This window comes from Paenibacillus sambharensis (assembly GCF_003233845.1).
GTDB lineage: Bacteria > Bacillota > Bacilli > Paenibacillales > Paenibacillaceae > Paenibacillus_I > Paenibacillus_I sambharensis.
This window is the reverse complement of sequence record NZ_QKRB01000028.1, coordinates 1-54,568: the sequence shown is the minus strand read 5'-3', so window position 1 is coordinate 54,568 and position 54,568 is coordinate 1. Positions and strand designations below refer to the sequence as shown.

Here is a 54,568-nt window from a genome sequence, read left to right as displayed (position 1 = left end):
CTTGACCTCTACCATAGTGGATACCGGGCGAGTATCCCGGAAGAACTCACCGTGCGCTCTTCCAATCTCCTCCCATAGGGAGATGTCTGTCACATACATCCTGGTTCGGACTACCTGCTCCATAGTAGCCCCCGCTTGCTGCAGAGCATCTTGTATCACCCTGAGAATATGGACCGTCTGCTGATAAGGATCTCCTATGCCAACCACTTTGCCCTCAAGCATAGCAGTTGTTCCTGCTACCTCGACGACGTCCCCTACTCGCACAGCCCTGCAGTATCCTACTATAGGTTCCCACGGAGAACCTGATGAAATTTCTACACGCTTTGGTCTTTCGTTCATGCACAATCACTCCCCTAGTGAGCCTCTTCAATCCCTATCAAGAAATCTCTTGTCCGCAGCAGACACTTACTATATTCTTCTTCCCGATAGCTTGGGTGGTAAGGATTCATAAATCCGTGCGCAGAATCTACCGTTTTCACGGTGACGTTAGGCCTGCCAGATAATTCTGCTTCCAATACAGGCACTTGAACAGATTTCTCCTGAAGGGCGAAGATTAACAGAGCAGGGCATGCCGGTTCAACCTCCAGGTAATCCCTGATTCTCGATCCGTAGTAACCAACGATTCCATCCACTTCCGGAAAACTGCTGCATAACCAGGCAACCGTTGCCCCTATGCTGAAGCCTATAATCAAGATATCCTCATAACGCTCTCTATGTATGTGGAGCAGCCTTTCCACCTCATCTACAGCGGCCTCAAAGCCAATCTCGCTCATAAAATAATGATAGGCTTCCGACTCTTGTTCGTAAGCAAAAGGCTCCCGGCGCAGCAGGTTAGGTGTAAGCACATTATAACCAGCCTGCTCCAACTCCTTGCTAAACCAGTTCATATGATCATTGATTCCATAAATCTCGTGGAGCAGGATCAGCAGCTTTGTTTTCGACTGACTCGTCCCCATGATTACCTTACCTCTTCTGATTTTCTAACGGCCCACTTGATGACCGTACTCTGCAGCAGTACCTGGCGGCCGGTGCACGGCATGAACTCCTTGTGAAAATAAAATAATTCCAGGGAATCCTCGATAGCCAGCTATCTAAGCTCCCTGGAACAACCGGCAGGCGGTCATGCCTTACTTCACTATTTGTTTGTTCAGAAGTTCTTCGATCAGGACACCGTTAATTTTCAAGCCCGTAATGTCACAATTATTGATCTCCATATTCCGCAAGCTGCAATTGTTGAACACGATCGGCTTGTAGCTGCCCTCCGGGTTATAGTTGCCGTCGCCTTCCTGCGGCAGGACAATATTGTTGAATTCGGTTCCAAAGAGGTGTACATGATCAATGTTCATGTGACTCATATTCGCATGCTGGATAGAAGTTTGCGACAGATTGATGTTGCTGAGCTTCATCTCTCCGGCATTCACGTCATTGATCTTCATACCGCTCATGTTCGTGTTATTGATGCTGGATTTGGCCATGTTCACGTTATCAATCTCCAGGCCTTCCGCATTAACCTCTTTAATAGTGGAACCCGTAATATCCTTCATCTTCAAATCCATCTTAGCCGCTTCCAAGCTCATAGTCACATCTCCTCTATAGGCTGATTAATCTATGTCTATTCCAGGATGTATGCTTGTTTGCCGTTATCTTCCATGATTGTACAACTGCAGGTCCGCTTTTGTCAGCAATAAGTGACATCTTTTTAACAAGTTTTAACTTCCGTATTATAGATTAACGTATCCGAATTGCTGGTCTACTAGCGCCACACTCTCCTGACTGTCACAGCATCTGACTCTTCATGAACAGTTAGCTTATAGATATCCGGGTTGGACAGCGCAAGCCAATCCTTGAATCCGAAATGTTCCATATACCGGTGAAGCATGAGAGACATCAGATTTCCGTGTGTAACCAGCAATGCTCTCTGGATTGGCATGCTATTAACCTCTTCTACGACTGAGACTCCCCGCTGCATCGCTTCTCTTGACGTTTCTCCCCCTGGAAGTCTCTTATCCAGATCTTCATAGGTCGCTTCCAGCTGCTCCATCCAGTCGGCCAAATTCTCCGATGACAGCACTCTCTCCGCTAACCGTTCATCCAGGTGAATCTCAAGCTGCCGGATATTCGCAAGCGGTTTAATGGTAGCTATTGCCCTTGTAAAAGGACTCGACACGATATAATCAATAGGGAGACCGCCGAAGAACGCTGCTAACTGCTCTGCCTGCTGCACTCCTTCCCCAGTTAATACTGCTTCCGGTTCCTGTCCCGCTGCCTTGCAGTGCCTAATCAAATAAATCTCCTTCATGACTCACCACCTCAAGCCAAATTACGCCATCACAAGATAACCTCATCGTCTATATTGAGCTCAACAAACTCGGTCTGTATCTGACCCTGTTCGTCCTCCCATATGACTTCCAGCACCGTATTCTCGTAATCTGCCTTTGTTTTGTCAGCTTCTCCGTCTGAATATGGACCAGCTATACGTCCCATACGTTCTGCGTTTGGCAGAATGGAGACCGGCCCGTTATCTGATCGGTACTCATTGGAAAACACCGCTTCCATCCCGCCAGCAGGCGTACTCTCACGGAAGGTCATCTCAAAATAACTGCTGTCTCTCAATTCACCCGGTTCACCCTTATAGGTCAGCTTCCCCTCGCCTCTCATGATCTTATCCGGAGATATTAGAATCTTGTAGCCCGTAATATCCCACCGGTGGCCGCTGCCGCTCAGCGTATACAGCTTTACTTCAGCTTCATCAGAAACCTTAGGGTCTGGCGGCGTTTGTGACAAGTATAGATAAGCCCATATGACATTAGACAACACTAGCGTCCCAGCCAATACAGCCAGCAATTTCCTCATCTTCTCCCTCCTTCTAGAGCACATGCTCATTCCTTACGTATAATTCTCGCCAGCAGCTCTCTCCTGGTTACAAGCTCATAGGTTCTAATGAAGAACCAGAGGAAGCCAGCATAGAAGCCGATCCAGGGGTAGCGAAACGAAGCGGGTTTATTCCCCTCATAATAGAAATGCCCCACCCATGACAGTACATAGTGAAGAATAGCCAGCACCACTGTGATCCATAAGTTAAACAAGAGGAAGATCCAGCCCAGAAAAGCAAACAGAAAAGCGAAGTAATGCAGTCTCCGGTTTATTTTATTCTGATGAGCATTCACATAGTATGTCAGGTCCCTAATGGCTTTCTTCTTAAAATCCATCTGCTCACTCCCTGCTGGCCGGCCTGATAAAAATACCAAATTATTCCTGCTTTAACTTGGCTAATAATTTGTTGACGACCTCATCACGCTCGCCGCCGTCTAGCTCGTTAATTCGTGCCGCTAATGTAGGAAGCATCCATTCTTCCAGGTCAGCTCGATGAAATCCTGACTGCTCCATATAACGGGTTATGTATTCGTTGTGAAATAACTCGCGGAGTTCCCAGTTCGTGAGCCAGCCGGACGCTTGAGGCGGCAAGCTGCGAGACTGAATCATCATAGAGGTTCTTGCAGCATCTGCCGCCGCACAACCGATTAACACATTCATCCAATCGATGAGTATGGGACCGCGTGGAGACATAATAATGTTACCGGGGTGCAAATCATAATGGCAGACGGTATTGCCCTCCGGCAGCGGGGCAAGCATACCGTTAATCCTGTGTTTATCAGCCTCGGTGATTTCCTCAACGTTATCGATTCGTTCGGACAAATACAGCTTCAAATTATCGGAGGCTTCCACCTTAACTTGATGCAATTCAAACTGCAGCTCGGCCATCAACCTTGCATAACAAGATACGCTCGGACCTGTGGCATCGATCTGGCTGAGCATCGTCGGTCCTTTGACTGCCTCATAGACCAGGCATGTTTTCCCCTCGTATGTAACGCAGCCTGCAAATCGTGGAACTCGAAGACCTAGTGAGTCAACAAACGCTGCCTTGTTCGCCTCCTTGTGTGCCTCCCGTTCATCATCCATGCGGTCGTGAAAGATCTTGATAGCCTCTGACTTCCCCCACCTGTACACACTAGCAGTCTTGCCTGTACCGAGCAATTCACCAATCTTCATGGCATACTCCTTGTCCGCAGATGAGGTATCTGAGCGGGTCACAGATCTTGACTTTGCTCCGGTTTAACCGATTCCATCCTGCACTTCTCTGTCTCGATGTACTCATATACATTGCTGATTTCGACTTCGTAATCTTGCTTGATCTCGAAGTAAGGAACACCACACGCCAAGCATTCCTCCCTGAAGTACTTGTGTTCATCAAGAACCTTAGAGATGGTTCTTTCTTCCGGATAGATTCTTGATTCGATGACATTGCAATGCTTTACAATGGAGGAATGAAATTGTTCCTCAATATAACTTGCCGAGAAACCAAGGAAGACCGCTATGATTTTGTCTGCATAGACGGGTTCGAAATCTTGAAGATGATGCGGAAGAAGATAGCAGCCCTCGATAATGAGATGCTGATTATTTTCAATATTGGTTTGTATGATGCTCTTTAGGATAGGCCACAGCTTCTCACCAATGAACTGATCGCTGCCCAGCGGTGTAAAGCCGCAGTTATTGTCTGCCCGGTACAAGCCCATCTTCAAGTGGTCGATCGATAGATACGGAACCTTATACTTTTCGAGCAGCGTCTGAGCCATCAAGGTCTTGCCGGTACAGCTCTTCCCGCTGATAGTAATGATCAAGACGGTTCTCCTTTCTTAGGGGGTGTTAGAATTTATGGAAGGCTAACGTACTCTGAAACTGCCGTGCTCAATATTTCGACCAGTTCAGGGTCCATGAATGTATAGTCATCCGGAATATCCAGACAGATAATTTGTTTCCCTTCCAATACCAATCTGCTGAAGTATTGATTCATTCGTCTGATATGTTTTCTCTCCATGACAAATATAATATCCGCCCATCCAATATGGCCTTCGGTAACCTTTATTCGTGCCCCTTCTTCAGTCCCGGCCGATTTAACATCCAGTCCGTTTTTTCCGTGAAAAATCTTCTCAGCAGTCAAGCTGCGCCATTTATTCTTACTGCAAACAAAAAGTAGCTTAATAAGAATATCTCCTCTACTACGTAATAATTTGGTCCTCCAGCATATGGATCGTTGCCTTTGCACAAGATGTTTACGCCTCAGCCATTCTCCAGTTGATGCCTTTAGGACATATCACTCTCCCATTGCTTTGCGGTAATTCCTCTCTGTCCATTTCCAGACCCAAATACCGTACAGAATACCACCGATAGGGAATAGAACAAGCGCTATTAATAGACGCTCGAGAATTTCACCATCAAACACTAATGCCTTTCTATCCATAAAAGTAACGATCAAGGTATATAAAAAAGCGGTTGGAATACCCCAGCCTAACACTCCGTCAAATAAAACAAATTTTCTCAATCCTTTAGCCCTTGTCTTCTCCCATTTCTTAATCTGCTGCTCTTTCATATTTCTGACTCCCTTTTTCTCTCAATAATAACGCTTATACGGGTTGAATACATTCCACTCTATTGCCGAAAGGATCTCTGAATTCGAATCTTTCAAAACCTGGTATAGGGATGGCTTCCAGCATTTCGATTCCATTATTACTTAGAAGTCTTCTAACCTCTTGAATGTCCTCTACTTCATATGCCAGATGGGCCTTCGTCTGATAACGATCCACTCCATCTTCTGTCCCAATATGAAGCTCTTGGTCTCCAACCTGAAGCCATAGACCTCCCCTGCCGGCTAACGAGACCGGTTTACTGATCTCCGGCAACCCAAGTATTCCACAGTAGAAGCTTCTTGCTTCTTCCTCTTGGCCCCTGGGTATTGTAATTTGCGCATGGTGAAATCGTCTTATCATAACGGTGCTCCCTATATTTAAGATAGAAACTCGTGATTGACCTTCTGCTTCACACTATTCTTGTCACTTCTCAACACCAGCCAGAAAATCCTTAATGTCCTGATAGAGAGCCAACTTTTCAGAGCTTCTGATATCATGACCGGAGTGATAGTACTCTTTAATCACAACATTCTGATAAATTTCTTTAAAACCTTGGATATGTTCTTCATTCAGAAGACTGCCCTCCAGCTTCCCCTTCTGTACGAGAACCGGTAGATCAAGCTCCTTATCCAACTGCTGCTGGGTTGATTCCCTTTGGATTCCCCATACAGCTTCCGGACGTATATTGTCTGTTCGATAGTAGGGGATGAGATAATTATGGATGTAATCCTCCGCCCAACCATCAGGCATTTGTTTGTGCTCAGCCGGGTAATCTTCAATGATGAGTGAGTGAACTTGTTCTTGATGTTCAAGTACATAGCCAAGTGCATAAGACACTCCCCGCGAATAACCCATCATATGATAGCGCTCAAGTCCCGCTTCCCTGATTACTGATGCAAGATCTGTAATATGATCAGCCAGATTGTATCCAGCAACAGGAGTGTCGCTGCCTCCTCTTCCCCGATAAGATAATACGACACATCGCCGAGGCCGCATATGTTCAAGCAGCTCTAAGTATTCCTCAGCCGTCTCTGACAAACCAGGGCTTATCACTAAAGGTATGAGTGAAGGGTCCGAACCGTCTATTGAATCTATGTAGTGAATACCAACACCACGATTATCGACATTCCTGGATATATGCATCGCTGGCCCCCTCTCTTATTTAGGTTTAACCAGTCAAGTTCCGGTAAATTACAATGGCTGGCGGAATCAAATACAACACAGCCGTTATACTTAGCAGGATATATATAGCCGGTCTTGAGAGTCGCCTGTTCATCTGTGATTTATACCATCCGCCAAATTGCAGCTTCGTTCGGTATGCGACAAAGAATAACAGGAAATTACCTGCCGTCAAGTACATATTGAAGCTCTCTTCCCAGCTGAACAGGGAGCTATACAGATTTCTACCCAACCATCCGAGTAAGGTGACGAATATGACCAGCATAACCAGTATACGGGCTAGCTCCAGAACAACCTGTAACGGCTTAGTCATGCCGCACCTGTGATTGACCACGCTTCCGCTCTTCAGCATCTCTTAGCTTCCTATCCCGCTTCAATGCTTCTTCTACATGATCCTTAACAGGCAAGCGGCTTCTGATGTCCAATAAAAGATAGCAGACCACCAGCAGCAAAACAATGATTACGAGCTCCACTGCTTCAACTCCCTTCCTTCATCCACAAGAAGGCCATATAATCCGTTAATACGCCTTCATAACCGATAGATCTCAGAATGGTTGAGATGTTGCCCCTATGATAGGTGCCATGGTTTATTATGTGCTGGATGATCTCTGAAACTGAATTCTGGCACTCATGTCCTCTTGTGTTTGTATACGTTATTTGCTGATCAACATCCTTAACGGATAATAGATACTCGCGAATTTGCGCTTGTAATTGGTTAAAATGACTACTAGCTTCTGCAATATCCTTGAATAGTACAGCTGTGGATGGACTCTCCCCTTTAATTCTTGCTAACCACAACCCGTCAGCTGTAGCAATATGACTTATGAGTTCGGCTATAGATGTGAAGCCCAGGTTGACTTCCCTGCAGAATACTTCGTTTGGCAGTGACTTAATATGATGTACAACCCTGTCGTTGGCCCAAATGTTGTAGTCATATAGTAATGAAATCTTCTCATTCATCTACATCACTCCCCAGAGAAATATTGCCTAGCTTCCATATGCGGTTAAACTCGTTTATCAATAATGCTTGAATTGACCCGCTCTTCCTTAATACCGCTTGTTAACGTGAGTACCTTTATTCCTCTCTCCAATGCCCAGCTCTCAACATAACGGACCAGCGCCCGGCCGATTCCTTTACCTTGATGCTCCTGCTTGGCTACTAACGCAGATAGCTGGGCGGATGCTCCATCATCCTCATAATAATACACTTCACGAACTACGATCATGCCCACATCGTGACCATTATCTTCAGCGACAAAAGTAAAGTTCGTCGGGCTCGACTGGATTATCTCCATTCGGTACTCCATACTCACCATGTCGGTTGGATACCCCAAATCAGCCATCAGCTCCGTTAATGCTTCGAGATCATTGGAGTGATAGTTACGAATTATCATCCTTGTCCAAGCTCCTCTGCCCTAATTCTTCATTTAATCACTCGGTCTGTGTCAAGAGTGCCATTCCGCCCGTAATTGTAAATGGTATCTCGGAATCGCCTTCCAGTACGACCCCCTTTAATTCAATGCTCGGATTATCATAGTCCAATCCCTTCTCGCCAAACACTTCATAAACAGGGGTAATAAATCTGTAGGTGATTTCGTCACCCGGTTCAAGATGATAGGGACCTGTTCCCTCAGCATCGCCTTCCAGTTTATACGGATTATACATACTGCCTGTTTCCGTAAGAATAGGATAATCAATATACATCCTTAAGTGACGAACTGTGAACAGCCCTTCATTCTTAACCTGCAGTGTATAGCTTGCTAAAGCATCGTTTTGCCTGGAATCTAACAGCTTGAATTTTAGACTACGGTCATTAAATCGCTCGGTTTCCCTACTGTTCTCTCCCGAACAACCTGCCGCAATCAGAACAATCAACAACATCGCCGTAAAAGGTAAAGCACTCACCATTCTGCTTTTGCTTCCAACCATGATTATAAGTTTCAACATCCTTCCATTATAACTCCACAGCTAAAATCTGGAAACCCAAAAGAAGAGGATTGCGAAGCCGCTGAAGCCTCGAATCCTCTAATAAATCGTACGAATATGCTTATCTCTTCCTGTCGTAAGATGGCTTTGAGCAAGCGGTCATTTTATGATTCAAGCTCCAGCATCCATTTCTCTTCCAACATGTCTTGCTGCGACAGATTAACCATACGGGTTTCTGCAATATGAAAGCCGTACCTTGCGTACAACGCTCTCGCATGGGTTAAAGCATGGTTTGTCCATAGTATGATGCGGTTGTAGCTTTGTACCGATTTACAATACTGAATGGCCTGCTCAATGAGTGCTGTCCCGTATCCCTTACCCCGTCTTTCCGGCTCGATAAGAAACCACCGCAGCTGTGCTGTGCGGTCACCCGCATCCACAATGCCAATTGAGCCATGCCGCAAACCATCTTCGTCGACAATCCACATCTGTTCCCGTACAGGGTTACGGTTCTCCAAAAAATGTGTAACGATTTCTGAGATGAACTGCTTAAACGTATAATCATACTGATACTCCTTACTGTAAATCCTCCAGTGCGACTCCATTATGTACTCTGCATCTGTCTTGTCTTTAAACTCGCGTATCATCTCTATTCTCCCACTCGCTTGATGATGTTCATATTCATAGTCACTTGTTCTCCCATCAGACCAGCAGTACATATTCCCGCTCCAATATCGAGTAATAATACTGATCTGTCCACTGGTTGTTCCACCACAGCTCTTCCCGGAAAACGCCTTCTCTTGTCATTCCGATCTTCTCCATCAGTGCTGCGGAACGGACATTATGGGAATTACACATGCCGACGACTTTATGCACCCCTAGGTGCCCAAATGCCTTGTCTAATCTCCTTCTTGCCGTTCCTCTTCACTGATTGAAGTAACTATCATCGTAAGTCCGTCTGGTTTGAGAAGCGTACATCAGCCACTTCTGCAGAGACTCTTTGTGAAAATAATGACGGTCTTTAATCCATATATACGGTAGCATCATTCCCTCAAGCACAATATCACTGCTGCCCTGCATCATACTGCTCTCAATAGAAATAATCCGCCTGATGTCGCCTTCCGTTATCCCCAGGTATGCCGCAGCTTCCTCCATTGTCAGGAGCTGAGCGGAAGAGGAGTCTGTCTGCACCTGTGCTGTCCGCTTCTCTTGCACCGTTTCATTCTGGTTTATGAGTGCCGCCGTAACGATACAGCCGCCAAGGATAAGGCTGGCCGCTATGATCCCTATGTTTCGATTCGTTCTCATCCGTACTCCCCTTGTCTTCTTATTTGTTATTGTTGAACGACCATTCACTCCGACTATTGTCCGAAGAAGTACTGCCATATCTTAACGGTAATAGGCGGTCCATAATCCTGCGGGTAAAAGAACAGAGTTACTGCTAAGGTAAGCAGAACAACAACGGTCCACAGCAAGTATTGGTACGCCTTTCCGTCTATCCTTGCGGACAACATGATACCAGCGATTACAATTACGACATTGACCAGGACTGCCATTGGGACTCCAATGATTCGGCCTAACCCCGTATGCGGGAACTGACGGAGCAGCCAAGCGATCAATAAGATACTGGGAAGAAGGCCCAAGCAGAATTTAAGTACAAACATGAATATTTTTGTCATGTCGTTCCCTCCATCCCATCACGCCTGTGATTCCAGGTTAAGCAGTACTATCTTGCTCCCTTGTTTAATCAAACAGAGCATGTATTTAAGCATGACAGCCCCTCTCTTCTCCATCCATACTTACCAATCTATTCCTAAGTATAATCTAAACATCCTGTTTCGTCTCCTGCCCAAGTGGTAATCATGATATGGAATCGGCTGTAAATTATGACTGTACTTAGTCGGCTGATCCGGTACATTTACCTTTAAGGAGGTACAAGAGTTGAAGAGAAATCGACTGTCCACACTGCTTGCTGTTTCCCTGACCTCTGTCGTGCTGGGCGCTGCCTCAATGTCCCCTGAACCGGCCGCTGCAGCGAAGGAGGACCGGATGACGGGCTACGGGCAATATGAAATCATGTATCATTGGAACCATCTCGACTGGAATTTCGCCGACCCGGAGATGGAGCGCGAATTTGAGCAGAATGAATATTGGAAGAAGGCGCTGCCCGCCGGGATCAAGACAGATGAAGACGGAAACACTTACGTCTCCGTTCCCCGCAGAGCAGAAGGCATACCGGCAACCATGAATAAGATCGTTATGAAAGACGGGAAGCCTCTGCTGGAGGCCTATCCAAGCTGGGAGTGGAACGAGGCAGGCAATTCTGACATGCTTCAGCATGTGCTGGGATATGAAATCGATGAACGGAACCGTATGTGGATGCTGGATCAGGGGCATTTGAACGGCGCTCCCTCTGAAGAGGGCGCCCAGAAGATCGTCATCTGGGATCTGACAGCCAACAAGCTCGTCGACTCCATCAAAATTCCGAACGATATTGCGCCGTATGACACCTCCATGCTGAACGATCTGGTCGTGGATAACCGGAACGGCTATGTCTACATTAGTGACTCCGGCAATACTGTTCCCGGGACAGTCAGAGCCGGGCTGATCGTCTACAATATGAAGACAGGAGAATTTCGCCGTGTACTGGACCGCCACGAAAGCACTCAGCCTTATCCGGGGTTCAGGTTCTCCATTGCCGGACATCCTGTTCAGGAAGATAAGCCTGTGCAGACTGGTGTAGATGGAATCGCATTGTCCGCAGACCGTTTGGCTCTGTATTATACGCCGCTTACGGGACGCAACCTGTACGCGATACCGACCGCTGTGCTCAACAACTTCAATCTTCCTCTGGAAGACGTTGCGTCCGAAGTCAGAGCCATCGGCAGCAAGGGAAGCAACAGTGACGGAATGTATGCGGATAACCAGGGCAATATCTGGTATACCATGCTTGAAGGACAAGGGATCGGATACTATGACCCGCAAACCCGAACCTTTCAGGACTTTGTCTCGGATGACCGTATGCTGTGGGTAGACGGGCTGTTTGTTGACCGGGACGGCTCAGTAATCTTCAACAGCAACCGGCTTCACCAGATGTTCGGCACACCGGAGCTGATCGACTGGAGCAATCCGTATAACCTTATTGTCTGGAAAGCCAAGACTGGAGATGATCTGCGTTCCTATGTCTATGCTAAGCCACAGCCTGCGGCAAAACAGTAATACTCAAGCTGCAATAGGCTTGCCTTAAGCACAAAGCCCGCCGATTGGCGGGCTTCGCTGCATTTTTGATCAGGGCCACTCTGCTATGTATCCTTCTTCACCAGTTCCTCAATGTTCCCGCTCCTATAACCTGCTATGACATGCCGGGTCATATTAATGAATAGCCCATTGTCGACCACACCAGGAATCAGATTAATCAGCTGATGGAGCCGTTCGGGTTCCGTAATGCTCCCAAAATGACAATCAACAATATAGTTGCCGTTGTCAGTCAGGTAGACTTCATTATCCTTCATTCTTAAGCGCAGCTCGCAGCCAAGCTTGCCTAGCTTCTTCATCGTCATCTCGAATCCGAATTTTACAATCTCGACAGGCAGAGGAAATTTGCCCAATGTGCCAACTAATTTGGACTCATCTACGATAACAATCATCTGCTTGCTGGCCGCAGCAACGATCTTCTCCCGCAGCAAAGCTCCCCCGCCGCCTTTGATCAGATTGAACTGCTCATCTACCTCATCCGCACCATCTATTGTGATGTCAATCTGCTCAATGTCTGCGAATTGAACGATAGGTATTCCCAGCTTCCTCGCCTGCTCTTCCGACTGGAAGGATGTAGCTATCGCACGAATGTTAAGACCTTCACTAACCCGCTTCCCGAGATATTCAATAGCCCAATATGCAGTCGATCCAGTACCCAAGCCGACCACCATATTGTCCTGTACATAGGCAGCAGCCTTCTCGGCTGCAATCCGTTTCGCTTCCATGTCTTTCTCCTCCAAGCTAATAGTAGGTCAGCAGTTAATCAGTATAATCAAAAACAAAGTAGTCACTGACATGGTAGACTCTCGTCCGTCCGTCTTCCTTAGCAGCAGGAACACTAATTGCAACCTCGCTGAATGCCTTCTTGATATCCTCGTCACTCAAGCCTTTTGAATAAATAATAATCTCGCTCGTATAGGAAGTTGCTGTATCCGAAGAACTGCCATCCCAAAATCTGTCTGTCTGATCATAAGAATCGATACTTTGCTGCCATTTCGAGAATTCCGGGCCATCAATAACGGCTTCTGAATCTGTTAAATGCCGGGCTTCAACATGCACGGTGACTTTTCGAAAATCATCCTTGACAGGGTTTGGCAGACCACTAGTTCTTATTTTATCGTATTGTTCATCTGTTAACGGCAGCACCGATGCCTCTAGAGATACCTCCTGCTCCTCTTTCTTCCCGCAGGCAAGCAAGAGGACACAGATCATCACCAGACACATCGAGAATGACGCAATTCTGCTCATTTACTCTCCTTTCTGCCCGGTCAATCGCTCCTGTGTATCGCTGCTGAAGCCATCCAGCCGCTTCGCAAGAGTTTCCCGCCAGCTGCCAGACAAGGCGTCAACGGCCAGAATTTGCCTGATTGCTTCCTCGTTCTTCTTGTCATGGTGCATGATCTGGTTGGAGAAGGAAACCGTGATGCTGCCTGGATGTTTGTCAACCAGGACAAGCTCATCTCCGCTCCTGACCGCACCTTCCTGAAGGACACGGAAATAGTAACCCGTATACCCCGTATTCTGCACCATGACCGGCAGCTCGGGAACGCCATATTTGGCAGACAGCTTGAAGCACGGCTGACGCGGCTGGCTAACCTGTACAACCGCTTCCCCAATCCGGAAGATATCCCCAATGCTTATGTCCTGCTCGGCCGCTCCCTGCGTAGTCAGATTCTCACCGAATGCACCAAATTCTAATGTCCTATTAAGCTCACGCTCCCAATAAGCGTAGTGCTCATAGGGATACACGCATACCGCTTTGTCGACTCCGCCGTGGTGGACCAGATCAGCCTGTTCATCACCCTCTAAATTGGTCATCGACAGCCACACTGGCTCTGTTACAGGCCGCTTCACGATCCCGCTCATAACTTCCTTCTTGCCATGAACCAGCGGAGCCGGCGTGCCGACATTCAGGGACATAATCTTAGCGCTCTGCAATACCATCAACTCCTTCTGAATCCGTGATTAATATCTGATTATAGTGACATTATATACTGCTGTACAAGTTGTTCATTAGTCCCCCTCTTCGTCTTGAAAGAGTAGTAATACCCGCCGGAAAAATATTGAAATACCGCATCCTGTTCATCTACATAGGCTTCATAAAGGCTAGTATTGACTAGGAGTTGATACATACCCGAATAAGTCACCGGGCTAGTAGAAAGTAACAACTCAACATCATTCGTAAAATATAGGGTACAAGTAGGTGACACAAAACCATCGTTGTAGGCTGTAACCTTCTTAACCTCCCAGTCAGGCATTATCGGCTCTGCTGTGCTGTACATGGCAGCAGGTATATGGGAAATCTCAATTGTTGTGGTGGATTGCTCATCATCAAGAAAGCCAATTCGATATACGTACACACCTATTAAGACCGGGATAAGCAGCACCACCGCTATGCAGACCATTATTATTTTCTTCATTTCACATACCACATCTTTTCTCATTCGCTGCTTATCATAGCTCTCCATACGCCCATTCATCAATAGTTCGGGCCAGAGAATCGGCTCCGTTATTCGTATTAGAGATAATATGTATCTGCAGATCTGGGCCAGGATACACCGAAGACTGCATGCTCACACCCGGATCACTGCCCATTATAAAATACTTGAAAATCTTCTCATTCAGCTTCAATATCCACACGCCATATCCATAATGGACAAAATCATTATCCTGCAGATGAGGAGTCAGCATAAGACCGGTATAGTCAGCTGATAACAGCTGGTTACCGAGCAAGGCCTTCCAGAATTTCTCCAGATCCTGCACGGTAGAGAAGGCTCCGCCATCCGGCCCGCCTTTTACAGGTACGGAATAAATGTTGGATCGCCACGTAGTGCCCTGATCGATATAGCCAACAGCCGTATGCCTCGGCAGCTGATCCATTCTGAAATATCCCGAGTCAGCCATTCCGGCTGTCGCGAAAATTTTTTTCTCCACGTAAGAAGCAAAGTTTATTCCAGACACCTGCTCGACAATCAGCCCTAACAGGATATAGCCTGCATTGCTGTATGAAAATTGGCTGCTGGGTCAGCAGGTGATGTATATTTATGGCAGGATCAAAGTTTGGAAACGAGATGTCGAGGCAATCGCTCAGCAGCGAATCAAATGATAGCTCTCCCCGCTCCACTAACTGACAAATAGCAACGGCTGTGAAAATTTTACACCCAGAAGCGATGCCGAATCTCGTGTTTACCGTATTATCGGTCTCCTCACTCCGATTGGCATAGCCGCGGGCCGCTTCGTATCTTTGTCCATTATGGCTGCTAACGGCTGCAACTGCACCCGAAAACGGTTGTTCCTGCATATGTTTCCCTACAATATCTTCGATACTTTTCATAGTTTCCATAAGAATCGCCTAGTCCCTTCTATACCCCAGCATTATAATAAGTATAGAATATCTTGGAAATGCATGGAAGGGAATTTTACTGACGGAAGAGACACTGTCTGACGGAAGAGAGCCTGTCTGCCGGGTGAATTGAATGACAACGTCCAGGATCCCCGCCAACACTGCACATAAGCCCGCCACACGAATGAGAACCGCTGCTGTAATTTTCACTTTCTTTCCTCCAAATAACGCAATTATTGTCGCTTCCTATCGCTGCTCTGTGTTATGCGACAATTGCAGCATACCATCCTCTGCTCACCGTGACTTTCCGAATCTTGCTGTAATAAAAATTCCATTGACAAAGCGGCAAGTAATATATACCATTGTCAATGTTAATGATAATCATTATCAAACAAGGGAAACAAACTACAAACATGATAAGGATGGGGACACAAATGATTTTCAAACAGAACAACAAGTTAAAAACAATGGTTATATCGGCTTTGATTATGATTCTGCTGGTTGGGTGTTCAAGCGGGCAATCCAATTCGGACCAGCAAGCGAACTCAGCATCTAAGCCGGCAGCAGCTGAGAACAATACGGCTGATCCAGCTCCTTCCAATAACGAAACAGCTGATGCTGAAGCAGCAGCCGCTGAATATCCGATTGTAATCAAGCACGCCTTCGGCGAAGCTGTCATAGAGAGCAAGCCTGAACGAGTGGTTACTATTCAGTGGGCAAATCATGACGTTGCTCTCGCTCTCGGCGTAGTCCCTGTCGGCTTCTCGGCAGCGAACTATGGCGTTCAGGATGACAGCGGACTGCTGCCTTGGACAGCGGCCAAGCTCAAGGAGCTTGGTGCAGAGCAGCCAAATGTTTTCCAGGATACAGATGGACTGGACTTTGAAGCTATTTCGGATGCCAACCCGGATGTCATTCTGGCAGCCTACTCCGGTATTACGCAGGAAGATTATGATATTCTGAGTCAAATCGCGCCGGTTGTAGCCTATCAGACAGAGCCGTGGGTCATCACGTGGCGTGAGCAGGTCATTCAAAATGCAGCTGGAATGGGCATGAAGGCAGAAGGCGAACAGCTCATTAAGGACACGGAGAACCTGATCAAGGAAAAGGCCGGCGAGTACCCTGACATGCAGGGCAAGAAGGTTGCCTGGGTCAGCTTCTCGGCTAACGATCTGTCCACCGTTTATGTGTACACACCTGCAGACCCGCGCGCTGCTTTCCTGCTTGAGCTGGGAATGGAATACCCTGAGAGTGTGACAAGCCAAATCACGGATAAGACCGGCTTCGCACTGACCTTAAGCGCTGAGAATGCGGATATTCTGAACGATGCTGATATTCTGATTGCTTATGGTGACGAAAGCCTGTACAAAGCGGTAAAAGCTGATCCGGTGCTTGGCCAGATTGCGGCGATTAAACGGGGGTCTGTTGTGCTTATCGGAGATAACACACCACTTGCGGCTGCCGGTAACCCGAATCCGCTGGCGATTGCTTACACCATAGACGAGTACCTGGAATTAATTGGAGGAGCCGTTGACAAGCTAAATGAATAGTTCACTTAATGTACAAGCCAGCCTGCTGAAACCGCATATTCCAAGGCACTTTACACTGGTCCTGGTGAGTTGTTTTGTCCTGCTTGGCTTGTGCGTGTTAGCCTCTCTTGTCCTGGGTTCCAGGCCGGTGAGCTTTCAGGAGCTGATCAACGGATTAACTAGCCCGGATGCAAACTCCTACGAGGCTAACGTGGTGCGCAAGCGAATTCCCCGAACCGTATTTAGTTTATTCTGCGGTGCGGCACTCGGCGTATCCGGTGCTCTGATGCAGGCGGTTACGCGCAATCCCATAGCAGACCCCAGCATTCTGGGCGTGAACACAGGCGCATCCCTATTTGTGGTCTGCGGAGTTGCATTCTTAAACATTAACACGGCCAGTCAATATATCTGGTTTGCGCTGGCCGGAGCTATGATTACCGCAATCTTCGTATTCGGGATCGGCTCCATGGGACGCGGCGGCGCTACGCCCCTTAAGCTGGTACTGGCTGGTGCCGCTACAAGCGCCGCCCTGTCTTCTCTGGTAATCGCCGTCATGATTCCACGCTCCTATGTCATGGACCAATTCCGCTTTTGGCAGGTGGGCAGCGTAGGAGCCGGCAGCTGGAGCTCAGTCAGCACGTTTATCCCCTTCCTGGTCGTTGGCCTGTTGATTGGAATCCTGTCTGCCTCTGCGCTCAATGCATTGGCACTAGGCGACGAAGCGGCTGCCGGATTAGGCGTTCGTACAGGTTTCTTGAGGCTCGCTGCGGCCTTCGGGGGCGTTCTCTTATGCGGGGCAGCCACTGCGCTGGCAGGGCCTATCGGTTTTGTCGGGCTGCTATCTACGCATATCATTCGCCTTATGATTGGTCCTGATCTGCGTTACGTTATACCGATGTCCGCAATTTCTGGAGCCATTATTCTTACAATCTCTGATGTATGCGGCCGGCTGGTCGGCAGTCCGGGAGAGCTGGAGGTCGGTGTGGTGACGGCGTTTATTGGTGCTCCAATACTAATCATTCTAGCGATGAAAGCGAAAGTGCGGTCACTATGATGAATAATTCGATGACGTTGATTATGGCGGGCAGACAGCAGCGCCGCCGCCGCTGGATTATTGTGACCGGCTCTCTTGCGGCCGTTTCATGTGTGCTCTGCTGTGCCATGCTGCTACTCGGCAACACCATCTATCCAGTACAGGATGTCATCAGGACGCTGCTGGGAGAACAGATTAAGGGTGTGTCCTTTGCCGTGAATACGATAAGGCTCCCAAGAATGCTGGCAGGCCTCTTTGCCGGGTTTGCTTTCGGCATGGGCGGGAGCGTATTTCAGACGATGCTGCGCAACCCACTCGCTAACCCGAATGTGCTCGGTATCACGACAGGCTCCAGTGCGGCGGCGGTCTTTTGTATCGTCATCCTTCATACTAGCGATTCGATAGTATCGATTGCTTCGGTAATTGCCGGTCTTGCTACCGCTCTCTTGATTTACACCTTTTCCAGGGGAAGAACCTTCTCAATTGGGCGATTAATCCTGATCGGCATAGGCATGCAGGCCATGCTGAACGCTGTTATATCCTATCTTCTGCTCGTCAGCGCGGAGCCCGATGTACCAGCAGCCCTAAGATGGCTCAGCGGCAGCCTTAACGGTTCCCAGATGCACGAACTGCCGCCTCTTATAATTACGGTTCTGATCTGTGTTCCAGTTCTTATTGTGCTAATGAAGCATCTCAGCATATTAGAGCTTGGAGAGCAATCCGCCGCTTCCCTCGGGGTGAATACGGACAAGACTCGAATGGTTCTTATTGTCGGTTCAGTCTGCATGATTGCGATAGCAACCGCCGTAACAGGTCCTATCGCCTTCGTCGCTTTTCTTGCGGGACCGATTGCAAAAGCCTTGGTAGGAACCGGCCTCTCAGCGATCATTCCGGCAGGTCTGGTTGGCGTGAATCTGGTTCTGGCGGCGGATCTGGTCGGCCAATTCGCTTTCGAGGTGAGATACCCAGCGGGTATCATTACCGGAATACTTGGGGCACCCTACCTGATCTACCTGCTCATCCGTATGAACCGAAAGGGAGATTTATAATGCCATCCTCACACCTGTTACAAGCTGAGCATATTGTTGCCGGCTATGATCAGAAGACGATTATCCATGACGTCAGCCTGGTGATTCCCAGCAATAAAATAAGCGTTATGATTGGCGCGAATGCCTGCGGCAAATCAACGCTACTGAAAACACTAGCAAGGCTTATTAAGCCCGAATCGGGCAGTATAACACTTGACGGCAGACCGCTGGGCAAAATCCCGACCAAGCAGCTGGCTCGCGTTCTCGGTCTGCTGCCGCAGTCCCCTACTGTTCCCGAAGGGATTTCAGTAGCGGATTTGGTTGGACGGGGAAGATTCCCACACCAGTCTCTGCTCAGCGGATGGACGAGGAAGGATGCCGAAGCCGTCGCCGAAGCGATGGAAATCATGAACATTACGGAGCTTGCTAACCGTAATATTGATGAGCTGTCAGGCGGCCAGAGACAGCGTGTCTGGATTGCTATGGCGCTGGCACAGCAAACAGACATTCTATTCCTGGACGAGCCGACAACCTTCCTAGATATCACCTACCAGGTTGAAATTCTTGATTTGCTCACGGACCTGAACCGCAAGCGCGGTACAACGATTGTCATGGTGCTCCATGACATCAACTTGTCTGCCCGGTACGCAGATCATATCTTTGCGCTCCGTCAAGGCAAGCTTGTTGCTGAAGGGGAGCCAGCGAAGGTTATCACGAGCACACTGATCAAAGACATCTTCGGGCTGGACAGCACGGTGATCCAGGACCCCGTGTCGGGTTCCCCGTCTGTGGTGCCCATTGGGCGGCATCATGTTAATTATCAATGTACTTCGTAGATGACCTAGGCTGATACATACAGCCTCCCTGTTAAAGCCATTTAAAGGCTTTAACAGGGAGGCTGCTTTCTTTCTGCTATTGTTATACGAAGACTTGCTAAATACTAGCAAGAAAATATTTGTACTATTCAAGAATCATAGGTATATTTAATTAGGAAAGTCGATCGCTCAACTATAGCCAGGTCTATAAACCCAGGACTATACATGGTTGTTCCCGGCTTACACTACGACAATTGTACTAACATCAAGGAGAGTGAACAGTTTGATTCCATTATTTAGACGAATGTTATCTATGGCGGTAGCCGCTGCCGTGCTAACGGTGACGATCACCGTACCGGTCTCAGCAGCAGCCTTGCGTGACATTCAAGGTCATTGGGCAGGTTCTGCCATTGAGCAGTGGCAGCAGTATGGCGTAGTAAACGGACACGACGGCAAGTTTAGACCGAACGACGCGTTAACTAGAGCTGAGTTCGCAGTCATGCTTGATAACATCATGAAGTATGAAGAAACTGCAACCAATTCTTTCTCCGACTTGGAGACAGCCAAGTGGTATGCCCCATCCATCTTGAAACTGAATGCAGCAGGTATTTTAAAGGGGACAGGCGGCAAGGCACTTCCGACTCAACACATTACTCGTCAAGAAGCAGCAGTCATGCTTACTAACACCTTGCACCTGGAGCACAACAATGCTCGAACTAATGCTTTTACAGATCAGATCGAAATCGCTGAGTGGGCAAAAGCCTCTGTATCGTCTCTTGTTTCCAGCGGCGCGCTTTCGGGATTCCCCGATGGTACATTCAGGCCACGCGCTGAGCTGACTAGGGCTGAGGCTGTAACGATAATTAGTAAACTTATTCAAGAACTAATCTCTAAACCAGGAAACTATTCACAGCATATTACTGGTAATCTCGTGGTTAACACACCAGATGTATTGTTGAAGAATATGAAGATTGACGGCAATCTTTATGTAGCACAAGGCGTTGGAAGCGGTGAGATTACCCTTGATGATGTTGAGATTTCAGGCTCTGTGTATGTATATGGAGGCGGCGAACATTCGGTAATCCTTAATAATGTTGAAGTTCGTGAAGCGCTCGTCGTGAACAAATATGATGGAAAGATCCGTGTTCTAATTACAGGAGACACTTCTGTTGCGGCAGTAAAGCTTGAGAGTGGTGCTCGATTAGTTACCAAGGACCTCACCAGCAGTGGAATTGAGAACGTTGAAATATCTGCGGATGTTTCTGCAAATCAGAAGATAGTATTCGACGGAAACTTTAACATAGTAGTCAACCATTCCAGTCGAGCAGATATTACTGTGAACGGCACAATTAAAGAATTCATCGCGAACACTTCTATCAACCTTAATGGGAATCCAGAGTTAGTGAAGATAACAGCAGCTCAAGGTGCAACTGTTACTGTCAATAACAGGCCCGCTCAGCCATCAAACGGAACTATCCCAGCGGTCAATAGCAGTGAACCCGCAAGCAGTGCACCTTCAGGTGGCACACCCGTCATTCCTGTTATCAATGCTCCTGGTAATTCAACCGGAAGCACACCTGCTAACCCGCCAAGCAGTCAGCCTGACACCCCTCCTGCAAGTGGCGGATCAACCCCTACCCCTCCAGCATTAACGGTGGATAATGTATTTGCAGCGATTAAGCAAGGTTACTTGGGAGCAAATAAAGACCGTACGAACGTTTTCTCTAACCTAAACCTAATGACGACACTTGCTGAATATGAGGGTGTAACTATCACCTGGCAAACCAGCGCTCCTTCGATTGTTACCGAAACAGGTACTGTAAACAGAATCAATTGGAATGATCAGTTTGTTACGCTTAAAGCAGTCTTGTCCGGCAGCCTGACAGGCGAAATAACATTCGATCTTACTGTTCGAGCACTGAGTACAAGCAGCGTAGAAATGACAGACTTCATTGATCCATATTTCTCACCAGACTACCCACAAGCTTATGTAAAGAACGGCGATATATGGATCCGGTATATGCTCAATGAACCTGCGGAACTGTATATGGTGGTAAACGCAGTTAGCAGTCATTTTGAATCTAGTGTCGATTCCGTATTGCGTGGACATACCGGCAAGGATGGAGATGCTTTCAGGGTTAGTGACTGGCCTTATTTTACAGTTGATGCATCTGAAACTAACAAAGTACATGAATTTAATACAGGAGTACCATTACTGGATATGAAATCTCGAATTGATTTCGTCGTTCGTGATGCATCCAAGAATTATACGTCAAGCAGTGTAACAAGCATAGCGATAAATAAAGAAGTCACAGGTGCTTATGATACCTTCACCCCATATTTCGAAAAAGCAGTAATTAATAAAGCGTTGGATTCTATTTATTTGTACTATTCAAGCGAATCACTCGATCTGACAAGTGTTCCTTCTGTTAGTGACTACAGTTTAAACGTCGGTCAGATCAACAAGGTTACTATTCATTCCGAGGGAGATGATTGGTTCTTCCCTTCGAACTATGTCATTCTTAGTGTTAGTGGTATCTCGGAAGAAGAGAAAGACAACCTAAGCCTTAGTTATACTGGTACAGCATTGCAGGATACAGGTCACGTGAAGAACAGTGCCCCTGCGTTTGCAGCCGAGCCCGTCCACTTCATTGAAGAACAAATTACATCTGTCACGGTTAGCTCCGACAGAAAAACGGTTACGGCTGAAGTCAATTATGGATGGTATCCTGGGCTTACGCCAACAGGTGTCAACGACCCTACTATATCCGTATCCGTTGACGGGTTGGACATAACTGAATCTTCCTATTATGACTCTTATGGAATTGACGGAGTATTGTATACAATAACGTTCGAAACCCCTCTTCCTTATGGGTCAATCGGTATTAAACTCAACACTAGCGACATGGTGAACTGGGCTATGGATCCGTATCCGGCTGAATTGACTTTTGTTAACGAAGCACGACAAATTGCCGAACCAGGAATTCCTTCTGCCAAACTTGATAATGGTGATATTATCCTGACGTTTGCTGAGGGGTATGAATTTCACACATATGTTGGCCTTGCAGCTGGTCTTACAATCAAAGTTGGAGATGCTGAATACCATTTAAGAGGATATGTTGTTCAAAAAGTTACTTCTAACCTTAACACCTTACGCATTGACTTAAATGACAAGTACACTCTCCATGTTAAGGATGCAGTTCTTCAGGGAATTCAAGAAGGACAAGCTGTACAGATTAAGTATACAAAGCTATACGGTAATAATAAGTTTCAGCTCGCCGATTCAGCGGGAGCGTTGCTGCCCGACTTTGATTACGTAAATGTGACTGCCAATTAATGTACTCCTATAGCCCTTTCGCTTCCAGACAGGAAGCAGAAAGGGCTAATTTTATATATTCGGTACATTCAAATTTTAAACCGGTACCCCGCACCCCATACTGTCTCGATGAACTGGTGCTTCGACGGGTCCTTCTGAATCTTATCACGAATCTTCCCCACATGGACGGTGACCGTTGCAGAATCTCCGAAATGCTCGATCCCCCACACCTTATCCAGCAGCGCATCCTTGGAATATACACGGTCGGGATTTTCCGCGAGGAAGAGCAGCAGGTCAAACTCTTTGGCCGTCAGTGAAAGCTCTTTCCCATGCAGTGTTACCCGCCTGGCGTCTACCTGGATCACCAGCCCGTGAATATTCAGTTCACGTGATTTTCGGACAGGCGAAGAGCCGGCGCCCGCTGCGGCACCGGTCAACCGGTCATACCGTTCAAGATGTGCCCGAACCCGCGCGACAAGCTCCGACGGGCTGAACGGCTTTGTCACATAATCATCCGCACCGAGGCCAAGTCCCCTGATCTTGTCGATATCCTCCTTGCGTGCTGATACCATCAATACAGGAATATACTTCGTCTCCCGGATCCGCCGCAAGATGTCGAAGCCGTCCATGCCCGGCAGCATGACGTCCAGAATGATAAGGTCATATTCCTTCTCCAGCGCTTCCCCGAGCGCTTCTTTGCCGTCTGATCGAAGGGTAACCTCATAGCCATGAACCTCGAGGTAGTCCCGCTCCAGCTCGGCGATCGCCTGATCATCCTCGACGATTAACACTTTCCGTTTCGACATCTCACACGCTCCCGTTACGTTCTATCCTGAGTGATTGGAATGGTAAACAGCACCGTCATGAAGCGCCCCGGCTCGCTTCTTGCATAAATGCTGCCGCCATGATGCGCAACAATCTGCTTCGCAATCGCAAGTCCGAGCCCCGAGCCTGCCACGTTCTGATTCCGGTTCATATCCCCACGGTAGAACCGCTCAAAGATCCGGTCCAGCTCACCTGGAGCCATCCCGGGACCATTATCAGTCACCGCGATAACCCATTCTTCCGTCTGCCTGCCGAAATGAACATGTACATAAGGATCTTCTTTGTCCATAAACTTCACCGAATTGCCGACGATGTTGAGAATGACGCGCTTGATCTTCTGGGCATCCATGACCGCGACAGCATCATCCCCTGCCTCGTACTCACCCGTCAGACGCACGCCCGCACTCTCATACTCCATGCACAGCTCTTGCATCGTCTGCCGGTAGAACTCCTCAAGCGGCACCGTCTCGAAGTGGAATCTCTCCTGCTTCAGATCCAGCTTGGAGAACAGGAACAGGTCATCAATCATGCGGTCCATATCGAGCGTCTTCGAGTGAATCACATCCATATACTTCTTCAGCTTCTCCGGATCGTTCGCGATGCCCTCCCGAATCCCCTCCACGTATCCCTTAATCGAGGTTAGCGGTGTCTTCAGATCATGCGAAATATTCGAAATCAGCTGCTTGCGGCTCTCCTCCAATGTCAGCTGAGCACCAATTGCCCGCTGCAGCTCGCTGCGCATCTTCTCATAGGAGCGGACCACGCTGCCAACCTCGTTGCGCACCTTCGAGTGCAGACTGAAGTTGAGATCCCCCTCAGCGATACGGCGCGAGCCCTGCTCGAGCTGCCGCAGCGGCCGCACGATATCCTTCGTCGTAATCCAGATCAGCGGAAGCAGAATGATGCCGAGTAGGACCGCAATGCCTAGAATCACGAAGGTCTGGAACCGGTTGCCCTTGGTCCCCGTTTCCGTCACATCAGCAATCAGATAATAGGATAGGGACTCTGGGACTTCCGGAAAATCATAGCGCACGGAGAGCAGATCGCGCCCCTCCCACTTGCTGACCACGAACACCCCATCCGCATGCTCTCCAGAGGTTGCAATATCCTGCTGCAGCTTCACAAGGAATGCCTCTTCTTCTCTTAAGTCACCATAGCTTTCCCAACGTTCCCCTTGCCGAACAACGACGAAACCCCCGAACGGCTTTAACTGATCCCCTAGCTTATCCGCAAAGGCGGGGGACGTCAGCTCCTCCGGCGTATATCGCTCTGCATAACGCAGGTCCACGAACAGATCGATGCCCCGGTGAAAGGCATTCTCCGGTGTTTGCTCCTTCACGATGCTGCTTGCAAAATACGAGATGATCCCCGTGATGATCCCGATCCCGGTAACCGTGACGATAACGGCAGTCAGCAGAATGCCGATTACATACGTTAAAATAAGCTTGAGCCGAATGGACATAGTTTAGTTTTCTTTCCTTTGGAAGGCCAATAGGCCCATTATAGTGCCCATAATATAGTAAGCTGTCAAAAATAGCAATGTCGTGATAGATGAGCCGACATCGCCTGCATACAGCAGCGGCTGTATCCAATCCGCAAAATCGGTTACGAAAAGCCGGCCCAGTTCCGGCTCGAACAACCCGGTGATTCCCATTGCCAGCCAGATCACAATACTGACTACCATCCCTATACTGCCGCTGCCCACCCACAGCGACACGCTGTTTGCCAGCACAACCAGCAGCCCGCAGAAGAGAATCGCGCCGCCAAGCTCAGCCAGCATCACACCCAACGCCGAAAAGGCAGGCATCCCCTGGAAAATTATGCTTCCTACAAACGTTGGCACGAACACACTCAGAACGATCAAGGCGCCGGCCGTCCATCCCGCGAGTATTTTTCCTGTAAAGAGGGTCTCCCTGCTAATCGGCAGCCTCAGCGCATTCTTGATTGTGCCGTCCTTGAACTCGCTGACCATGAGGTCGCTGCCGATCGACACCATGAACAAGGGCAGAATGACCGTAAGCAGCAGCTTCAGTGCGGTCACCGGCAGGCTTCCGCTCAGTCCGATGCGTTCGCTAATGAAGACGAAGAGAACGCCGATGAGGAACGAGAGCAGCAGCAGCACCTTCAGTTTGCCTCCGCGCAGCAGCTTGCGGAGCTCTTCTCCAGCGAGATAAATGAATGGCGCCATCATGCCGCCCCGCCCCTTTCCTTGGCTGTGCAGTTCAAGTAATATTCCTCAACGCTTGCGAACGACTCCCGGATCTGTGGAGTGCTTGCGGTATCGACATGCTTTCCCTCATAAATAATATAGGCATGCGTGATCCAATCCTCGATCTCGTGTACCTGATGCGAAGAGATGATAATGCTCATGCCCGTCTCAGCCACAAGGCTGCGCAGCATCGCTGTCATTTCCCGCCGTCCCTCTATATCCATACCTGAGAACGGCTCATCAAGCAGCAGGAGCTTAGGCTGGTGAAGCAGCGCCCTGCCAAGCTCGATCCGCTGCTTCATGCCTGTGGAGTATTTTCGGATTTTGAGCTGTTGGTGCTTAGACATTCCCACGAGCTCCAGCGTCTGCTGGATCCGCGCTTCGTCAATTCCCGGATAAAGCTTAGAGTAGACTCTCAGATAATCACAACCCTTAAGATAGGGGTACGGGGACGGCTCTCCGATCATCATGCCCATATGCGGCCTCGTCAGCTCAGGCCGATCGGCAATAGAGACACCATTCCAACGTGCTTCCCCGCGGCTCGCAGTGATCCAGCCGGCCATCGCCTGCAGCGCTGTCGTCTTCCCGGCACCGTTTGGCCCCAGCAGGGCTGCAACCTCACCGGAACGAACGGTGAGGTTGAGCCCCTGGATGCCTCGGCCGCCGGGGTAGACCTTTGTAAGATCAATAACTTCTAACATAAGCAAGGCCCTCCCCGAATCATGCTGTCAGCTTTAATCTTGGAACGCTTCCGCGTCAATGATCTCTGCGGTTTTACCAGCAGCGTCATACGCGTCAGGCGTCGTCTTGTTGATGCCGCTGATGCCGCCCGCACCTACCAGCTTCACGCGGTGAGTGACACCCTCTTCGTCCTTACCGCTAACCTCAAGCTCGCCCTTCACGCCCTGCATCCTATTATCTGCATCTACCATCAACTGCAGCCGCACATGCTCAATTGCTGTGTCCTTCGTCAGCTCCGGAAGCTGCTCTTCAAGGTTAAGTCCTTCGAAGTCCTGGAAGAAAGGAATGTCCTTCATAAGCTCCAGCTCTGCCGGCACTTCAGTAGCAGTCGGATGTTGGTGTTCACCCTTACCGGCAGCCGACGCGACGTCCATCAGCAAACGCACCGTAAGCGGAACCTCCTCCTTGCTCACGTCAAACGTAATCGTCTTAGAGCCATCCGCATGGTTGACTACACTGAAGTCATCCTTCAGATCACCGACTAGATAATCGAGCAGCGCCTCTTCCGCTTTGTTCATCGGGCGATGCTCGGCGTCTCCGTCTTCTGGCTGTTCATGGTACCTGCCAGCGTGCTCATCATCCAGGTTGACCACCTGATAGTGCAGACCATGCGTTTGATCTACAAGATAAAGCTTGTCGTCGCCGCTGCTGTACACGCTGCCGCTGCGCTCGATACCCATGAGGTTAAAGTCGAAATCACTGCTTACGCCTTGCTGATCTCCCGCCTCCTTCACCTTCGCTGTGCCATCAGCCTCAAGCACCGTATCACCATCCACCTTAACTGTGAAGCTTCCATTCAAGGTGGCACTCTCGAGCACTTGCTCCGACATCTGATTCGCCTTCAGCACTTCTTTGAACGCCTTGTAGCCCTCTGTGTTCGTTGTGGAAGCAAACGCCGTCACCGTAAACATACTCACTGCAGCCACCGCCGCGCCAATCATCAATACTTTGGTTTTCTTTTTCATTTCGAACTCACTCCTTTAAGGTTGTATGGTTTTGTCTCTCTCTCGTGCTTACAACCTTAGTCTAAAGGACGACTCTAAACTCCCTCGAAACCAAAAATAAAATATTTCTAAAATGCATTTTTGCGCGAATTTGTGTTTAGCTCAACACGGCTAATGAAACTCACACACGCTAAACCTTCGTTTTTAATGCCTTCTCAATTGTAAGGAATCTGAGCAGTCTTAATAGACGATTTTCGCCAAATTACTTGAATTATTAGTGCATTAGCGACGCCTAGTTTCGTTACAGAATAGAATCGGCCTTTTCGAGGCGAATAGAGTGTGTGACATTCGTTAAAATATTCACGGTGCCGCACTGCCAGTTTGTACGGGCCGTATGGGTTACCTGTTCACTTGGGACTTTCTCCAACTCCTGTGTAAAACGCTGCCGGCTGATCTGAACAGTATCCGGACAGCATGGCTGCAATCAACAGCATCATTAGTGTTATTTCTTTTCTCAATGCTACTGCTCCCCTTCTAGTTTCCTAACAACGGGTCTCTTGCACGGAATACAATCCCCTGTCCTTCCCAGTATTCTGTTGTCACATTTTCAATTCGATAATCGCCACCGGTGTAGCTCTGGACTGTTTGTTCCCAAAACTGTTTGGATACCTCGTTATTACCGTGCTGCAGAACCTCCCACCAGCCCTTGTGAGTGTCAAAAACTAACGCCGCGGCAGCTTGTCCTATTCCTCTCCGGCGATACTTACGCATAATGAAAAATTCAGTAATGGCTCTTGCATCTTCTTCCTGGATAATGCTGCAGTGGTCGTTAACCATAGTAAATCCGGCGTATTGACCATTAACCTTAATGAAATACGCTTGCCTCTTGTCCTCTGTCCAGTAGTGATCAAAGTACTTATAGCCATAATAGCCATACTGATTGATGTCCGCATCATTAAACTCACTGAAATCGTATTCATATAATTCTATAAGCTGCCGTAATACCGATTTCTGGTCCTCTGATACCTTAACCAGCTCTACCATATTCTTGGTTCACCTCGTAATTGCATCATATATGAAAAAACATCCTTCATCGGAGTAATTCCCAGTCGTTCTTTTAAAACATTGGTGATAAACTCCAATTTCACTTTCTTATCTTGAATGCTTGATAGAAAATGCTCTTCTATGTCTTTTTGCATGTCTTCCCTTGTCGAATACCGGTCAAATCGTTCCAATATATAAATCTCACCAAGAGATAAATATGCTGAAAGGAATTCTTGGAGATTTCTTGCTACCAACTTTACTTCTTGGTCAAACATCATTGGTTGAATGAACAAAATTGGAGCTTCATCTAAATTGGTAATAGAACCTTCCCCGGTAGAAAATGCAAAATGATCCCCATCTCCTCCTGTATGTGCAAATACAACAGCATCATCTGGGGTGCAATCGTACGCAAATCCAGGCTCTCTCCTAATATATATCTCCAGATAGTCATAGAGTGAGTCTCCGGTCATCTCAGACAATTCTTGGTCCAGTTTGTAAAGGGTATCTATAACAGAACTATTGAGTCTATTAGATGATTGCATACTTCACCTCGTGTAAATTGTTTACCTTAACTTCTTAACGCATTACTCTTGCCTGTCCTCATGAAACTTCCCTTGTTTATACCATCGAAGAATTCGCACGGTTCCAATTATCCAGCTTGCTGTTAAGAACAGCCAAATCAGGATCCATTGTCCCGCCAGACCAAGTGCTTTCAGTTCTTCTTCATGGCCTGTAATATACACAAGTACCCACAAGTTTAAGAAAAATAAAAAAACCTGAGGAATAACCCAGGCTACCAATAACCCCACCTTAAGCTTCAAATTACCAGCTCCTTTTCATTGCTCCTATTCCTTCTTCCCCGCACCTTGCTTCATACAAAATCTTGAGAAAATCGCTGTTCAAGAATTCTTGACAGTCCATTGTTTTGAGCTTTCTCCTTCCCACTCGCCTATCGATAAGAGCAAGACCTTTAACTAACTCAACATCTGATTGAAGGGCATCTTGAATAGATAAATTAGGATACTCCTGAAGAAGACGAATGAATTCCATCCTCTCGATATTTTCCTCTCCATTCTTGATCCATTTGTCGGTGTTGGCTTCGTATATGATCTCCCCGTCAAGCACAACTGCCCCAACTCCCCGGTCAGGACTCCCACTATTCTTGTACCAGGTTGTGAAGAGAGTGACTCTTGATTTCATCTCATCACAAAATAATTCTTCTACCCGTTTTTTCACTTTAGTCCACTGTATGATGTTTCACCCTTTTTTAGCTTAACGTCCGGTATTTCAACCGATCTATAGTACTGTTTTTGGCAGTGTTCCACGCTTCACAATACCCAAATCCTCCAGCCACCGAAAAGCATGCCGCTCCTTAAGCTGAAACGTAACCTCATCAATCGTTACCAATACCGTTTGCCCCAGCATCAGTTACCTCCACATGTATAATAAGCTGCAAAATGCTGCCCGCTGCACACTTACAATAGGAACCGTTCCTTGACCATTCTGGCGACTTCCTCGGGACTCATATCCGTATTATTAATTCTGACATAATTGCTCCGCGTTATTTCCCCTTCATAGGAGCTCAGCCTGTGTTTGTCCATAGTGGCTCTTAGATCTTGTTCAGACTGTTCCGTGTTTCTCTTGGTAGGCTTCTGCTCAAGTCTGTACGGCGTTACATTGCGTTTTAGCCTCTCTTCAAGACTGCTTTCCAATTCAACAAAATATACCTCCGCATCCTTCGACTCGAAGATTTCACAAGTCTGATTAACAAATTCCCAATCCTCTTGCAGATCGAATCCCCAAACATAAGTGAAGATAAGTCCGTATTGGTTACTGGAGGCATACGATTCGAAAAACTCTCTTCTCAGCAGATTAGCTAATCTCCAGGTCTCCCTCCCGAAACCGAAGAAAGGATGGAATAACTCAATTGACATATGATTATGAAATAATTTCAGATCGGTTATCTTCGTCAGCTCATGCCCAACCGTCATTTTACCGACAGCCTGCGGTCCAAATATGAGAATGAACTTCATGGCTACCACTCCTATCGATAGGCATCCGTATTAATGACTTCGTTAAATCCTGCAAATTACGATCTCTATGTCAGTATCCTTAAAGATCTCATGCAAAATTTCTCGGACCTTGCCCCACTGCAGCTTATCTAGCCCGCAGCCGATTTCTGGCATCGCGATTTGAGTAATACTGTCGCTAAGACAGATCTTCCTCATCGTCTTTAGAGAAGCGGTTAATGTATCGTATGTAGGCTTCTGCCAATATTTTGGTTTCGTAGCCAGGTTGAGTACTCTGCCCACCTTGTAACAGCTTCCAACCTGCAGCCGATCCTGTCTTGCATCCTCCTGAAGACTGGACAACTTGAATCTTTTCTTGAATTCTACAGCAATACCAGCACTCATTTTTGCATCTGCTGATATACAGTGTGCCAATGCATACTCTTCCGGCATCTTAAACAGGTCTTTCTTTATCTCTTTAAATTCCATACCTTATTTCCTCTCTTCATCTCCAGGTGCTCATGCCACTTGGTGGGTTATGTAACCTAACAACACTGCCAGTGCTAATAATCCTATATAATAAAACCTGCTTATTAATCCCCCATCTTCCAACCAATCTATCTCCTGCTGGCTTGCGTTGGTAGTTGACCTAATGAATGCCCGTATAAGCCCTGGCAAGTAGATTAAATGCGGAAGGGTTGAGAAGTAAATGTACACAGAATCTGAAGCATAATAATCTGAATTGTGGTAGTAAAATCGCGAGACAACAAAGTTCACAACAAGAATACTGAATGAAACTAAACGATAGCCTCTTCGATTGGCTTGATTTCTTAAATACTTATCCAGAATAATGAGGTATGCCACTATAGCTGTTCCGCAGATAGCAGTCCCCGCCGAATCTAATAATTTGGAAAATTCCTGTGAGCTGAAAGCGATATACCAAAACACGACGAATAGACTAACCAGTACACAATTACTAAAGATAACAACCTTGTGAGTATTCAAAATGTTCGACCGTCTTTCTCATGATGTTGTTAAACATAAAGTTCTCAATTAGATAGCAGATCTTCCCTCCGAGACTTAACAATGAAATCCCGCACCACATCAAGCGGCTTGATTCAGCATCTACTTCCCCTTATTATTTTCACCTTCTTGCGCTCTATCATATTCTTCTAGTTCGTTCTCGATTTGCTTGTTTAGTTCATTCAGTTTTATTCGTTCTTCCTCACTTAAATATTCTGCTTCCAATTCCTCTTCGATTTCTTCGTTCGGCATATTAAATTCATCTTTCTCTTCAATGCCTAACTTTTCTTTTATCTTCTGAAGGTCGGATTCTATCCTCATGGTTCGTCTGCGATTACTCAGAACCAAACCAAAAGTAACACACATGATTAGAATCAACCCGTAAGGATGAAGATAGATAGCAATTAATATCGCTGCAACGATACTGATTATTGTCATTCATAAATCCTTCCTCTACTGAAAAATTCACCGAAATGGCTGACTGATCAAATATCCTGCGTAATAAAACAATTCCCGGAAGAAAAACGGGACCTTGCTGCCGAGTGTCTGATAGGCCGAGGTTTGAGTTGGCGATGAGTAGGCTCCCATCCCCATATTGTTGGCCATCACAATGGCCCGCTTCATATGTAACGGATCACTTACGATCGTAAATGTTTTCAGACCATACACTGAAGCAATCTCATTGGCGTATTGTAGATTTTCTTCCGTGATGGTTGATTTCGTCTCAACGAGAATATCCCCCCTACTAATACCATTCTTAAAGGCGTACTCCCTTGCAACCTCCGACTCTGCATATTTATCGCCAGTTCCTTTGCCGCCGGTGAAAATAATTTTATCGACGTACCCATTCTCATACAGCCAGATGGCATGGTTGATCCGTTCTCGTAAAACCGGGGACGGTTCATCGTTCCAGGCAGCTGCGCCGAGGACCACGGCTGCGTCTGTCTTAACGAGCTGATTATTCCCGCTGAATGTCCATATGCTGATTCCCAGATAAACTGTAACACTTAACAATAGAACGATTAAGACGACGACTGCCTTGATCCATGTTTTCTTGAACATGTCTATATGTATCCCTTACCTTCCAAAGCTAATAGCTGCAATGACTTCAATTATAGCATCCCATCTATTTTCTGGAAATAATGATTATGAAATCATAAGATGCAGCATTCTTAGCGGCCTGCTTAAATAACAAAAATCCCAGCGGGAACAGATCCCGCCAGGACAAAGCGCCATGCTGCAGATTCTCTACTTGATCTCCAAGTAATCAATGAAAGCATCCCAATTTCCGTTGTCAGCCGTAACAACGAGCTCAATCTCCTGATTACCTGTTCCATGGCTGATATTGTTCAGGGTATAGACCGCTGGATAGCTGCCGCCAAAATAGAAGGTACCCTTCGTCTGGCCGCCGATTTTCAAATCGACTCTGGCCATGTTGGAATTATTAGATGCCCCGCGCAGTGAGAAACTGTGTGTGCCGCTCTCGAAATATTGCGTGTATTTGACCGAATCGTTATTCGCGTACAGAGCGACTCCCGTGAAGGGCGAGCTGATATTGCCCGTGTATTGGCCGCTCTTGGTCATGCTCTCTGCTTCCTTCTTCGCACCCGTGGTTGGAGGAGGAGTTGAGCCGCCGCCGCTTCCGCCAATTGTGAGTGTGTTACTGGTCACATGAGCATTTCCGCTGCTTTGGTAGCCTTCAACCGTGAGCGCAACTTCGTACATTTTACCCATTCTCATGCCTAGGTTTTCCCATGCTTTAAAATGTTCGCTAACCGATATCGTTCCGCTGGTGCGCTTCGAGGTCCGGACGCTCCAATACTGCTTGAAGGTTGCCGTTCCCTTGATGGAAGGCTGGTTGGTACGGGTGGTTTCATAAATATCATAAGTCCCACCGTCTACGTTAATTGTACCCTTCTTCGTTCCGGTTGGACGGTAGGTACCCCAGCTGTCAACAATGTAAAACTCTACAAGCGGATCAACCGTCCACCCATAGAGTGTCAGATATGAATTGCCATTGGGCTGGAAGATGGCACTGTAGCTCAGTGATATGTTCCAATCTGCTGATGGGTCTGGGTTTCGTTAAATTTCTTGCCTTTCCGGAACAAAATATTGTTGATATTGCTCCACTGGGCACTGAACGTACCGCCGCTGTTCAGCGTCATACTTCCAGAGCCGCCGCTATCCTTCCAGAATTCATAGTCGTATCCATCATGATTGCCGGTCTGGTTAGACGTGATCGTAGTTGCTGCCTGTACGCTAACTGCAGGTAATGCAAGCGCAATGCAGAGCAAAGCTGCCAACCATAATCTCATTCTCTTGTGCTTCATTAGTCATTCTCCTTCTCTGGATAAAATGGGTGTTGCTTTCCTTAAATGAACTACAGCACAACCGACCGCCGCACATGCCTCCTTTTTTGATGTATATTGTAAGCGATTACACAAATAATTTCACCAAACGCTGCCAGGTTATTTTACCAGACAATGTTTAGTTGGTACTGCGAAAAGCTTAGGTCTTTAGGGTGACAGACGAAGACAAGCAAGGTACATTAAGAAAGTAAGAATTGGTTGATTTCTTCCAACGCTGATGCTGCTGACTTCACAACCTCATCGTCTATTTCATCATCAGTGGGATTTTCAACAATCCGTACTAACTCTTCTGTGAATGCAGTCTTATATTCGAGCGACAATTCTCTGATATAATATTGAATTACATTATCCTTCCAAATGCCATCTTGAGTGGTGAATATCGGGAAGACCGGGTACGCTAATAATTTCTCGATGATGGGAATTGCCACTGGCCAATTTAGATCTTGTGTCCATTCTAAGAGATGCGGAATTATCTCCGGGATTTCACATAAGTCGGTCATCCTTACTGCCTCTAATCTTTCATAATCCATTTTACTTCTTAGAATTAAAGCACTCAGTTCTTGATTCATGGTTCTTATCTCCTTGTATACCTTTTGTAGCTAATTTTTTCGTGAAGTAAAGTACGATATCGTCATCGATAGTAACCTTCTCACCGTATTGAATGAATCGCTGACCGTTGTGAATCCCTTGACTATCCGGTACATAACCACGCTTAACATAGAGCACTTGAGCATTTCCATAGTCTGAGTAAAGCCCCACTCCGATGTCAGCAACCTTGGAGCGTTCCCTTATCATTTCCTCAGCTATATCCATCAACTTAGATCCGATCCCCATCCTTCGAAACTTGATCAGCACATTGAAATCATTGATTTCGGGAATGTTATGTTCTCTAAAATACAAGTAATGTGAGCTCCAAAGGATATTTACATACCCCGTGAAAGATCCATCGATCTCAGCTATAAGAGTGACTCGTTCTCCTCTCTCCTGCTCCGCATAGTAACGTTTATACTGATCAATCGGTTTATCCACCCCTGATCTTGAAAAGCCGCCGAAATCGCTGCAGCATCATCATCACGAATCATTCGAATGTTTATTTTCAATGACATTTACCTTCTTTCTCAAAGTCCACTCTACCCTTCTCACCCGCTAAGACTTGGATCCAGGAATGTGAATTAATTCAGTTTGCTTTATTACATGCTCTCTTATATCATTAATCTGCTCAGCCGTTAACTCATCACTTTTAAACTCTGTAGTTCCGTCTGGTAAATGTATCGTTAATGGTCCCACGGCCTCTTCCTTGGCTTCATCGGTATCTTTGGTGAGCAGCATTTTGTTATTTTCAATAGAATTGTCAAAGATTATTGTCTTCTGATAATTCCCATCGATGTCATAGTAGTCTTCTATAGCACGTATTCGAGTAGAGATTTTATGTTCGCTTTCATATATATAAGTAATGGCGTTTACTTTCATGTACCCCGTTGTTTTAACAGTTTCCCCGTTTAGTTCCGTCGTTTCTATTATAAAGCCTTCAACTGTTTCTTTTTCGATCATCTTTTGATTGCCATTATGACAAGCACTGAACAATACTAAAATAATCATAGTCAATATGAGAATTTTAAAAAACTTCATTACTCACAGCCCTTCTATTAATCGTGTCATATAGAATTGTGGAATAATACTCTTTCTATTTACGTCTCAACTCTTCTGTTAACTGGTCTACTTTATTTTCTATCCTCTTCAAGGCGGCTTGCGTTTCTTTTGTGTGCTGTATTAATCGGTTTACAAACTTATATAGTCCTACAAAAAACAATATAACCAGCGACAGAAGGATCAGCGGGTATATGGCCGAAACCCAATAAAAATCCGTAATAGCCTCCTCTATTTTTCTAAATGTTTATATTTATTTCAGCGAATCCATTAGACTGTAAAAGTATAAAGTGTCTAAACATATAGATAACATTTGTAACTCGTCAGTTCGTTAGTCATGATGCTCCTCTGATTCAATCTTGGCTCAAGGATTCTCCTTCTTCCACCTGACCACCTGGCATCTCCCAGCCCCTGCGTGGTCCTTTAATAAGCAGCAATTCATTCTTCTCATTCACAACAATAGCTGCTGCTGAGAGTATATGTTTAGGAGTACTCATTCAGCCGCTCCTTTAGTGAGGGTCTTATGCAGTACAACCTCATCCTGTTTGCGATAGCCATTTGTCATATAGGTATGTATCGCAGGTTCGTTTTTTTCCCAGTAAGTATCTTAAGGCTTGTCACACCCATAGCCAATAATTCTCTTTCGATGAAAGATATCATTAACGACGCCAGCCCTCTTCTTCTGACTTCCTCACTCACATACATTTCGGTTATTTCGCCCATTAGATTTCGATAGCAAAAGGACTGGAAATATTGGGCACACGCAAACCCAACAGGTATGCCATCCAGTGTACCTAACACAACCAATTCTCTTGAATCTGTCAATCGTTTACGAACTTCTTCTTCATCCATGAGGACGCCGTTAAAATCATAATTCAGCTTCATTAAAGACTCAGCATCTTCACTAACTGCCCGTCTGACCACGATTTCCTGATTCATCCATTCACCTCTGTACCAGATCCCTTAACAATAACGCATCTAAAGCGTTCAACCCCCGGGTACTTCTCTCCTAGACTATGTTCGGCAAAACCTAAGCTTCTGTAAAAACCTACAGCTTCTTGATCCGTTTCAGCTTCAAGTGATTGTAGATCAAAATGACTTAGCGTTTCCGCAATCATCGCTCTGCCCATGCCTTGCTTCTGTTGGCTTAGAGAAACCGATATATGCGTCAACCTGGCAGCCGATTCAGACATCATTTCGATCCCGATCAATCCTACTAAATCATTATCTATAAGACAGCCTGATAAATGCTTGCCATTGCTTTCAAAGTACGATTCCAGAACCCTGTTCACTTTAGTGCCATCGCCATACACACACAAAGACAACAGTTCAATATTTGAATTCCTTAATGACAGATGGAGGTCTTCTTCAAGGACAACTAAAATTCCCATATTAATTGCCGTCCGCCTATGACATGGTAGTGGATATGATATATTTCTTGCTGTCCGTGTACCCCAGTGTTCGTGACGACACGGAATCCTGATTTATCAATGTTTAAGATTTTCGCAACCTGTTGTATCCCTAGATGGATCTTCAATATGTATTCCTGATCTTCTTCCTTAATATCTAGCACATTCCTGATATGCTTCTTGGGAACAACAAGGACATGTGCATTCGTCACAGAATGCAGTCCATAAAAGGATATAACGTGGTCATCCTCGTAAATAATCTGAGCTGGCTCTTGCCGATCAATGATTCTACAAAAAACGCAACTGTTAACTATCATGACCTGCCCCTTTCAGACTTAGCTTCGTTCTAGGTCTCATGAGAATATAATAAGATCCCATCTCTTCTGTTCCAGCCAGTCTTGGTCCAGAAGTGTTTGCCAATCTCGTTATCGGCAATGACCAAGATATGGCATCTATGTATGCCTTCTTCGCTCAGCCTGGATAAACTGCGCTTGACCAGCTCTTGGGCAAGGTTCCTTCCCCGATAGTCCTGATCCACAGCAACATGGTAAAGATAGCCCCGGCGTCCGTCATGCCCGCACATAACGGTCCCAATAATTTTATTCTCATCTGCGCATACGAAGCTCATGCCCGGATTCCGCTGCAGATAATGATCAATAGCTTCTTCAGAGTCAGCCTCGCCAATAGCCAATCCCTCTGTTCTATTCCATAATTCGATTAATGAAGGGTAATCTTCGATTACCATTTCTCTGATCTCATGCATCGTTGACATCCCTTTCACAACACAGCTTATAGATAACCCTCAGTGTTTAATCTTATCGTTTTAAACAAGTTTACAATGGATTTCTCATTCACATCTGCTTCCATTTGGGCAAGTCTTTTCTTCCCCAGCCTTTTATCGAACATAGAGAGTGCCCGGACGATTGAATCATCCGATGTCATGGCAGCTTCGATGGACAAATTAAGATATTTTACAGCAGCGCGATAAAAATCATATTGGCTGTATTCCCCTTCAAATTCTAATATCTCTTCAGCCAGCCTGTATGCATTTCTGTATCCGTCAGCTTGCTCCCTGTCTCTCCAATTTACATCATTTGTCTTCTTCCGCAGTTCATTGGCTAACGAGTTAAACTTAAACGATCTTCTTATAGTACAAAAATCATAGATGATTTCTTTATCGAACGTTATCCATGCTCTACCCTGCTGATCATGTGAACCCCTATACCGAGTACTCTGAAAATCTATACGGCCTTTTAGTGAATCACAGAGACAATCTTCCAGTTGTTTCTTCAGCCTGCTCCATTGCAAGAGTGTTCACTCATTTCTTCACTTGTATATGTGTTTCCTATATCCTTGGACCTCTTCTTCCTTATATCCTAACCTTGCATAAAATTCGTGGGCATCCTTCCTCTGTCCTCCAGAAACTAAGATGATGTAGTAACAATCTCTGTCCTTTGCGATTCTCTCAATTTCGGCCATTAGCTTTTGTCCACCCCCTTGACGACGTGCAAGTCGGGAGACTATGACGTTCTCAATCACCATGAAAGGCTTGCACTCTCCAACTAGATCCTGACAGATGATTCCCATAAGCGATCCAATCAACTGGTTATCCTTGAAAGCCCCTAGAATGACATAATTGTCGTTATTCTGAATTGATCTGAAGACGTCAACCATCCTGTTGAAATCGGTTTTCCTATGTACAAGTTCTTCATATAACAAGCACAAATCCATAAGGTCATTCAATGTAATAGGTTTTATAGTAATCAAGATCGTTACCCCTCTATAAAGTCATCATCAACTCTACCGCCGCCAGACGGAATATTACCTTCGTACAGGCACTTTCTTATATGATGAGGATCATATTGCTGACCATAGAGTTCCTGGACGGTTGATACCTCTTGCTCTCTTTAACATCCTTACAGTTACTCAAGTACCATCAAAGCTTCTTTATCATATGTATGTCTAAGGGTTCCAGCCTAAATAATTCTTCGTCTATATCGTCAGCTAATTCACTGCCGTTACTTCTGTAGAAGCCTACTGCCGATGCTGTTTCGGTTGATGAAATATATAAGCTGGCTGCTCCTCGCCTCCTGGCTTCTTGACCGATCTCTTCCAGCAATCGAGTCCCTATCCCTTGCCTTCTGTATGTCCTGGACACATACATGAGATCAACCTGCAGCTGATCTGTCTTCTTTCCCCTAAACTTGTGCCCCAGTACCGCAAACCCTGCCAGAACACCATTATCAAAAGCTCCAAAAGCTTTGCCGCCGAGTCCTAATTCAAGCTTGTATCTGTTAATCAACTCTCTCACTTGGTCTACATCCCAATTGGGACATTGATGTCCCGCGGGCACTTCAACTACTTCTCCGTTCCTCAGCTCATAGGTGAAATCAATATGTTCCGACCGGTCAATCTCAACCAGCTTCTCGGCATCGTCCATAGTAAGCTCTCTGTAGATAATCATTTTCTAGTACACTCCCGTGCGTATCATGCTTGACCGATTCCTCATGCCAGCCAACCCGACCATACATCAAAGCCAAGCTTCTCCTGGTACCATTTAATTGATTCTTCCCGGTCAATTACAGGTAAATAAATACTGTCAATATGGCCTACTATATTCTTTATCTCAATTGCCTCCTCAAATCAAGTCTGTAAAAGATCATTTTCTTGTCTTCAATAATGTACTTATAGACGGGATCGGTCTTGTCTTTGTCCATCATATCTTCGTCTCTTACAAATCCGAACTTAGAATAATACTTCTCGTTCTTCGGGTTTCCTGTCATAAGCGTAACTGTACGTAATTGTTTGGTTCTAAGAACGCTTATCAACTCATTAAGGAGCATTTCACCGATCTTCATGCCTCTGTGCTCTTCTTTAACAAAGAAATAGTGTATATACGCATGGGCCGGATCTGTCTGGTCAACCAAGGCCAGAATGAATCCCACTAGCTCATCTTCCACGTAGGCTAATCTACAGGTATCATTAAAAAAACGATAAAACAGTATGTAAATAGAATCTCTTTCCACAGGCAATGGAGCACAATCCATATTTTTCAATTGTAAGAGACCTGTTGAATCCAGCTTACTAATTCTCACATTAGCCAAAACTTCATCCCCCTAGCAATTATGTCTAGCATCAACGAGTTTCCAGCTGCACAAGTTCATCTTTTATTTCTTCATCTAAAGAAGGTAATGCTAGCAGCTCCTTAATTAATTCATTGTCCCTTACTTCTGGTTTGGATAGCAAAAGCTCTTTTAGCAGATTCGCTTTACTCTCTCTCTTCAGTAATTTATATGCAACGAACCATACTTCGGGAGAACAGATCTTCACACCGTACCAACTGGAATGGTGGCGAACTGGCAAATTAACAACGCCCTTCTTGGTATGAAAGGCAAAATACCCAATGATATCGATCTTAGATTTCGGAATCGTTATTCTGTATAGGCTTGCAAACGGCAAGTCGCCACTTGGCTGCTCTCGAAACTCATAATCTCTTAATAATGGAAGCAGTTCGTCCTTCGGGCATTCTACCATCAGATCCCAATCATTCTCTTCATCAATAAGCCCAAAAAAATGCAGCATCCCGCTCCCGCCAAGTGCGTATGGAATCCTGCACTTCTCTAATCTATTCGCAAGCGGTATTAACTCTTGGACATCCATTGGTTCACGCCCTTCTTTGGTACCTCTGCATAACTTCTCCTGCATACAATTTCCCGCTACTGGGACTTTGAATCATCCGCATTCCAGTTATTTCTCATCTCTCTTACAGTTCTCTTGATTGGCATCTCAAATTCTGCAATGACTAAATATATCACACCCGCAATGAAGGCTATCCTACTAAGTTCCAGCGGAGCGTCACCTACGGCATCCAACATGGTTTGAAACAACAGCTGATTCCATGATGTCAACCCAGATCCAATAATGGCTGCCGCTATATATCGAATTCCATACAAAAATGCCGATATACACAGCAGTGCTATCCCTGCAGTTCTTCTATGCATCTTCGCCTCCTGTTTACCTTTGCATAATCTTGTACTGCACTTGCGATCCTACCGTCTGAACACTAAACACCCCACCCTTAGAGAGCTCTTATCTCTAGGCTGGGGCGTGTGTTGTCTGAGCTTCTTCCATGATTATACATCTAACACCTTTACGACGATAGCTCTGCTGCGAGTTAGCCCACAACATTTCGTGCCTTCAAGATGTCCTCGCTATCCAATTAGCTGATAAATACCAAGTCCAACGATAACAGCACCGAGGATTACTCCGGCAACTTTAAGATATATCGAAAACAAGCGATCTGCGTCACTGGTGTCAGCCTCTGGGACTTTACCGAAGTGTCTTGAAATCCATTGCGGGTCATATCGTTTCCTGTTCCGGTTACATGACCATTCCCATGATTTCTCAACCCGGCTGAACACCAGCTCACCTTTGTTACCGTAAACCCGATTGTCGTAGTAAAGTATGAAGAGACTACATATTTCAGCAAAATGTGAATAGTCATCAAGCAGGAAAATCCGGTATGTATCGAGATTGTTCTTAACGGTTAGTACCTTCTCTCCTTGAGCGTGGCACCATGTTTATGAGCTCTTCAAGCGGCCGGAAACGTGTTTCGAAGATCAGCGATTCATCGGCACTCAGCAGCTTCGTGGAGAAGACCGTTCCTATCCACGATGTCCGTCCCAGATGAGTTAGCTCCCCATTGGTGAGTATTTCGAAGATTTGTTCCAAGTTTGACTTTGTTTGGTTGATTTCAATAAGCACCCATTATGTCTCCTTTGCTGTTCGAGAGCAATCCGCTCTACTGCCTTAAGGCATCGTGCTATGAGTATCTTCCGAGCGCGTCTTTAAATATTTTTGTCGGTTTCTCATAGCCAATCGGTTTATAAATCACTGAATTTAACCAAGCACTTAGATCATAGGTGTGGTTGTAATTTATATGTTGACAATAAATAGTCATCTCTTTCATTGTTCCTAGTACACTCTTATCATCTGTCTTACTTATTTGGATCTTCCCTGCCTCCAGAAAATACTGATCTATTAGCGTTTTCCTTACTCCTTCCAGGAGTAAATATCTTTCTAAGTCTTCTCTGAATTTATCTTGTAACTTGTTAATTTGTGAGCTTCTTATTCCTTCGATAATTAAACATAACCGACTTAGGTCATTGACGAATATAATGTATTTTTTCTTAAGCTGTAATATATTTACGTGCCAACTAAACAATGATCCTGTTTCTCCTGAATCATCAGGTATGACCGGAGTCACCTTCATATCTTTGAGAAGCTTTTGAGTAAATTTTAATATCATTTGTTATACCCCAAAGTATATATTTTCATTTCGCTTTGCCCATTACTATCGTTTAGATGCAAACTGATACTCTATGCCTTAAATCGCTTCAAGTCTTGCTTTGTCCCTTGTTCGCTATCCAATACATCGGAAGGTAGCTTATGACCATAATCATGAACATAAACTTGCAGAAAACAAAGATATGATTAAACTGAGTACTATCCGTCAGCATCATATAAGTTTCTTGCAGGATTTGCCCTGGTCTTGTCAAGACATCCCAGCTGTTCCAGCGAACAAACCGGCCAATATAAACACCAAAACTGCTCAGCACCAATATAGCCATAGCAGCGAACCAACCCACAATTATTCCGTAAGATTTTCTGATTAGCATCTGGATGGAATTCAAAGAATACCAAGTTAATAATAGGCCAACAAGTGCAACCAAAAACAAGGTGAATAAGTGCTGCCAGAATTCCATATCTACCCAGAAGCGTTGTGTCGGATCATAGCTGTAATGAATGAAGATATGCAGCAATTCGGTTACAAGATAAGGTGAATTGGGGAAGAATAACAGCCATATTATGCTCACTATACAGACCAATATTATACGAACCAGCTTAATTGAAACCAGGTATACAGCATCTAGAACTATGGCAAGCAATACAGGTACCCATCCTAAGAAGATATCCCAATATAAAAATAAATACGGCCTTTCGCCCGATTGCTGAATACCATGAACATTCATTAAACAAATCACAGTAGCAATTACTAGGAAAATAAGTCCTTTGAATTTGTTAGGATAATCAAGTTTTAGGAATTTCTGCATTCCAGCCTCCTTATGGGCGCCAATATATTGGCTGCTCTACACGAGCCTTGAATTATCTACTATCTGTGTGATTACTGTATGCTGTCCTTCTAAACCATCAATCACAATACTCTCTTGTTCTTCGCTATAGATCAGGTTGTGTTCCTGATAGTACTTTCTCCAGAAACTGACTGCAGGTGTATTAAGCTCAAGCTGGCTAATACTTATCTTTCCTTTGAACTGATCAAATATCTTCGTTATGGCTTGAGAAGCTAAGTTCTTACCTCTATATTTCTTCAATAGAAACAATTCCTGTACAGCATAATCAATGCCCGGGGCTGTGTACGGAGGAGAACAGACTAGAACAAATCCAACGGCTTTGCCATCGTAAATAATAAAGAAAGGATGCAGCTCCTCCCTCTCAAGATATAAATAAGTATTTGTGGGATCGAATACACCATTTTCTTGCGGATCCTCACCTGTATATTGAGATAGATCATACAAGTACAGATTATAGAGATTCAATAATTTGTCCATTTGGCCTTTATTGATTCTTACTATTTCCAGATGCATTAAAAATCACCGTTTCTTATTATCTATATTTCTTTTTCATAGAGCGACAAATAACTCCAATCTTTCTTTGACTAAATCTAGGAGACTATCCCAACGTTCAATCCTTTGCAAGCCATTTGTAGACAGGGGAAAATAACAAACCGCAAAGAATGCCCGGTACATAATAGAAAAAATGAAAGTTATACTCTCCGCGAAATAGAGAAGCTAAAATAATAGATAGCGCAAAACTTACCAAGGCATGAACCGACAAAATCGCAAACTTATTTACATAACCCTTCTTAGCAGCTAGCCGCAACAATCCATCGATTAAATATGTAAAAGGGCAGAAAACGATTAGATTAAACAAGAAAAGTATGATAACTAATACTAGAAACAACCCAATGAACACACCTATTTCACCTTGAAATAACAATGCCACCAGGTACATTAACATTAAGATACCTGAAACCAAACATGCTACCATGAAACAACAGGTAACCTTATCAAATAATCGATCCATTGTCTTCACCCTCGAGTAGAGATACTCACAAATATATAAAGTCCATTTAACTTCTTCTTCAAAACCTATCCAATTATTCAATGCTTTTGCACATAAACATCAATCTATCAATCTCCTGAAAACCATTCTTTTTATAGAAATATTCCGCAGGAATTCCCTTGTCCGTTAGTAGCGTGATTCTTTTAATGCCTGTACGGACTAAGTCAGATTCAAGATACTTCAATAATTCGCTCCCCAGTCCAATCCCTTGTTTATTTTTACTGACACACATTTCGTTTATAAAAAATTCATCCCCGCTCCACCATTGCTTCCGGACACCAAAGATAAACCCATTAATTTCCGTCCCTTCTTCGGCAACAACCCCGCTGAACCCGGGAGTACTCGTATAATCAGATAAATATCTCTCCGCTTTCCCGGGCAACCAATTATCATTCCATGGCTCTTGGTTGAAAACATTTATAAACAATTCCTTACAAGCTAACATATCCTTATCTGAATAGGATCTAATAATCATAATAGACCGCTCTCTTTCATGCTTATTCTTATAGCTATTAATTTCTAGGCGTGCCCAACGTGGTTTCCGAAGTATACTGCTTACTTCTGCGAAAGATTTCAGAACCGGACCAAGAAGTTGTCAGATGACGATGTATAAATATAGTGTTAAATGCTCATAGACCCGTCAGACGGATCCAGAACAATTTTGATACGTTACCAAATCTCTCCAACTCCCCTAGCTCCTGTTAGCTTTTCCTAAGGAAGCTGGAGATGATGTTTGGTACGTGTCGTTACCCTTAGATCGTAATGGTCGTGCCGTCAAATTTGGTTAACGTAAAGCCATTGAAGGATTCATTGTAAGTCTTCTGATAATCCCGCAGAATGCCAATCGCAACCGCTTCCCCCAATTTGAGTCCGGATAAGTTGCTGGAGCGGAAGTGAACGCCCGCTGCTATTCGAGCCCCCCCAATATTGGATGCCAATTTATTGAGCTCTCCGCCCACCGTAAGCGGACGGCCTGTATAGGGCAGCAGACTAAGTCCGTCACTGGATGGCACAACCGGATCCGGGAGAACAAACGACTCATTGAAGTACGCTTTAAGCATCGTAACCATAGCCCCTGCAAAAGTGGAGTGTCCAGCCGGATAGGATGGGTGAGTCGGACTTCCTTCAGGATATGCCTGAGGCAGCAGGAAGCTCCCATACCGGTCAAAGGTTCTTGCTAAAGCTTCGGAGTTTAGAACTTGCCGGTTAATCGGATAATCGGCGTTCCCCATTTTCACATTGTGAACAAGCCCGCCATAGTTTTCAGGACGCAGCCGGCGGTGCACCAGCCACTTCTGATACCAAGCCGCTTCCAGTGCGGGACGCGCTGCCCGTGTAACAAAATCAAAAATATGAGCAGAACCGAAGGTCGGAAATCCGATCTGGGTATTGGATTTGTTATAAGGGTTGGCCGGATCCAGCGCTTCTTCGCCAAGCGCAAGCAGTATTCGGCAGGCAATGAGACCACTGTCTATTGAAAAATCAAAATGCACAAATTCAGCAAGATCCCGGCCGTTCCGGATATAACGCGGGATGGGATCGAATATGGTGGATGGGAACGATGTTGAACCATTTTGCACAGCCAGCCATTCGCCATAATCTGTCAAGAAGTCATTACCGGCCGCCGCAGGCACGCGGTAACGCTGCTCTGTTATGTTGGATATCAAGGGATAGGGCTTCAGCAGGAACTGGGAGACGAACGGACCGCTCAAGGTGCCCGGCAGATTGTCTCTGAAGATGGTTTGAGGCGTGATGCGGCCATTTACTTTGGGAGCAGGAAAATCCGACAGCCCCGATAACTCGGCAGCTGCTTCCAGGATCAACGGATCTGTGCCGTAATCTACGAACGGAATATTCCGCGTTAATGCCGCCCAGTATAATTCAATTGCTTCTGCCGCAGTGGCACTGCTGCTGACCGATGGCGGGGCGGGTATGCGCAATTGATGGCTGTCAGGACCCGCCATTTCGAATGCGTAGGATGCCTGGGGGTTCACAAGCTTTCTGTCTCCGCCAAGCGGAAGCTTCTCAAAGAGAGCCGGATCACCGGTTCTCAAGGCTTGGATAAGAGCCCGGTATGCACGCAGATTGACCTCTCCCAGCCTGTTATGCGGCAGCGCCTTGGAGAAGCTCCCGATTTTGTTCACAAATCTAGCCTCATCACCATTCGTAGGATGAGTGACAGCTGGTCTGCTCTTCCAAAACTCTGCATTAGTGACCCGTATACGAAGAGCTCTCATCCGCCTCGCCCTCGGACTCAGGGGTCCGATTGCTTGCTTCGGCTCTTTATAGATAAACGGCTGGCCTTTTTGTATGATGTCTCCCATAACTCTCCGCCCCTTCTGCATATGGTACCCTGCCAGTATACAAAGACACATGCGGATTTGACGCAGGGTAACTGCCCATTTTCTAGGTGTCTGTCCCCGCATAATAAAAGAGGAAGGCCCCCCCTCTCTAAGCGCTGTTAATTATGGAAGCCAAGCGGCAGCTGCACCGGAACTTGTTAACAAGATATGTACACAAGCTCTTCTCTACGGTTCACAGAACAAGGAGCGGATCTTATCCTGTATCATTGATCCTGCGTATGATGTTCTTTGTTAGGGTATTCATTCATTCGGCTCGTCTGGTTGTGATTATATGGTTTGTTGATGACATAGGTTTTAGCTATAAAATCGTGCAGTGCTTGTTTGTTCTTCGTCATGCCAGCGATGATAAACCCCGCAAACAGCGGCAATGCAGAAATAACCTTGCTCCAATTACGAGCACTCGCTCTTACAAATCGTATCCTCTGTCCATAAGTATCGACGACAATGATACCTACAGCTAACTTCCCGACAGTAGCCTTTATTTTTGAGGATTCCATGATCGCATAATACAGCCATGGCCAAGAGATGTAGAATAGTAACGCAGTAATTCCTAAGGCGATTTTTACCACTTCATTATCCAAGCCTCTATTTTCAAGAATTACAGCACTTAAACCGAAGATGATAATAAATACAATATAACCAACATATAAAACAACGCTATCCAATACAAATGCTGCTAAACGTTTCCAAAAACCTGAATGCATGATCTCTACCTGTCTCTCTTAGTTGAATTTTTTACTTAAGGTACTTACTTGTCGTTTTTTGAGCTTATTCCTTGCCGCTAGTTGAGTAATTCTTCAATATATATCGGAAAATTTGTCAATCGCTTGAATAGATAGCTGAAGTGCTTTAATCCTTCTTTCTAGAAGTGTACGTTGGGGACTGCCAGTCTTTGACTTAGCATAACTGCTTTTTACAGATGATAACAAACCCGTAATGACTTTACGAGCTTCTGCTAATTCTTCCTGGGTATAGTGATGGGGGCATTGACTCCAAACGTTCTCCAGCACAGCTAAACTGATATAGACAGCTTTAAGTCTCTTCTTTACCAGAGTAGTATTTGCGCCATTCTGAGTCATTTGGGCTGCGGCATTCTCAAGCTTATTAATTGTCGATTGTAAGGATTTAATTGACTCCAATTTATCAACATTTGAAACGCTCTCCATATCCGCATTATCCCTTCATTGTACCTACATCTAATAGAAATAAACTGGCCGTTCGAGGGTAGTCTATGCCGGTCACTTGCATAATGCCTTCAAAATGTTTTCAGTCTATGTACCACTTCGTACAATGTCTAAAATCTGGTGTTTACTCTCCAAAGCTTGTTCCTGGAAACAAGGTGTATCGATCTAAATACTGGGTAGATTTCGGTACGATCATCACCGATTTAATTTTGTTAGTTCCCTCAAATGTGAATTTCCATTTTTCTACTTTGACATTGTAATCATCTTCTGCGGTGACTCGTTGCACAATACGTACAGTTAAAGTATTTTCACTGCGGTCTACAGGTTGCATTTCGACAATGCTGGACATATTGTAGTTTCCAACAGGGAAGCTTTCATTGTAAATATCTGTTTTGAATCCCGGTGCGTTTAATGCAAGTACATCTTTCTCCTGTCGATTATCGTAGGCCATAATCCAATTAAATGCTAGATCACGCTCAATTACATAGGATACGCTGCTGGTTTCCGTTTTGAAATTCGGATCGGAATTGACGTACACTGTTTTACTCTTATTGTTCCATTGAATATTTGCTCCAAGGCCCTCAGATATTGTACGAAGTGGTACATAGACTGTTCCATCAATAATTTTCGGTGCTGTTTTGCTTTGAGTGATATTGCCATGAACAAAGACTTTAGGAGCTACTGTTGCAGCATAAGCACCTGCGCTAAATACGGCTGTGAGCAGGACTCCAGCAAGTCCTATTTTGACATTACGTTTCATTAGTTCTCCTCCAAGCTGTACAATTGGGGTGGAGCTACCTCCACCAGAGGTAAGTTCAACCGTGGCTACTCCTCCTGCGGTTATGACCTTACCGTCCTTGACTATTCGTGACTTCACTACTTCAGAGCTATAAGGTTCAAGCAAATCATATACATTTGGATGCGTTGTCGCTTTCTTATCCTGGAGAAATCCGGCAGCGCCTAATAACAAAGAACCTGTGCATACCGATATTTTGTACTCGACAGATTCTGCAGTTCTAATCAATGAAATAAACTCTTGATTGTTTTTAACACGAACCTCTTGGACTCAAGCTATCGAACGGCTTAGCAAAGCGAACTACTGATCTCTTAATTTTATTGAATTCCAGCGATTCCATATGTATTAATTATCGCATTTTTGTAATCTTCCCATCTAAAATAAAAAGGTCCGATATCAAGCGATCTATTATCGGGTTCTAGTTTGAAATCACTCCATATTACTAGTCCTTCTTCTAACTCTATGGAGACAGAAATAAAGCCACATCTTCCCCCCCGCACCAAGGACATACTAGCATTGGACATCTGTAAAACAAGTGAGCATGCATTTCATTCATTAAGAAGTAATCAATCATTTGTTTTTGATGCTCTTCACTCCCCCAACCTAGGGACGGAGCCATATTATATTTTCTAAGCAATTGGTAAAGAGACCTGCCGTCAATTATCGAATCGGCAAAAATAGTATGCAAATTTGATTAATATGTAACCGCCCCATTAAAGGACAGTTTATCACGCTATCTGATCTTATTACCAAGCCATACAACGACTGTTAGCGAAATAACTGCTGCCATTACTACAAAACAAACATAGCCAACTTTGGTTTTCGAACTAGTATGGTTATCGTAAAACTTCGGTTTAAATCCCATTCCAAGCCATAAATCACTAATAAGACCTCCAACGACAAAAACGAAATTCTTAATGAGCCTCAACATGCCCCCCCCCTAACTAGGTTGTTTGGTTCCCCAAGCTAGATCTACCCATATTATACCACTTCCTGGAACAAAAATTCCTAATAACTCAACAGAAAGCCTTCTGTCTAAGCTTGGTGTTCGTATCCTTCGCGCCGATAATTTGAATTACATGTAACTACACCAAAAAAGCTTATCAGGATTAGCGCCAAGCTCCCGAACTTCAAGAAAATTAATGAGCATATTTACTTTATCACTTCCAATATGCTTGCCTTGATCTACATCATAATTTTGAATAATTTCAACTTTGTACAATCCATTGTTAAGCTCAATCAAATAATTCTCACAGTTCTTGTCGGGTACTTTTTCATCCCTAAATTGGGCAGACATTGTTAAGCAGTCATAATCGACTAAAAACAATCTCCCTTCGGTTACAGTAATATAACCTTCAGCTCTTTTAAAACAATCTATATTAGCATTTCATTTCCCATACTCCCTGTGAATTTATTGAACCAGATTTTACTTCTTTAATCCAAAAAAATGCTTGCGTTAGACTTGCACGATTATCCTGATTTGTAAGACTACAGCTACTATTCCTTCGCATTCTGCTTGTTAATCTTATTTATTATATCTGAAACCCCTATTGCAATTAGAGAATTCAAAATCCCAAAAAGCCAAACTATATTAATTATTCCATCAAAACCACCAAATAAACTCATAATTAAAAAAATAAGACTAGCTGTCAAAAACAATAATCCGAATAAAAAAAGAATTCTTGAAATAATATTTTTCACCTCTTTATAACATTTCAATATCTTCCTTAGTTAAAAATGAGGCAACTTTATATCTGGAAATTCATTAACTTCTATTAAGTTTCCGTCTGGATCTTTGGTAGAAAAATCTCTATATGGTCCATTCTCTCCTGTTCCATATTCATTGATTTCAGTTACACTTAACCCTTTCATTCTCAACGAATTGTAAAATGCCTCAAAGTTAGATGTCTTAAAACTAATCACTGGTGTTTTCTCGTTGTCAGCTATAAAGAATATCGATTGAGATCCAACACTTTTCCTTAAAAATAATAATGGCCCTTGAGATAATTTAAGATTGGCGGAGTCTTCTTGTTCCCAAATCACTCTGTAACCAAACACATCAACATACCATTCAACCGATCTTCTAATATTCGATGAAGGGAGATAAATTTGCACGACCTCATTTATAAATTGCAACGAAATCACTCCATAAAAATTTGTAAACGATTTGCAACTATTTTATCACAAATTTCTGCCAGTTTTCTGGGACAAGTAACCACAAACCCGGCAATACACAGTTATTCCCTTCTATATTTTCACTCGGTGTATACTTGAATGTTTCTTCTAAAATTTTTCGTATCATTTTTACGGTTTGCTGATTTAATAGCTTAACATTGTGCTTATCGTATGATTCCACGATTAAAGCTATTTTATCTTTATCAACTTCATACATATTATTCTGCAATTCACTGAACCAACCTGGAAAATAATCAGACTTAGGACCACCCATACCATGTGGACACTCAGTTGTACCATTTGCAGGATCCACATAGCACCACCAAGACACATCTGAGATAAGTATCCCTAAACTTGAAATCTCATTCACAAATTGATCCAGTTTATCTTTCAGAACTATACAGTCTATGTAGCCACTACCGACGGACTGAGCTTTATTCCGAACCATTAAAGCTTCTAACTGGTTAAGTAATAAACTCTTATTTGCTGTTAAGTATTCATAATACTTCACAGATATCTCCCCAGTGACGACGAATTTTTTCTCCGAGCTATCCCTTACTATTCATGCTTATTTGTCTGTAGTTTTCATCTGTCCATGGAAAGTCACTAATTGAGATATAACTGATCCTTCTGTCTTTCAATACTTGAACTGACTCAACAGTAAAACAGCCACCAAAAGCTACGATATTTTCTTGATTCTCTAGATCTTCATCTCTTAAAGCATTCTCAACGGTTTTAGACAATATTACGGCGTCCCTACTTGTCTTAAATACAACAATAGTGACATTTTCCCGGCCATGATGAAGGAACGGTGCTTAAATATCTGGGTGGTACGTAATTTTTAATCTGGTTTTTCGGTACTTCTCTATATATTTTATATTTCATTTTTCCCTCTTAGTTCTTTCGTATGACCGAGGAGCTCACGAAGTAACCGTCACACAAGTTCATTGGACTTAGACTCGCAAGGTAGTCCGACTGATTACTTTTCTTCATAAAATCGTTCCTCATTTCTATTCTTCATTCACTTCTACTACAATTGATCCTTTATGTTTTCCGCCCAGATAAGCATCAAGCTGCCATATTCCGGCGAGGGGTAGTTTCAGGTTAGAGGGTACATGGGCATCTGCTCCATTATTGGGTCCGGCTATTGAATCGTATTCCCACACTAACTCTTCCTGGGGTGTCCCTCCATTTTCCACCAATGCTTTTACCTTCTGTTCGGTATTTAGATTTATAGCTTCAACCCTGAAGGGTCTAAGCGCTAACTCGTCACTAGTCCCCCAAAAATGCCACATATATTTGTTGACTTTATTTGCAATGAATTCAGGACCAAGTATGCCGATCGTTCCTTCCACACCTATTAAAGCTATCCCATTGGAATAAAATACAGGGCTTAGTTTATCTTCAGTCTCAGTATTCGATTTACAGCTTACAAAAAGCAAAAGCACAGAGATAACAAGCAAAACTTTTTTCATTCATCTATCTCCTATATGATTATTGTCTTTCGGTGGTTTCCCGAATTTCTCTATACTCATGTTCAAGAATACTCATCATGACATCACTTTCCCATTTGTCCTCGATTAATGCTCCTTCCCTTTCTATACCTTCTTCAATAAATCCGCACTTCTTGTAACAAGAAATCGCCCTTGTATTGTTTCGTGAACAACAGACCACTCCAATGGTTTACTCAATATCTTCTGAAACCATTGCTTTGCATCTTCCATTGTTAAATCTTTCATACCCCTGGTATCCCCACCTAACATTCGAACCCAGTCATAAGTCCTCCCACAATTCAAACGATCATGAAGATCCGATTCAATTGGTTTACGCAATGTCAGTCTTTCAGTATAAATTGTTGGTGACTGATTCATGGAGTACCTCCGCTCTTTATTTACTTTTCATTGATTTCGGACTGCTCTTTCATTTTGCGCCTTTATATGAAGCATGTTTACACCTGTAATAGATCAGCCTTCTTTGAACTACTTTTCACAGCTATATATCTGCTTTATTGAGCTCATAATCATAGCTAAAGTAAGCATGGATTCTGTGTCCCCCAAATAACCCCCCATCTAAATATTCACAATAAATTTCATTGGATCGAATCTCTATTTCTATCAAACTAATTAATTCAACGAATTCTTCAATTGTTATATTATAATCTCCAGCATCTACAGCATCCCAGTCTAGCTCAACATCATTCTCATCATATTCTGGCCAAAAATCATTTTTAAAGTCTAGCAGCTCTTCAGCTATTTTTTTATGAAAATGAATCTTTGCTCAAACGAATTTTTACGCACGCCGAAGCAGGACTACCGATTCGGCAGACCTTGACCGTGGTGGAGGTGAAAGGTTAGGCAGGGCGAGTTACTGTGAAGCCTTTGGACTGTAGCTGTCGAATGAGTTCTGCTTCACGACGTTTTTCGCGCTCTTGTCTGTAGCGTTCAAGATAATCAGGGCCTAACTCTTTGTATGGGCTTTTGGTAAGCAACATGTGGTATACGATGCGAAGCAGCGTATGTCCAAGTGCGACCAAGGCTTTCTTCTTGCCTAGCCGCTTAACCCAACTCCAATATCTTGCTGAGAGCCTTGTGTTTCGCGTCATAGAAGCAGCCCAAGCACATTCACATAATACTGCTTTTAGATGGGCATTTCCGGATCGCGCTCGTGTTCTTTTTTTTTACCGGCGCTCTGGTGGTTGCCTGGCGTAACGCCTGCCCATGCGGCAAGATGGTGATCATCCTTGAAAACGGTCATGTCGGTACCGATTTCCGCGATAATGACAGATGCTGCTTGCTCGTTGATGCCAGGAATCGTAACGAGAAGATCTATGGCCTCTTGTTTGCTGGCTAATCGGTTTCGGATATCCTGCTCAACGAGTCGGATTTGCTTTTCAATGTACACGAGGTGATCCCAGGAGAATCGGATCATGTCGCGATGATGCTTACGAAGACGACCGTTGAGCGATTGAAGTAATTTGGGGGATTTGTGCTTGAGCGCACCCTTCATGTGCGTCTCAAGGAATTCCATTGTGATGACTTCACCATCTACGATCTTCTGGAGCAGCAGGCGTCCTGATGTTCCGAAGATGTCGGACATGTGGGTAGTTAACTTGATGTTCGCATCCTGCAGGGACTTATGGATGCGATTCTTCTCCGAGGTAGCGTCATACACCAACTTTTTGCGATAACGGGTCAGATCTCGAAGATCTCGGATGTCCTCCGAAGGCACAAAGCTTCCTTCAATAAGCCCGCAACGCAGCAATTTGGCGATCCACTCCGCGTCTTTCATGTCGGTCTTGCGTCCGGGAAGATTCTTGACGTGATGAGCATTGGCTAGCAGGAGGTCTAATTCAAAGGCTTCAAGCACGTTCCAAACAGACTTCCAATAAACGCCCGTACTTTCCATGGCGACGTGAGTGCAACCTTGCTCCACTAACCATTCGCCCAGTTCCATGAGCTCGTTCGTCATGGTACCAAAGGTGCGAATCTCTGATTTTGGAGCACGGTCCAGCTGCCCGGTAAGAACGCAGGCCACAACGGTTTCCTGGTGTACGTCGAGGCCTGCACAGCGCTCAAGAATGGCTTCCAACATTGTAACAATCCCTCCGACATGAGTATTGAACCGGAAAGACAACCGAAACAAACGAAGATTTTTTATCCGGACTCGCAGTCCGATAGCCTGTGCTTCAAGGTTGTCCGAGCAGTTTTATTTACGGGGTCGAACCCACCGCAAAAAGCC

The 54,568-nt window shown here is 45.1% G+C and carries 75 protein-coding genes and 4 pseudogenes (1 of these 79 cut by a window edge); 6 read left to right on the top strand and 73 right to left on the bottom strand.

The window, feature by feature from the left end; all coding sequences use genetic code 11:
* From DNH61_RS02850 to DNH61_RS02755, 19 genes are all read right to left on the bottom strand, one after another.
* Positions 1-339: the 5' portion of a RidA family protein gene (locus tag DNH61_RS02850; protein WP_111145166.1), read on the bottom strand. The gene continues 57 nt to the left of window position 1, outside the view; only the first 339 of its 396 coding nucleotides appear in the window; it begins with the start codon at positions 337-339; its stop codon lies beyond the left edge, outside the window.
* Between the two features lie 14 nt (positions 340-353).
* Complete coding sequence (locus DNH61_RS02845; RefSeq protein ID WP_111145165.1) at positions 354-956, bottom strand: dienelactone hydrolase family protein; 603 nt, start codon at positions 954-956, stop codon at positions 354-356.
* A gap of 171 nt (positions 957-1,127) precedes the next feature.
* Positions 1,128-1,577 carry a pentapeptide repeat-containing protein gene (locus tag DNH61_RS02840; RefSeq protein WP_111145164.1) on the bottom strand — a complete coding sequence of 150 codons (450 nt, stop codon included), beginning with the start codon at positions 1,575-1,577 and terminating at the stop codon, positions 1,128-1,130.
* Between the two features lie 176 nt (positions 1,578-1,753).
* The gene (locus DNH61_RS02835; RefSeq protein WP_111145163.1) at positions 1,754-2,299 is read right to left on the bottom strand and encodes a histidine phosphatase family protein; all 546 of its coding nucleotides are present in this window, start codon (positions 2,297-2,299) and stop codon (positions 1,754-1,756) included.
* 29 nt (positions 2,300-2,328) lie between these two features.
* Positions 2,329-2,853, bottom strand: coding sequence for a hypothetical protein (locus DNH61_RS02830; RefSeq protein ID WP_111145162.1), 525 nt, complete (start codon positions 2,851-2,853; stop codon positions 2,329-2,331).
* Between the two features lie 26 nt (positions 2,854-2,879).
* Entirely contained in the window at positions 2,880-3,209 is a 330-nt protein-coding gene (locus tag DNH61_RS02825) for a DUF962 domain-containing protein (RefSeq protein ID WP_111145297.1), read from the bottom strand.
* A gap of 40 nt (positions 3,210-3,249) precedes the next feature.
* Positions 3,250-4,050, bottom strand: a complete 801-nt coding sequence (locus DNH61_RS02820; RefSeq protein WP_111145161.1) for a phosphotransferase family protein — start codon at positions 4,048-4,050, stop codon at positions 3,250-3,252.
* A gap of 38 nt (positions 4,051-4,088) precedes the next feature.
* Complete coding sequence (locus DNH61_RS02815) at positions 4,089-4,679, bottom strand: cytidylate kinase family protein (protein ID WP_111145160.1); 591 nt, start codon at positions 4,677-4,679, stop codon at positions 4,089-4,091.
* A 32-nt stretch (positions 4,680-4,711) separates the two neighbouring features.
* Positions 4,712-5,041, bottom strand: a complete 330-nt coding sequence (locus DNH61_RS02810) for a low molecular weight protein tyrosine phosphatase family protein (RefSeq protein WP_111145296.1) — start codon at positions 5,039-5,041, stop codon at positions 4,712-4,714.
* 111 nt (positions 5,042-5,152) lie between these two features.
* The gene (locus DNH61_RS02805) at positions 5,153-5,428 is read right to left on the bottom strand and encodes a hypothetical protein (protein ID WP_111145159.1); all 276 of its coding nucleotides are present in this window, start codon (positions 5,426-5,428) and stop codon (positions 5,153-5,155) included.
* A 34-nt stretch (positions 5,429-5,462) separates the two neighbouring features.
* Positions 5,463-5,825: a VOC family protein gene (locus tag DNH61_RS02800; RefSeq protein ID WP_111145158.1), complete on the bottom strand. Its 363-nt coding sequence runs from the start codon at positions 5,823-5,825 to the stop codon at positions 5,463-5,465.
* 63 nt (positions 5,826-5,888) lie between these two features.
* On the bottom strand, positions 5,889-6,608 hold the full coding sequence (locus tag DNH61_RS02795) for an alpha/beta fold hydrolase (protein WP_111145157.1): 720 nt from the start codon (positions 6,606-6,608) through the stop codon (positions 5,889-5,891).
* Between the two features lie 25 nt (positions 6,609-6,633).
* Positions 6,634-6,996, bottom strand: a complete 363-nt coding sequence (locus tag DNH61_RS02790) for a hypothetical protein (protein ID WP_146240934.1) — start codon at positions 6,994-6,996, stop codon at positions 6,634-6,636.
* A 125-nt stretch (positions 6,997-7,121) separates the two neighbouring features.
* The gene (locus DNH61_RS02785; RefSeq protein WP_111145155.1) at positions 7,122-7,604 is read right to left on the bottom strand and encodes a DinB family protein; all 483 of its coding nucleotides are present in this window, start codon (positions 7,602-7,604) and stop codon (positions 7,122-7,124) included.
* Positions 7,605-7,648: 44 nt separating this feature from the next.
* The gene (locus tag DNH61_RS02780; protein ID WP_111145154.1) at positions 7,649-8,038 is read right to left on the bottom strand and encodes a GNAT family N-acetyltransferase; all 390 of its coding nucleotides are present in this window, start codon (positions 8,036-8,038) and stop codon (positions 7,649-7,651) included.
* A gap of 37 nt (positions 8,039-8,075) precedes the next feature.
* Positions 8,076-8,591 (bottom strand): hypothetical protein, encoded by a 516-nt coding sequence (locus DNH61_RS02775; protein WP_111145153.1) that lies wholly within the window; start codon positions 8,589-8,591, stop codon positions 8,076-8,078.
* Between the two features lie 143 nt (positions 8,592-8,734).
* Entirely contained in the window at positions 8,735-9,217 is a 483-nt protein-coding gene (locus tag DNH61_RS02770; RefSeq protein WP_181438560.1) for a GNAT family N-acetyltransferase, read from the bottom strand.
* A 277-nt stretch (positions 9,218-9,494) separates the two neighbouring features.
* The gene (locus DNH61_RS02760) at positions 9,495-9,878 is read right to left on the bottom strand and encodes a helix-turn-helix domain-containing protein (protein WP_111145151.1); all 384 of its coding nucleotides are present in this window, start codon (positions 9,876-9,878) and stop codon (positions 9,495-9,497) included.
* Positions 9,879-9,931: 53 nt separating this feature from the next.
* Entirely contained in the window at positions 9,932-10,249 is a 318-nt protein-coding gene (locus tag DNH61_RS02755) for a hypothetical protein (RefSeq protein WP_111145150.1), read from the bottom strand.
* A gap of 331 nt (positions 10,250-10,580) precedes the next feature.
* Between DNH61_RS02755 and DNH61_RS02750 the strand changes: the two genes are divergently transcribed.
* A complete protein-coding gene (locus tag DNH61_RS02750; protein WP_111145295.1) occupies positions 10,581-11,789 on the top strand; it encodes an L-dopachrome tautomerase-related protein in 1,209 nt (402 codons plus the stop codon).
* An 83-nt stretch (positions 11,790-11,872) separates the two neighbouring features.
* On the opposite strand, the gene rpiA is transcribed toward DNH61_RS02750, so the two are convergent.
* The 5 genes and pseudogenes from rpiA to DNH61_RS02725 all read right to left on the bottom strand — a co-directional run bounded on the left by rpiA (position 11,873) and on the right by DNH61_RS02725 (position 15,168).
* Positions 11,873-12,550 carry a ribose-5-phosphate isomerase RpiA gene (gene rpiA, locus DNH61_RS02745; protein WP_111145149.1) on the bottom strand — a complete coding sequence of 226 codons (678 nt, stop codon included), beginning with the start codon at positions 12,548-12,550 and terminating at the stop codon, positions 11,873-11,875.
* A 34-nt stretch (positions 12,551-12,584) separates the two neighbouring features.
* Positions 12,585-13,073, bottom strand: coding sequence for a hypothetical protein (locus DNH61_RS02740; protein WP_111145148.1), 489 nt, complete (start codon positions 13,071-13,073; stop codon positions 12,585-12,587).
* Complete coding sequence (locus tag DNH61_RS02735) at positions 13,074-13,763, bottom strand: MOSC domain-containing protein (RefSeq protein ID WP_111145294.1); 690 nt, start codon at positions 13,761-13,763, stop codon at positions 13,074-13,076.
* A 38-nt stretch (positions 13,764-13,801) separates the two neighbouring features.
* On the bottom strand, positions 13,802-14,269 hold the full coding sequence (locus DNH61_RS02730) for a hypothetical protein (RefSeq protein ID WP_146240933.1): 468 nt from the start codon (positions 14,267-14,269) through the stop codon (positions 13,802-13,804).
* A gap of 10 nt (positions 14,270-14,279) precedes the next feature.
* A pseudogene (locus DNH61_RS02725) lies at positions 14,280-15,168 on the bottom strand (serine hydrolase domain-containing protein).
* Between the two features lie 434 nt (positions 15,169-15,602).
* On the opposite strand from DNH61_RS02725, the gene DNH61_RS02720 reads away from it, so the two are divergent.
* The 5 genes from DNH61_RS02720 to DNH61_RS02700 all read left to right on the top strand — a co-directional run bounded on the left by DNH61_RS02720 (position 15,603) and on the right by DNH61_RS02700 (position 22,910).
* The gene (locus tag DNH61_RS02720; RefSeq protein ID WP_111145146.1) at positions 15,603-16,718 is read left to right on the top strand and encodes an iron-siderophore ABC transporter substrate-binding protein; all 1,116 of its coding nucleotides are present in this window, start codon (positions 15,603-15,605) and stop codon (positions 16,716-16,718) included.
* Complete coding sequence (locus tag DNH61_RS02715) at positions 16,711-17,751, top strand: FecCD family ABC transporter permease (RefSeq protein WP_111145145.1); 1,041 nt, start codon at positions 16,711-16,713, stop codon at positions 17,749-17,751. Before DNH61_RS02720 ends, DNH61_RS02715 begins: the two co-directional genes overlap by 8 nt.
* The gene (locus tag DNH61_RS02710; protein ID WP_111145144.1) at positions 17,748-18,779 is read left to right on the top strand and encodes a FecCD family ABC transporter permease; all 1,032 of its coding nucleotides are present in this window, start codon (positions 17,748-17,750) and stop codon (positions 18,777-18,779) included. Before DNH61_RS02715 ends, DNH61_RS02710 begins: the two co-directional genes overlap by 4 nt.
* Positions 18,779-19,594 carry an ABC transporter ATP-binding protein gene (locus DNH61_RS02705; RefSeq protein WP_111145143.1) on the top strand — a complete coding sequence of 272 codons (816 nt, stop codon included), beginning with the start codon at positions 18,779-18,781 and terminating at the stop codon, positions 19,592-19,594. Before DNH61_RS02710 ends, DNH61_RS02705 begins: the two co-directional genes overlap by 1 nt.
* A gap of 262 nt (positions 19,595-19,856) precedes the next feature.
* Positions 19,857-22,910 carry an S-layer homology domain-containing protein gene (locus DNH61_RS02700; RefSeq protein WP_146240932.1) on the top strand — a complete coding sequence of 1,018 codons (3,054 nt, stop codon included), beginning with the start codon at positions 19,857-19,859 and terminating at the stop codon, positions 22,908-22,910.
* A 68-nt stretch (positions 22,911-22,978) separates the two neighbouring features.
* On the opposite strand, the gene DNH61_RS02695 is transcribed toward DNH61_RS02700, so the two are convergent.
* The 49 genes and pseudogenes from DNH61_RS02695 to DNH61_RS02470 form a co-directional block, all read right to left on the bottom strand.
* Positions 22,979-23,695 carry a response regulator transcription factor gene (locus DNH61_RS02695; RefSeq protein ID WP_111145141.1) on the bottom strand — a complete coding sequence of 239 codons (717 nt, stop codon included), beginning with the start codon at positions 23,693-23,695 and terminating at the stop codon, positions 22,979-22,981.
* Between the two features lie 14 nt (positions 23,696-23,709).
* Positions 23,710-25,176: a sensor histidine kinase gene (locus DNH61_RS02690; protein WP_111145140.1), complete on the bottom strand. Its 1,467-nt coding sequence runs from the start codon at positions 25,174-25,176 to the stop codon at positions 23,710-23,712.
* A 3-nt stretch (positions 25,177-25,179) separates the two neighbouring features.
* Positions 25,180-25,905 carry an ABC transporter permease gene (locus DNH61_RS02685; RefSeq protein WP_111145139.1) on the bottom strand — a complete coding sequence of 242 codons (726 nt, stop codon included), beginning with the start codon at positions 25,903-25,905 and terminating at the stop codon, positions 25,180-25,182.
* Positions 25,902-26,624, bottom strand: a complete 723-nt coding sequence (locus DNH61_RS02680) for an ABC transporter ATP-binding protein (RefSeq protein WP_111145138.1) — start codon at positions 26,622-26,624, stop codon at positions 25,902-25,904. The genes DNH61_RS02685 and DNH61_RS02680 overlap by 4 nt, the downstream gene beginning before the upstream one ends.
* A 33-nt stretch (positions 26,625-26,657) precedes the next feature.
* Positions 26,658-27,629, bottom strand: coding sequence for a hypothetical protein (locus DNH61_RS02675; protein WP_111145137.1), 972 nt, complete (start codon positions 27,627-27,629; stop codon positions 26,658-26,660).
* 513 nt (positions 27,630-28,142) lie between these two features.
* On the bottom strand, positions 28,143-28,652 hold the full coding sequence (locus DNH61_RS02670) for a GNAT family N-acetyltransferase (RefSeq protein WP_111145136.1): 510 nt from the start codon (positions 28,650-28,652) through the stop codon (positions 28,143-28,145).
* A complete protein-coding gene (locus tag DNH61_RS02665) occupies positions 28,646-29,194 on the bottom strand; it encodes a hypothetical protein (protein WP_111145135.1) in 549 nt (182 codons plus the stop codon). The genes DNH61_RS02670 and DNH61_RS02665 overlap by 7 nt, the downstream gene beginning before the upstream one ends.
* A gap of 42 nt (positions 29,195-29,236) precedes the next feature.
* A complete protein-coding gene (locus DNH61_RS02660; protein WP_111145134.1) occupies positions 29,237-29,473 on the bottom strand; it encodes a hypothetical protein in 237 nt (78 codons plus the stop codon).
* Position 29,474: 1 nt separating this feature from the next.
* Positions 29,475-29,888, bottom strand: a complete 414-nt coding sequence (locus tag DNH61_RS02655) for a hypothetical protein (protein ID WP_146240931.1) — start codon at positions 29,886-29,888, stop codon at positions 29,475-29,477.
* A 60-nt stretch (positions 29,889-29,948) separates the two neighbouring features.
* Complete coding sequence (locus DNH61_RS26940) at positions 29,949-30,077, bottom strand: hypothetical protein (protein WP_281272363.1); 129 nt, start codon at positions 30,075-30,077, stop codon at positions 29,949-29,951.
* Positions 30,078-30,127: 50 nt separating this feature from the next.
* Complete coding sequence (locus tag DNH61_RS02650; RefSeq protein ID WP_111145132.1) at positions 30,128-30,685, bottom strand: AAA family ATPase; 558 nt, start codon at positions 30,683-30,685, stop codon at positions 30,128-30,130.
* 42 nt (positions 30,686-30,727) lie between these two features.
* On the bottom strand, positions 30,728-31,150 hold the full coding sequence (locus tag DNH61_RS02645; protein ID WP_111145131.1) for a macro domain-containing protein: 423 nt from the start codon (positions 31,148-31,150) through the stop codon (positions 30,728-30,730).
* A 636-nt stretch (positions 31,151-31,786) separates the two neighbouring features.
* Positions 31,787-32,122, bottom strand: coding sequence for a hypothetical protein (locus tag DNH61_RS02640; protein ID WP_111145130.1), 336 nt, complete (start codon positions 32,120-32,122; stop codon positions 31,787-31,789).
* Positions 32,123-32,149: 27 nt separating this feature from the next.
* Positions 32,150-32,746 carry a YdcF family protein gene (locus DNH61_RS02635; protein WP_111145129.1) on the bottom strand — a complete coding sequence of 199 codons (597 nt, stop codon included), beginning with the start codon at positions 32,744-32,746 and terminating at the stop codon, positions 32,150-32,152.
* Between the two features lie 186 nt (positions 32,747-32,932).
* Positions 32,933-33,688 carry a glycoside hydrolase family 11 protein gene (locus DNH61_RS02630; protein ID WP_281272364.1) on the bottom strand — a complete coding sequence of 252 codons (756 nt, stop codon included), beginning with the start codon at positions 33,686-33,688 and terminating at the stop codon, positions 32,933-32,935.
* 38 nt (positions 33,689-33,726) lie between these two features.
* Positions 33,727-34,014, bottom strand: a complete 288-nt coding sequence (locus tag DNH61_RS26935) for a glycoside hydrolase family 11 protein (RefSeq protein ID WP_281272362.1) — start codon at positions 34,012-34,014, stop codon at positions 33,727-33,729.
* 218 nt (positions 34,015-34,232) lie between these two features.
* A complete protein-coding gene (locus DNH61_RS02625; protein ID WP_111145128.1) occupies positions 34,233-34,622 on the bottom strand; it encodes a DUF5071 domain-containing protein in 390 nt (129 codons plus the stop codon).
* Positions 34,585-35,082: a GNAT family N-acetyltransferase gene (locus tag DNH61_RS02620; protein ID WP_245947873.1), complete on the bottom strand. Its 498-nt coding sequence runs from the start codon at positions 35,080-35,082 to the stop codon at positions 34,585-34,587. The genes DNH61_RS02625 and DNH61_RS02620 overlap by 38 nt, the downstream gene beginning before the upstream one ends.
* Positions 35,083-35,199: 117 nt before the next feature.
* Positions 35,200-35,682, bottom strand: a complete 483-nt coding sequence (locus DNH61_RS02615; RefSeq protein ID WP_111145127.1) for a hypothetical protein — start codon at positions 35,680-35,682, stop codon at positions 35,200-35,202.
* A 377-nt stretch (positions 35,683-36,059) separates the two neighbouring features.
* Positions 36,060-36,197: pseudogene (locus DNH61_RS02610) on the bottom strand (NUDIX domain-containing protein); the annotation flags it as partial.
* Positions 36,198-36,261: 64 nt separating this feature from the next.
* Complete coding sequence (locus DNH61_RS02605; protein WP_245947872.1) at positions 36,262-36,639, bottom strand: GNAT family N-acetyltransferase; 378 nt, start codon at positions 36,637-36,639, stop codon at positions 36,262-36,264.
* Complete coding sequence (locus DNH61_RS02600; protein WP_111145126.1) at positions 36,636-37,091, bottom strand: GNAT family N-acetyltransferase; 456 nt, start codon at positions 37,089-37,091, stop codon at positions 36,636-36,638. The genes DNH61_RS02605 and DNH61_RS02600 overlap by 4 nt, the downstream gene beginning before the upstream one ends.
* On the bottom strand, positions 37,079-37,426 hold the full coding sequence (locus DNH61_RS02595; protein ID WP_111145125.1) for an HIT domain-containing protein: 348 nt from the start codon (positions 37,424-37,426) through the stop codon (positions 37,079-37,081). The genes DNH61_RS02600 and DNH61_RS02595 overlap by 13 nt, the downstream gene beginning before the upstream one ends.
* A gap of 29 nt (positions 37,427-37,455) precedes the next feature.
* Positions 37,456-37,872 (bottom strand): GNAT family N-acetyltransferase, encoded by a 417-nt coding sequence (locus tag DNH61_RS02590; RefSeq protein WP_245947870.1) that lies wholly within the window; start codon positions 37,870-37,872, stop codon positions 37,456-37,458.
* 26 nt (positions 37,873-37,898) lie between these two features.
* Complete coding sequence (locus tag DNH61_RS02585; protein ID WP_111145123.1) at positions 37,899-38,417, bottom strand: SF0329 family protein; 519 nt, start codon at positions 38,415-38,417, stop codon at positions 37,899-37,901.
* A gap of 18 nt (positions 38,418-38,435) precedes the next feature.
* Positions 38,436-38,876 (bottom strand): GNAT family N-acetyltransferase, encoded by a 441-nt coding sequence (locus DNH61_RS02580; protein WP_220036914.1) that lies wholly within the window; start codon positions 38,874-38,876, stop codon positions 38,436-38,438.
* Between the two features lie 169 nt (positions 38,877-39,045).
* The gene (locus DNH61_RS02575) at positions 39,046-39,573 is read right to left on the bottom strand and encodes a GNAT family N-acetyltransferase (protein WP_111145122.1); all 528 of its coding nucleotides are present in this window, start codon (positions 39,571-39,573) and stop codon (positions 39,046-39,048) included.
* A gap of 157 nt (positions 39,574-39,730) precedes the next feature.
* Positions 39,731-40,204, bottom strand: a complete 474-nt coding sequence (locus DNH61_RS02570; RefSeq protein WP_245947895.1) for a GNAT family N-acetyltransferase — start codon at positions 40,202-40,204, stop codon at positions 39,731-39,733.
* A 40-nt stretch (positions 40,205-40,244) separates the two neighbouring features.
* Positions 40,245-40,814, bottom strand: coding sequence for a hypothetical protein (locus DNH61_RS02565; protein ID WP_146240930.1), 570 nt, complete (start codon positions 40,812-40,814; stop codon positions 40,245-40,247).
* 11 nt (positions 40,815-40,825) lie between these two features.
* Positions 40,826-41,110 (bottom strand): hypothetical protein, encoded by a 285-nt coding sequence (locus DNH61_RS02560; protein ID WP_111145119.1) that lies wholly within the window; start codon positions 41,108-41,110, stop codon positions 40,826-40,828.
* A 538-nt stretch (positions 41,111-41,648) separates the two neighbouring features.
* Positions 41,649-41,873 (bottom strand): hypothetical protein, encoded by a 225-nt coding sequence (locus DNH61_RS02555; protein WP_111145118.1) that lies wholly within the window; start codon positions 41,871-41,873, stop codon positions 41,649-41,651.
* 58 nt (positions 41,874-41,931) lie between these two features.
* Positions 41,932-42,417 carry a DUF6933 domain-containing protein gene (locus tag DNH61_RS02550; protein WP_111145117.1) on the bottom strand — a complete coding sequence of 162 codons (486 nt, stop codon included), beginning with the start codon at positions 42,415-42,417 and terminating at the stop codon, positions 41,932-41,934.
* Positions 42,418-42,505: 88 nt separating this feature from the next.
* Positions 42,506-43,222: a DUF1361 domain-containing protein gene (locus DNH61_RS02545; protein WP_111145116.1), complete on the bottom strand. Its 717-nt coding sequence runs from the start codon at positions 43,220-43,222 to the stop codon at positions 42,506-42,508.
* Positions 43,223-43,258: 36 nt separating this feature from the next.
* Positions 43,259-43,774: a GNAT family N-acetyltransferase gene (locus tag DNH61_RS02540; RefSeq protein WP_111145115.1), complete on the bottom strand. Its 516-nt coding sequence runs from the start codon at positions 43,772-43,774 to the stop codon at positions 43,259-43,261.
* Positions 43,775-43,871: 97 nt separating this feature from the next.
* Positions 43,872-44,273, bottom strand: coding sequence for a hypothetical protein (locus DNH61_RS02535; protein WP_146240929.1), 402 nt, complete (start codon positions 44,271-44,273; stop codon positions 43,872-43,874).
* A gap of 73 nt (positions 44,274-44,346) precedes the next feature.
* Positions 44,347-44,787: a GNAT family N-acetyltransferase gene (locus tag DNH61_RS02530; RefSeq protein ID WP_111145113.1), complete on the bottom strand. Its 441-nt coding sequence runs from the start codon at positions 44,785-44,787 to the stop codon at positions 44,347-44,349.
* A 277-nt stretch (positions 44,788-45,064) separates the two neighbouring features.
* Positions 45,065-46,636: a vanadium-dependent haloperoxidase gene (locus DNH61_RS02525; RefSeq protein WP_181438559.1), complete on the bottom strand. Its 1,572-nt coding sequence runs from the start codon at positions 46,634-46,636 to the stop codon at positions 45,065-45,067.
* Between the two features lie 242 nt (positions 46,637-46,878).
* Positions 46,879-47,379, bottom strand: coding sequence for an RDD family protein (locus DNH61_RS02520; RefSeq protein ID WP_245947868.1), 501 nt, complete (start codon positions 47,377-47,379; stop codon positions 46,879-46,881).
* Between the two features lie 93 nt (positions 47,380-47,472).
* Positions 47,473-47,841: a zinc-binding metallopeptidase family protein gene (locus tag DNH61_RS02515; RefSeq protein ID WP_111145111.1), complete on the bottom strand. Its 369-nt coding sequence runs from the start codon at positions 47,839-47,841 to the stop codon at positions 47,473-47,475.
* Between the two features lie 142 nt (positions 47,842-47,983).
* On the bottom strand, positions 47,984-48,619 hold the full coding sequence (locus DNH61_RS26665; RefSeq protein ID WP_245947892.1) for a stalk domain-containing protein: 636 nt from the start codon (positions 48,617-48,619) through the stop codon (positions 47,984-47,986).
* Between the two features lie 60 nt (positions 48,620-48,679).
* A pseudogene (locus tag DNH61_RS26225) lies at positions 48,680-48,895 on the bottom strand (DJ-1/PfpI family protein); the annotation flags it as partial.
* Positions 48,896-49,730: 835 nt separating this feature from the next.
* Complete coding sequence (locus DNH61_RS26220; protein WP_181438558.1) at positions 49,731-49,982, bottom strand: hypothetical protein; 252 nt, start codon at positions 49,980-49,982, stop codon at positions 49,731-49,733.
* A 404-nt stretch (positions 49,983-50,386) separates the two neighbouring features.
* Complete coding sequence (locus DNH61_RS02490) at positions 50,387-50,791, bottom strand: VOC family protein (protein ID WP_181438557.1); 405 nt, start codon at positions 50,789-50,791, stop codon at positions 50,387-50,389.
* Between the two features lie 37 nt (positions 50,792-50,828).
* A complete protein-coding gene (locus DNH61_RS02485; RefSeq protein WP_111145106.1) occupies positions 50,829-51,341 on the bottom strand; it encodes a hypothetical protein in 513 nt (170 codons plus the stop codon).
* Between the two features lie 37 nt (positions 51,342-51,378).
* The gene (locus tag DNH61_RS26065; protein WP_146240927.1) at positions 51,379-51,573 is read right to left on the bottom strand and encodes a hypothetical protein; all 195 of its coding nucleotides are present in this window, start codon (positions 51,571-51,573) and stop codon (positions 51,379-51,381) included.
* Between the two features lie 267 nt (positions 51,574-51,840).
* Positions 51,841-52,305, bottom strand: a complete 465-nt coding sequence (locus DNH61_RS02480) for a hypothetical protein (protein WP_111145105.1) — start codon at positions 52,303-52,305, stop codon at positions 51,841-51,843.
* A 123-nt stretch (positions 52,306-52,428) separates the two neighbouring features.
* Complete coding sequence (locus tag DNH61_RS26060; RefSeq protein ID WP_146240926.1) at positions 52,429-52,701, bottom strand: hypothetical protein; 273 nt, start codon at positions 52,699-52,701, stop codon at positions 52,429-52,431.
* Positions 52,702-52,822: 121 nt separating this feature from the next.
* Positions 52,823-53,083: pseudogene (locus tag DNH61_RS02475) on the bottom strand (DUF2262 domain-containing protein); the annotation flags it as partial.
* 384 nt (positions 53,084-53,467) lie between these two features.
* Complete coding sequence (locus DNH61_RS02470; RefSeq protein WP_245947862.1) at positions 53,468-54,421, bottom strand: IS110 family RNA-guided transposase; 954 nt, start codon at positions 54,419-54,421, stop codon at positions 53,468-53,470.
* Between the last annotated feature and the right edge of the window lie 147 nt (positions 54,422-54,568).

Excerpts from the sequence above, each read along its gene's own strand:
- DNH61_RS02845 (WP_111145165.1), bottom strand. The coding sequence starts at position 956 with ATGGGGACGAGTCAGTCGAAAACAAAGCTGCTGATCCTGCTCCACGAG.
- DNH61_RS02840 (WP_111145164.1), bottom strand. The coding sequence starts at position 1,577 with ATGAGCTTGGAAGCGGCTAAGATGGATTTGAAGATGAAGGATATTACG.
- DNH61_RS02835 (WP_111145163.1), bottom strand. The coding sequence starts at position 2,299 with ATGAAGGAGATTTATTTGATTAGGCACTGCAAGGCAGCGGGACAGGAA.
- DNH61_RS02830 (WP_111145162.1), bottom strand. The coding sequence starts at position 2,853 with ATGAGGAAATTGCTGGCTGTATTGGCTGGGACGCTAGTGTTGTCTAAT.
- DNH61_RS02825 (WP_111145297.1), bottom strand. The coding sequence starts at position 3,209 with ATGGATTTTAAGAAGAAAGCCATTAGGGACCTGACATACTATGTGAAT.
- DNH61_RS02820 (WP_111145161.1), bottom strand. The coding sequence starts at position 4,050 with ATGAAGATTGGTGAATTGCTCGGTACAGGCAAGACTGCTAGTGTGTAC.
- DNH61_RS02805 (WP_111145159.1), bottom strand. The coding sequence starts at position 5,428 with ATGAAAGAGCAGCAGATTAAGAAATGGGAGAAGACAAGGGCTAAAGGA.
- DNH61_RS02800 (WP_111145158.1), bottom strand. The coding sequence starts at position 5,825 with ATGATAAGACGATTTCACCATGCGCAAATTACAATACCCAGGGGCCAA.
- DNH61_RS02795 (WP_111145157.1), bottom strand. The coding sequence starts at position 6,608 with ATGCATATATCCAGGAATGTCGATAATCGTGGTGTTGGTATTCACTAC.
- DNH61_RS02790 (WP_146240934.1), bottom strand. The coding sequence starts at position 6,996 with ATGCTGAAGAGCGGAAGCGTGGTCAATCACAGGTGCGGCATGACTAAG.
- DNH61_RS02785 (WP_111145155.1), bottom strand. The coding sequence starts at position 7,604 with ATGAATGAGAAGATTTCATTACTATATGACTACAACATTTGGGCCAAC.
- DNH61_RS02780 (WP_111145154.1), bottom strand. The coding sequence starts at position 8,038 with ATGATAATTCGTAACTATCACTCCAATGATCTCGAAGCATTAACGGAG.
- DNH61_RS02775 (WP_111145153.1), bottom strand. The coding sequence starts at position 8,591 with ATGTTGAAACTTATAATCATGGTTGGAAGCAAAAGCAGAATGGTGAGT.
- DNH61_RS02770 (WP_181438560.1), bottom strand. The coding sequence starts at position 9,217 with ATGATACGCGAGTTTAAAGACAAGACAGATGCAGAGTACATAATGGAG.
- DNH61_RS02760 (WP_111145151.1), bottom strand. The coding sequence starts at position 9,878 with ATGAGAACGAATCGAAACATAGGGATCATAGCGGCCAGCCTTATCCTT.
- DNH61_RS02755 (WP_111145150.1), bottom strand. The coding sequence starts at position 10,249 with ATGACAAAAATATTCATGTTTGTACTTAAATTCTGCTTGGGCCTTCTT.
- DNH61_RS02750 (WP_111145295.1), top strand. The coding sequence starts at position 10,581 with ATGTCCCCTGAACCGGCCGCTGCAGCGAAGGAGGACCGGATGACGGGC.
- rpiA (WP_111145149.1), bottom strand. The coding sequence starts at position 12,550 with ATGGAAGCGAAACGGATTGCAGCCGAGAAGGCTGCTGCCTATGTACAG.
- DNH61_RS02740 (WP_111145148.1), bottom strand. The coding sequence starts at position 13,073 with ATGAGCAGAATTGCGTCATTCTCGATGTGTCTGGTGATGATCTGTGTC.
- DNH61_RS02730 (WP_146240933.1), bottom strand. The coding sequence starts at position 14,269 with ATGAGAAAAGATGTGGTATGTGAAATGAAGAAAATAATAATGGTCTGC.
- DNH61_RS02720 (WP_111145146.1), top strand. The coding sequence starts at position 15,603 with ATGATTTTCAAACAGAACAACAAGTTAAAAACAATGGTTATATCGGCT.
- DNH61_RS02715 (WP_111145145.1), top strand. The coding sequence starts at position 16,711 with ATGAATAGTTCACTTAATGTACAAGCCAGCCTGCTGAAACCGCATATT.
- DNH61_RS02710 (WP_111145144.1), top strand. The coding sequence starts at position 17,748 with ATGATGAATAATTCGATGACGTTGATTATGGCGGGCAGACAGCAGCGC.
- DNH61_RS02705 (WP_111145143.1), top strand. The coding sequence starts at position 18,779 with ATGCCATCCTCACACCTGTTACAAGCTGAGCATATTGTTGCCGGCTAT.
- DNH61_RS02695 (WP_111145141.1), bottom strand. The coding sequence starts at position 23,695 with ATGTCGAAACGGAAAGTGTTAATCGTCGAGGATGATCAGGCGATCGCC.
- DNH61_RS02690 (WP_111145140.1), bottom strand. The coding sequence starts at position 25,176 with ATGTCCATTCGGCTCAAGCTTATTTTAACGTATGTAATCGGCATTCTG.
- DNH61_RS02685 (WP_111145139.1), bottom strand. The coding sequence starts at position 25,905 with ATGATGGCGCCATTCATTTATCTCGCTGGAGAAGAGCTCCGCAAGCTG.
- DNH61_RS02680 (WP_111145138.1), bottom strand. The coding sequence starts at position 26,624 with ATGTTAGAAGTTATTGATCTTACAAAGGTCTACCCCGGCGGCCGAGGC.
- DNH61_RS02675 (WP_111145137.1), bottom strand. The coding sequence starts at position 27,629 with ATGAAAAAGAAAACCAAAGTATTGATGATTGGCGCGGCGGTGGCTGCA.
- DNH61_RS02670 (WP_111145136.1), bottom strand. The coding sequence starts at position 28,652 with ATGGTAGAGCTGGTTAAGGTATCAGAGGACCAGAAATCGGTATTACGG.
- DNH61_RS02665 (WP_111145135.1), bottom strand. The coding sequence starts at position 29,194 with ATGCAATCATCTAATAGACTCAATAGTTCTGTTATAGATACCCTTTAC.
- DNH61_RS26940 (WP_281272363.1), bottom strand. The coding sequence starts at position 30,077 with ATGCTGGGGCAAACGGTATTGGTAACGATTGATGAGGTTACGTTTCAG.
- DNH61_RS02650 (WP_111145132.1), bottom strand. The coding sequence starts at position 30,685 with ATGAAGTTCATTCTCATATTTGGACCGCAGGCTGTCGGTAAAATGACG.
- DNH61_RS02645 (WP_111145131.1), bottom strand. The coding sequence starts at position 31,150 with ATGGAATTTAAAGAGATAAAGAAAGACCTGTTTAAGATGCCGGAAGAG.
- DNH61_RS02640 (WP_111145130.1), bottom strand. The coding sequence starts at position 32,122 with ATGACAATAATCAGTATCGTTGCAGCGATATTAATTGCTATCTATCTT.
- DNH61_RS02635 (WP_111145129.1), bottom strand. The coding sequence starts at position 32,746 with ATGTTCAAGAAAACATGGATCAAGGCAGTCGTCGTCTTAATCGTTCTA.
- DNH61_RS26935 (WP_281272362.1), bottom strand. The coding sequence starts at position 34,014 with ATGAAGCACAAGAGAATGAGATTATGGTTGGCAGCTTTGCTCTGCATT.
- DNH61_RS02625 (WP_111145128.1), bottom strand. The coding sequence starts at position 34,622 with ATGAATCAAGAACTGAGTGCTTTAATTCTAAGAAGTAAAATGGATTAT.
- DNH61_RS02615 (WP_111145127.1), bottom strand. The coding sequence starts at position 35,682 with ATGAAGTTTTTTAAAATTCTCATATTGACTATGATTATTTTAGTATTG.
- DNH61_RS02605 (WP_245947872.1), bottom strand. The coding sequence starts at position 36,639 with ATGAATCAGGAAATCGTGGTCAGACGGGCAGTTAGTGAAGATGCTGAG.
- DNH61_RS02600 (WP_111145126.1), bottom strand. The coding sequence starts at position 37,091 with ATGGGAATTTTAGTTGTCCTTGAAGAAGACCTCCATCTGTCATTAAGG.
- DNH61_RS02595 (WP_111145125.1), bottom strand. The coding sequence starts at position 37,426 with ATGATAGTTAACAGTTGCGTTTTTTGTAGAATCATTGATCGGCAAGAG.
- DNH61_RS02590 (WP_245947870.1), bottom strand. The coding sequence starts at position 37,872 with ATGCATGAGATCAGAGAAATGGTAATCGAAGATTACCCTTCATTAATC.
- DNH61_RS02575 (WP_111145122.1), bottom strand. The coding sequence starts at position 39,573 with ATGATTATCTACAGAGAGCTTACTATGGACGATGCCGAGAAGCTGGTT.
- DNH61_RS02565 (WP_146240930.1), bottom strand. The coding sequence starts at position 40,814 with ATGCAGGAGAAGTTATGCAGAGGTACCAAAGAAGGGCGTGAACCAATG.
- DNH61_RS02560 (WP_111145119.1), bottom strand. The coding sequence starts at position 41,110 with ATGCATAGAAGAACTGCAGGGATAGCACTGCTGTGTATATCGGCATTT.
- DNH61_RS02550 (WP_111145117.1), bottom strand. The coding sequence starts at position 42,417 with ATGATATTAAAATTTACTCAAAAGCTTCTCAAAGATATGAAGGTGACT.
- DNH61_RS02545 (WP_111145116.1), bottom strand. The coding sequence starts at position 43,222 with ATGCAGAAATTCCTAAAACTTGATTATCCTAACAAATTCAAAGGACTT.
- DNH61_RS02540 (WP_111145115.1), bottom strand. The coding sequence starts at position 43,774 with ATGCATCTGGAAATAGTAAGAATCAATAAAGGCCAAATGGACAAATTA.
- DNH61_RS02535 (WP_146240929.1), bottom strand. The coding sequence starts at position 44,273 with ATGGATCGATTATTTGATAAGGTTACCTGTTGTTTCATGGTAGCATGT.
- DNH61_RS02530 (WP_111145113.1), bottom strand. The coding sequence starts at position 44,787 with ATGATTATTAGATCCTATTCAGATAAGGATATGTTAGCTTGTAAGGAA.
- DNH61_RS02525 (WP_181438559.1), bottom strand. The coding sequence starts at position 46,636 with ATGGGAGACATCATACAAAAAGGCCAGCCGTTTATCTATAAAGAGCCG.
- DNH61_RS02520 (WP_245947868.1), bottom strand. The coding sequence starts at position 47,379 with ATGCATTCAGGTTTTTGGAAACGTTTAGCAGCATTTGTATTGGATAGC.
- DNH61_RS02515 (WP_111145111.1), bottom strand. The coding sequence starts at position 47,841 with ATGGAGAGCGTTTCAAATGTTGATAAATTGGAGTCAATTAAATCCTTA.
- DNH61_RS26665 (WP_245947892.1), bottom strand. The coding sequence starts at position 48,619 with ATGAAACGTAATGTCAAAATAGGACTTGCTGGAGTCCTGCTCACAGCC.
- DNH61_RS02480 (WP_111145105.1), bottom strand. The coding sequence starts at position 52,305 with ATGAAAAAAGTTTTGCTTGTTATCTCTGTGCTTTTGCTTTTTGTAAGC.
- DNH61_RS26060 (WP_146240926.1), bottom strand. The coding sequence starts at position 52,701 with ATGAATCAGTCACCAACAATTTATACTGAAAGACTGACATTGCGTAAA.
- DNH61_RS02470 (WP_245947862.1), bottom strand. The coding sequence starts at position 54,421 with ATGTTGGAAGCCATTCTTGAGCGCTGTGCAGGCCTCGACGTACACCAG.